Annotated in this window: 56 protein-coding genes and 1 tRNA gene (1 of these 57 only partly in view); 39 read left to right on the forward strand and 18 right to left on the reverse strand. The window is 56.1% G+C overall.

The genetic code is table 11. From position 1 onward, the window contains the following. Positions 1-13 precede the first annotated feature (13 nt). The 4 genes from ACFQDM_RS10720 to ACFQDM_RS10735 form a co-directional block, all read right to left on the reverse strand. Positions 14-1,279 carry a glutathione S-transferase family protein gene (locus tag ACFQDM_RS10720; protein ID WP_377378873.1) on the reverse strand — a complete coding sequence of 422 codons (1,266 nt, stop codon included), beginning with the start codon at positions 1,277-1,279 and terminating at the stop codon, positions 14-16. 114 nt (positions 1,280-1,393) lie between these two features. Further along, positions 1,394-1,843, reverse strand: coding sequence for a bifunctional diaminohydroxyphosphoribosylaminopyrimidine deaminase/5-amino-6-(5-phosphoribosylamino)uracil reductase RibD (locus ACFQDM_RS10725; RefSeq protein WP_377378875.1), 450 nt, complete (start codon positions 1,841-1,843; stop codon positions 1,394-1,396). Next, positions 1,840-2,553: a 2,3-diphosphoglycerate-dependent phosphoglycerate mutase gene (gene gpmA / locus ACFQDM_RS10730; protein ID WP_377378876.1), complete on the reverse strand. Its 714-nt coding sequence runs from the start codon at positions 2,551-2,553 to the stop codon at positions 1,840-1,842. The genes ACFQDM_RS10725 and gpmA overlap by 4 nt, the downstream gene beginning before the upstream one ends. 86 nt (positions 2,554-2,639) lie before the next feature. Further along, the gene (locus tag ACFQDM_RS10735) at positions 2,640-3,134 is read right to left on the reverse strand and encodes a hypothetical protein (RefSeq protein ID WP_377378878.1); all 495 of its coding nucleotides are present in this window, start codon (positions 3,132-3,134) and stop codon (positions 2,640-2,642) included. Positions 3,135-3,255: 121 nt separating this feature from the next. On the opposite strand from ACFQDM_RS10735, the gene ACFQDM_RS10740 reads away from it, so the two are divergent. The 6 genes from ACFQDM_RS10740 (at position 3,256) to ACFQDM_RS10765 (ending at position 9,776) form a co-directional block, all read left to right on the forward strand. Next, positions 3,256-3,849 carry a hypothetical protein gene (locus tag ACFQDM_RS10740; RefSeq protein ID WP_377378879.1) on the forward strand — a complete coding sequence of 198 codons (594 nt, stop codon included), beginning with the start codon at positions 3,256-3,258 and terminating at the stop codon, positions 3,847-3,849. 48 nt (positions 3,850-3,897) lie between these two features. After that, positions 3,898-5,415 (forward strand): phosphomannomutase/phosphoglucomutase, encoded by a 1,518-nt coding sequence (locus ACFQDM_RS10745; RefSeq protein WP_377378881.1) that lies wholly within the window; start codon positions 3,898-3,900, stop codon positions 5,413-5,415. Positions 5,416-5,560: 145 nt separating this feature from the next. Then, the gene (locus ACFQDM_RS10750; RefSeq protein WP_377378883.1) at positions 5,561-6,142 is read left to right on the forward strand and encodes an acyloxyacyl hydrolase; all 582 of its coding nucleotides are present in this window, start codon (positions 5,561-5,563) and stop codon (positions 6,140-6,142) included. A gap of 212 nt (positions 6,143-6,354) precedes the next feature. Then, positions 6,355-7,653: an adenylosuccinate synthase gene (locus tag ACFQDM_RS10755; RefSeq protein ID WP_377378885.1), complete on the forward strand. Its 1,299-nt coding sequence runs from the start codon at positions 6,355-6,357 to the stop codon at positions 7,651-7,653. Positions 7,654-7,680: 27 nt separating this feature from the next. Then, positions 7,681-8,196 (forward strand): hypothetical protein, encoded by a 516-nt coding sequence (locus ACFQDM_RS10760; protein ID WP_377378887.1) that lies wholly within the window; start codon positions 7,681-7,683, stop codon positions 8,194-8,196. A gap of 113 nt (positions 8,197-8,309) precedes the next feature. After that, a complete protein-coding gene (locus ACFQDM_RS10765; protein ID WP_377378889.1) occupies positions 8,310-9,776 on the forward strand; it encodes a mechanosensitive ion channel family protein in 1,467 nt (488 codons plus the stop codon). Here ACFQDM_RS10765 and ACFQDM_RS10770 read toward each other — a convergent pair. The 4 genes from ACFQDM_RS10770 to ACFQDM_RS10785 all read right to left on the reverse strand — a co-directional run bounded on the left by ACFQDM_RS10770 (position 9,773) and on the right by ACFQDM_RS10785 (position 15,254). Then, on the reverse strand, positions 9,773-10,879 hold the full coding sequence (locus ACFQDM_RS10770; protein WP_377378891.1) for a DUF2332 domain-containing protein: 1,107 nt from the start codon (positions 10,877-10,879) through the stop codon (positions 9,773-9,775). The genes ACFQDM_RS10765 and ACFQDM_RS10770 overlap by 4 nt on opposite strands. 87 nt (positions 10,880-10,966) lie before the next feature. Next, positions 10,967-12,658 (reverse strand): methyl-accepting chemotaxis protein, encoded by a 1,692-nt coding sequence (locus tag ACFQDM_RS10775; protein WP_377378893.1) that lies wholly within the window; start codon positions 12,656-12,658, stop codon positions 10,967-10,969. 271 nt (positions 12,659-12,929) lie between these two features. Next, positions 12,930-14,114 carry a thiolase family protein gene (locus ACFQDM_RS10780; protein WP_377378895.1) on the reverse strand — a complete coding sequence of 395 codons (1,185 nt, stop codon included), beginning with the start codon at positions 14,112-14,114 and terminating at the stop codon, positions 12,930-12,932. A 102-nt stretch (positions 14,115-14,216) separates the two neighbouring features. Next, positions 14,217-15,254 carry a glycoside hydrolase family 5 protein gene (locus ACFQDM_RS10785; protein ID WP_377378897.1) on the reverse strand — a complete coding sequence of 346 codons (1,038 nt, stop codon included), beginning with the start codon at positions 15,252-15,254 and terminating at the stop codon, positions 14,217-14,219. Positions 15,255-15,391: 137 nt separating this feature from the next. Here ACFQDM_RS10785 and ACFQDM_RS10790 point away from each other — a divergent pair, with 137 nt between their 5' ends. After that, positions 15,392-15,802, forward strand: a complete 411-nt coding sequence (locus tag ACFQDM_RS10790; RefSeq protein ID WP_377378899.1) for a DUF1801 domain-containing protein — start codon at positions 15,392-15,394, stop codon at positions 15,800-15,802. Positions 15,803-15,842: 40 nt separating this feature from the next. Then, complete coding sequence (locus tag ACFQDM_RS10795; RefSeq protein WP_377378900.1) at positions 15,843-16,265, forward strand: VOC family protein; 423 nt, start codon at positions 15,843-15,845, stop codon at positions 16,263-16,265. A gap of 63 nt (positions 16,266-16,328) precedes the next feature. Here ACFQDM_RS10795 and ACFQDM_RS10800 read toward each other — a convergent pair whose 3' ends face one another. Continuing rightward, a complete protein-coding gene (locus ACFQDM_RS10800; RefSeq protein ID WP_377378902.1) occupies positions 16,329-16,628 on the reverse strand; it encodes a CC_3452 family protein in 300 nt (99 codons plus the stop codon). Positions 16,629-16,870: 242 nt separating this feature from the next. Here ACFQDM_RS10800 and ACFQDM_RS10805 point away from each other — a divergent pair, with 242 nt between their 5' ends. The 10 genes from ACFQDM_RS10805 (at position 16,871) to ACFQDM_RS10850 (ending at position 24,472) form a co-directional block, all read left to right on the forward strand. Next, complete coding sequence (locus ACFQDM_RS10805; protein WP_377378904.1) at positions 16,871-18,142, forward strand: acyl-CoA dehydrogenase family protein; 1,272 nt, start codon at positions 16,871-16,873, stop codon at positions 18,140-18,142. Positions 18,143-18,709: 567 nt separating this feature from the next. Then, complete coding sequence (locus ACFQDM_RS10810) at positions 18,710-18,898, forward strand: hypothetical protein (protein WP_377378906.1); 189 nt, start codon at positions 18,710-18,712, stop codon at positions 18,896-18,898. A gap of 71 nt (positions 18,899-18,969) precedes the next feature. Further along, the gene (locus ACFQDM_RS10815; protein ID WP_377378907.1) at positions 18,970-19,428 is read left to right on the forward strand and encodes a hypothetical protein; all 459 of its coding nucleotides are present in this window, start codon (positions 18,970-18,972) and stop codon (positions 19,426-19,428) included. 69 nt (positions 19,429-19,497) lie between these two features. After that, entirely contained in the window at positions 19,498-19,932 is a 435-nt protein-coding gene (locus ACFQDM_RS10820) for a DUF4112 domain-containing protein (protein ID WP_377378909.1), read from the forward strand. Next, positions 19,883-20,743, forward strand: coding sequence for a VOC family protein (locus ACFQDM_RS10825; protein WP_377378911.1), 861 nt, complete (start codon positions 19,883-19,885; stop codon positions 20,741-20,743). Before ACFQDM_RS10820 ends, ACFQDM_RS10825 begins: the two co-directional genes overlap by 50 nt. Positions 20,744-20,775: 32 nt before the next feature. Continuing rightward, positions 20,776-21,387 (forward strand): 3-isopropylmalate dehydratase small subunit, encoded by a 612-nt coding sequence (gene leuD / locus ACFQDM_RS10830; protein WP_377378913.1) that lies wholly within the window; start codon positions 20,776-20,778, stop codon positions 21,385-21,387. Between the two features lie 3 nt (positions 21,388-21,390). Then, on the forward strand, positions 21,391-21,879 hold the full coding sequence (locus ACFQDM_RS10835; RefSeq protein ID WP_377378915.1) for a protease inhibitor I42 family protein: 489 nt from the start codon (positions 21,391-21,393) through the stop codon (positions 21,877-21,879). A 10-nt stretch (positions 21,880-21,889) separates the two neighbouring features. Beyond that, a complete protein-coding gene (locus ACFQDM_RS10840) occupies positions 21,890-22,324 on the forward strand; it encodes a protease inhibitor I42 family protein (protein ID WP_377378917.1) in 435 nt (144 codons plus the stop codon). Between the two features lie 115 nt (positions 22,325-22,439). After that, positions 22,440-23,519 (forward strand): 3-isopropylmalate dehydrogenase, encoded by a 1,080-nt coding sequence (gene leuB, locus ACFQDM_RS10845; protein ID WP_377378919.1) that lies wholly within the window; start codon positions 22,440-22,442, stop codon positions 23,517-23,519. 95 nt (positions 23,520-23,614) lie between these two features. Then, positions 23,615-24,472: a DUF817 domain-containing protein gene (locus tag ACFQDM_RS10850; RefSeq protein ID WP_377378921.1), complete on the forward strand. Its 858-nt coding sequence runs from the start codon at positions 23,615-23,617 to the stop codon at positions 24,470-24,472. A gap of 67 nt (positions 24,473-24,539) precedes the next feature. Here ACFQDM_RS10850 and ACFQDM_RS10855 read toward each other — a convergent pair whose 3' ends face one another. Together ACFQDM_RS10855 and ACFQDM_RS10860 are read right to left on the reverse strand one after the other, a co-directional pair. Further along, positions 24,540-24,812, reverse strand: coding sequence for a hypothetical protein (locus tag ACFQDM_RS10855; RefSeq protein ID WP_377378923.1), 273 nt, complete (start codon positions 24,810-24,812; stop codon positions 24,540-24,542). A 114-nt stretch (positions 24,813-24,926) separates the two neighbouring features. Further along, a complete protein-coding gene (locus ACFQDM_RS10860; RefSeq protein ID WP_377378925.1) occupies positions 24,927-25,307 on the reverse strand; it encodes a nuclear transport factor 2 family protein in 381 nt (126 codons plus the stop codon). Between the two features lie 124 nt (positions 25,308-25,431). On the opposite strand from ACFQDM_RS10860, the gene ACFQDM_RS10865 reads away from it, so the two are divergent. The 3 genes from ACFQDM_RS10865 (at position 25,432) to rarD (ending at position 28,569) form a co-directional block, all read left to right on the forward strand. After that, on the forward strand, positions 25,432-26,481 hold the full coding sequence (locus ACFQDM_RS10865; RefSeq protein WP_377378927.1) for an aspartate-semialdehyde dehydrogenase: 1,050 nt from the start codon (positions 25,432-25,434) through the stop codon (positions 26,479-26,481). Between the two features lie 174 nt (positions 26,482-26,655). Then, positions 26,656-27,516, forward strand: a complete 861-nt coding sequence (gene yghU / locus ACFQDM_RS10870) for a glutathione-dependent disulfide-bond oxidoreductase (RefSeq protein ID WP_377378929.1) — start codon at positions 26,656-26,658, stop codon at positions 27,514-27,516. A 159-nt stretch (positions 27,517-27,675) separates the two neighbouring features. Beyond that, positions 27,676-28,569: an EamA family transporter RarD gene (gene rarD, locus ACFQDM_RS10875; RefSeq protein WP_377378931.1), complete on the forward strand. Its 894-nt coding sequence runs from the start codon at positions 27,676-27,678 to the stop codon at positions 28,567-28,569. 15 nt (positions 28,570-28,584) lie between these two features. On the opposite strand, the gene ACFQDM_RS10880 is transcribed toward rarD, so the two are convergent. From ACFQDM_RS10880 to tsaD, 3 genes are all read right to left on the reverse strand, one after another. After that, a complete protein-coding gene (locus tag ACFQDM_RS10880) occupies positions 28,585-29,109 on the reverse strand; it encodes a response regulator (protein ID WP_377378932.1) in 525 nt (174 codons plus the stop codon). Positions 29,110-29,257: 148 nt separating this feature from the next. Beyond that, entirely contained in the window at positions 29,258-29,755 is a 498-nt protein-coding gene (locus ACFQDM_RS10885; RefSeq protein WP_377378934.1) for a response regulator, read from the reverse strand. Positions 29,756-29,962: 207 nt separating this feature from the next. Then, complete coding sequence (tsaD, locus tag ACFQDM_RS10890; protein ID WP_377378936.1) at positions 29,963-31,069, reverse strand: tRNA (adenosine(37)-N6)-threonylcarbamoyltransferase complex transferase subunit TsaD; 1,107 nt, start codon at positions 31,067-31,069, stop codon at positions 29,963-29,965. Positions 31,070-31,137: 68 nt separating this feature from the next. On the opposite strand from tsaD, the gene hemC reads away from it, so the two are divergent. Genes hemC through ACFQDM_RS10910 form a run of 4 tightly spaced genes read left to right on the forward strand, consistent with a single transcriptional unit; the run spans position 31,138 to position 35,763 of the window. Further along, complete coding sequence (gene hemC, locus ACFQDM_RS10895; protein ID WP_377378938.1) at positions 31,138-32,082, forward strand: hydroxymethylbilane synthase; 945 nt, start codon at positions 31,138-31,140, stop codon at positions 32,080-32,082. Positions 32,083-32,087: 5 nt separating this feature from the next. Beyond that, the gene (locus tag ACFQDM_RS10900) at positions 32,088-32,816 is read left to right on the forward strand and encodes a uroporphyrinogen-III synthase (protein ID WP_377378940.1); all 729 of its coding nucleotides are present in this window, start codon (positions 32,088-32,090) and stop codon (positions 32,814-32,816) included. Positions 32,817-32,848: 32 nt separating this feature from the next. Next, positions 32,849-34,306 (forward strand): hypothetical protein, encoded by a 1,458-nt coding sequence (locus tag ACFQDM_RS10905; protein ID WP_377378942.1) that lies wholly within the window; start codon positions 32,849-32,851, stop codon positions 34,304-34,306. Then, entirely contained in the window at positions 34,303-35,763 is a 1,461-nt protein-coding gene (locus ACFQDM_RS10910) for a heme biosynthesis protein HemY (RefSeq protein WP_377378944.1), read from the forward strand. Before ACFQDM_RS10905 ends, ACFQDM_RS10910 begins: the two co-directional genes overlap by 4 nt. Here the strand turns inward: ACFQDM_RS10910 and ACFQDM_RS10915 are convergent. Then, the gene (locus ACFQDM_RS10915) at positions 35,760-36,200 is read right to left on the reverse strand and encodes an acyl-CoA thioesterase (RefSeq protein WP_377378946.1); all 441 of its coding nucleotides are present in this window, start codon (positions 36,198-36,200) and stop codon (positions 35,760-35,762) included. The genes ACFQDM_RS10910 and ACFQDM_RS10915 overlap by 4 nt on opposite strands. 70 nt (positions 36,201-36,270) lie before the next feature. Next, complete coding sequence (locus tag ACFQDM_RS10920; protein ID WP_377378948.1) at positions 36,271-36,753, reverse strand: group III truncated hemoglobin; 483 nt, start codon at positions 36,751-36,753, stop codon at positions 36,271-36,273. Positions 36,754-36,890: 137 nt separating this feature from the next. Between ACFQDM_RS10920 and ACFQDM_RS10925 the strand changes: the two genes are divergently transcribed. Beyond that, a complete protein-coding gene (locus ACFQDM_RS10925) occupies positions 36,891-38,552 on the forward strand; it encodes a U32 family peptidase (RefSeq protein ID WP_377378950.1) in 1,662 nt (553 codons plus the stop codon). On the opposite strand, the gene ACFQDM_RS10930 is transcribed toward ACFQDM_RS10925, so the two are convergent. Continuing rightward, positions 38,553-39,122, reverse strand: a complete 570-nt coding sequence (locus tag ACFQDM_RS10930) for an ECF-type sigma factor (RefSeq protein ID WP_377378952.1) — start codon at positions 39,120-39,122, stop codon at positions 38,553-38,555. A 215-nt stretch (positions 39,123-39,337) separates the two neighbouring features. On the opposite strand from ACFQDM_RS10930, the gene ACFQDM_RS10935 reads away from it, so the two are divergent. Further along, positions 39,338-41,701 carry a protein kinase domain-containing protein gene (locus ACFQDM_RS10935; RefSeq protein WP_377378954.1) on the forward strand — a complete coding sequence of 788 codons (2,364 nt, stop codon included), beginning with the start codon at positions 39,338-39,340 and terminating at the stop codon, positions 41,699-41,701. Between the two features lie 43 nt (positions 41,702-41,744). Here ACFQDM_RS10935 and ACFQDM_RS10940 read toward each other — a convergent pair. Next, a tRNA-Thr gene (locus tag ACFQDM_RS10940) sits at positions 41,745-41,820 on the reverse strand. A 245-nt stretch (positions 41,821-42,065) separates the two neighbouring features. On the opposite strand from ACFQDM_RS10940, the gene ACFQDM_RS10945 reads away from it, so the two are divergent. The 12 genes from ACFQDM_RS10945 to ACFQDM_RS11000 all read left to right on the forward strand — a co-directional run. Next, entirely contained in the window at positions 42,066-43,145 is a 1,080-nt protein-coding gene (locus tag ACFQDM_RS10945; protein ID WP_377378956.1) for a hypothetical protein, read from the forward strand. Further along, positions 43,142-44,560: an MBOAT family O-acyltransferase gene (locus ACFQDM_RS10950; protein WP_377378958.1), complete on the forward strand. Its 1,419-nt coding sequence runs from the start codon at positions 43,142-43,144 to the stop codon at positions 44,558-44,560. The genes ACFQDM_RS10945 and ACFQDM_RS10950 overlap by 4 nt, the downstream gene beginning before the upstream one ends. Before the next feature lie 29 nt (positions 44,561-44,589). Continuing rightward, a complete protein-coding gene (mutM, locus tag ACFQDM_RS10955) occupies positions 44,590-45,438 on the forward strand; it encodes a bifunctional DNA-formamidopyrimidine glycosylase/DNA-(apurinic or apyrimidinic site) lyase (protein WP_377378960.1) in 849 nt (282 codons plus the stop codon). Between the two features lie 286 nt (positions 45,439-45,724). Continuing rightward, positions 45,725-46,501 (forward strand): enoyl-CoA hydratase, encoded by a 777-nt coding sequence (locus tag ACFQDM_RS10960; protein ID WP_377378962.1) that lies wholly within the window; start codon positions 45,725-45,727, stop codon positions 46,499-46,501. A 108-nt stretch (positions 46,502-46,609) separates the two neighbouring features. Further along, positions 46,610-46,873 carry a 30S ribosomal protein S20 gene (gene rpsT / locus ACFQDM_RS10965; RefSeq protein WP_377378964.1) on the forward strand — a complete coding sequence of 88 codons (264 nt, stop codon included), beginning with the start codon at positions 46,610-46,612 and terminating at the stop codon, positions 46,871-46,873. Positions 46,874-47,481: 608 nt separating this feature from the next. Continuing rightward, a complete protein-coding gene (dnaA, locus tag ACFQDM_RS10970; RefSeq protein ID WP_377378966.1) occupies positions 47,482-48,945 on the forward strand; it encodes a chromosomal replication initiator protein DnaA in 1,464 nt (487 codons plus the stop codon). 203 nt (positions 48,946-49,148) lie between these two features. After that, positions 49,149-50,267 (forward strand): DNA polymerase III subunit beta, encoded by a 1,119-nt coding sequence (gene dnaN / locus ACFQDM_RS10975; RefSeq protein ID WP_377378968.1) that lies wholly within the window; start codon positions 49,149-49,151, stop codon positions 50,265-50,267. 8 nt (positions 50,268-50,275) lie between these two features. Continuing rightward, on the forward strand, positions 50,276-51,424 hold the full coding sequence (gene recF / locus ACFQDM_RS10980; protein ID WP_377379132.1) for a DNA replication/repair protein RecF: 1,149 nt from the start codon (positions 50,276-50,278) through the stop codon (positions 51,422-51,424). A gap of 220 nt (positions 51,425-51,644) precedes the next feature. Beyond that, entirely contained in the window at positions 51,645-54,089 is a 2,445-nt protein-coding gene (gyrB, locus tag ACFQDM_RS10985; RefSeq protein ID WP_377378970.1) for a DNA topoisomerase (ATP-hydrolyzing) subunit B, read from the forward strand. 144 nt (positions 54,090-54,233) lie between these two features. After that, positions 54,234-54,611, forward strand: a complete 378-nt coding sequence (locus tag ACFQDM_RS10990) for a hypothetical protein (protein ID WP_377378972.1) — start codon at positions 54,234-54,236, stop codon at positions 54,609-54,611. Between the two features lie 174 nt (positions 54,612-54,785). Beyond that, positions 54,786-55,310, forward strand: coding sequence for a hypothetical protein (locus tag ACFQDM_RS10995; protein ID WP_377378974.1), 525 nt, complete (start codon positions 54,786-54,788; stop codon positions 55,308-55,310). Between the two features lie 57 nt (positions 55,311-55,367). Beyond that, a protein-coding gene (locus ACFQDM_RS11000; protein WP_377378976.1) for a cation:proton antiporter crosses the window boundary here: on the forward strand, positions 55,368-55,829 show its beginning. It continues 1,452 nt past the right edge of the window; 462 of the gene's 1,914 nt are visible here — the first part of the coding sequence; its start codon is at positions 55,368-55,370; its stop codon lies beyond the right edge, outside the window.

A 55,829-nucleotide genomic window follows, 5' to 3' on the forward strand; every position in this document is an offset into this window, starting at 1 on the left:
TGTCAGGAAGGCGCTAGTCGGCTTTCTTGTCCTCGTCCGTTTCGTCCGAGGTTTCCGCTTCCGGTGCAGCTGCTTCAGCCTCAGTCGATGTCTCTTCTACGACTGGTTCTTTAGCCGCTTCGGCGGTTGGCGTTGCCTCATTGTCCGTTTCATCCGGCACAACAGCTGTGACCACATCCTCAGAAGCGGTTTCAGCATTATCCTCAGAGGTTTCTTCCGAGGTGTCGTCCGTTTTGTCGTTCTTCTTCTCGCCCTTTTTCGGCTTTTCCGGTTTCGGAGGTGCCAGCGTGAAGGTCTCGGCAAGCCCCGCTTCTTTCATGAAAGCAGCGAATGCGTCGGTTTCAGCGACTTTGCTGAAAGCGGCCGTGACATATTCGAAAGAGCGGGCTGTGTGATGCTGGACGCTTTGTTTGAATTCACCGTCCGGCAGCGCGACTGTGACTGTCTTGCGCTTTTTGCCAATGGATTCATTGTTGGCATTGATCCAGGTCAGATAGGTCGGCACCACTTCATCACGGATCAGCGGCAGCAGGGTGTCCTGGACCGTATTAAGGCTTTCAAATGCCGCGCCCGGGCGCGGGTCTTCCATGAACTCACACCATGCTGTGACGAAAGGAGCTTTCTCCTTCATCATAGCAGCAGGTTTTTCGTCCATGCTCATCTGGATGAGCTGACCAGCTAGCGCAAAATCGGCAATGCTCGGATGACCACCGAACAGGAAGAGGTGGTGTTCGAGGTGAGCGTTCAGCAGGGTGATAAAGCGTTCAAAGGACGCTTCGAGCACAGGCACGGTTTTCTTTGTAATGCCGATGACCTTCAGGCGGCTCGTCATGCTCTTGGCAATCGACTTTTCGATGTCCTTGAGATTTTCGACTTCATAGCCCGCAAAGAACTCTTCTGCCTGACGTGCTGCAGAGGCTTTTGCGGCCTTTGCGCTGCCCCAGCGGAAGTGGAACATCACCTTGCTGAGCCATTCATCCGCATAGTCTTCAAGCAGTGAGACGAGTGCACGACATGCCGGGTCCTGCGGTGTTGCAGTCGGCGGTTTGCGTGTCGCTTCCAGTCGGAACAGGATCAGGCTGGAATCGTGGGCGACCCCGCCTTTCGGAGACACGAGCATGGGCAGCGCATCGCTTGTCGAAAGCGCGCGAAATTCCTCATCCGTACCGAATGTTTTGGCTGTCCAGTCGAATGGCAGCTTCTTGTAACGCAGATAGCTGCGCACTTTGGTGGTATATGGTGAGGTCTCGACCCCGAAGAGGCGATAAGATGCGCCCATAGTTTTTGGCTCCGTTTGCGGATGGCTTACGCGTGCTTCTCGCTGGGTTCAAGCCAGAATTCCACGGGATTTCGGTCTTGTTGTAGAAACGCCACAAGCGTCGTTGTGTTTCCGTCACTCACTGTGAGTTGCGAAAAAGTCTTCATAGAGCGGCAGGGCGTCGTCTTGTTTCAGCCCGGTCAGCACATCAACGCCTGCGTTTCGGAGCACATGAAAGCCACCTGCGCCTTTCGGGTGTTTGTCTTCGATGGCGCAAACGACGCGTGAAATCTGAGCTGCAATCAGCCGGGTTGAACAGGCATCTTCGCCGGTTGAACGCTCGCGGCACGGTTCCAGGGTGACATAGGCTGTGCCGCCTTTTGCGCGCTCGCCAGCCATGTCGAGTGCAATCTGTTCGGCGTGCGGGCGCCCGCCAACGTGTGTCATGCCTTCGCCGACAATATGACCGTGCGCGTCGACAATGATGCATCCGACGGACGGATTTTCGCCTGTCAGGCCAAAATTCAGCCGGGCGAGTTCAAGCGCCCGGCCCATAAAACGGCGATCGCGTCGTTTTCCGATCATTTGATCGCAGGAAGTGTCTTGGCGCGATCGGCATCGAGATAGCGCGCAGAAACAGGTTTCAGGGCATCATCAAGTTCGATGAGCAGTGGGTTGCCCGTTGGGATTTCGACACCGACAATGTCGTCTTCGCTGACATCAAACAGGTGTTTGACGATAGCGCGGAGCGAGTTGCCATGCGCTGAAATAATGGTGTTTGTGCCGCCGGTGAGCACAGGCGCAATCGTGCCATTCCAGTAAGGCAGAACGCGCTCGAGCGTCAGCTTCAGGCTTTCTGTTGCTGGCACGTCAATGCCGTCATAACGTGGATCTTTGGAGAGATCGAACTCAGAGCCCGCTTCCAGTTCCGGTGGTGGAATGTCGTAGGAGCGGCGCCAGATCTTGACCTGATCATCACCGTGCTTCGCAGCCGTTTCAGCTTTGTCGAGGCCTGTCAGACCGCCATAGTGACGCTCATTCAGGTGAAAATCCTTGGTGACCGGCAGCCAGCAACGATCCATGGAGTGCAGAGCCAGCCAGAGCGTGCGGATGGCGCGCGTCTGAACACTGGTGAAGCATTGACGAAAATCGACGCCAGCTTCGGACAGAAGCTCGCCGGCACGTGTCGCTTCGGCTTCCCCTTTTTCTGTCAGTTGGACGTCCCACCAGCCAGTGAAACGGTTCTGCAAATTCCACTCGCTTTGGCCGTGGCGCATCAAGGCAAGAACAGTCATCAACCCTCTCCAATCAAATTCAACGAAGAGCGATTAGCCCGTACGCAGCAAATCGTCGAGCCTTCAGCCTGTCTTTCTGCCAGTGATCAGGCGAAAAGATCGTCGATTTCCGATTGAGAGACGCCGGCGTCGTCCGGTGCGTTGTTCTCTGAAGGTGGAATGTCCGCCCCGCCAACGATCAGCGTGTTGATCTCGGCAATCCCGGCATAGAGCTCCTTGCTCTGGGATGCTGCTGTTTCCACGTCATCTGCCTTGAGCAGTTCCTGAATATGGATGATCTTGTCGTCCAGATCGCGGCAACTGGCCTCAAAGGCGCGGATGCGTTGCGGATCGGCCTGACGATACGCATGGATGGCGAGGTCACGGTCGCGAAAACCGGACTGTGAGAAGTGGTCGATATAGGTCATGGGAGACCATTCGAGCACATCCTCTGAAACTTCCGGATCCATGGCCAGAAGGTCGATCAGCATGGCGACTTCGTTGTAATGATTCAAAAAGTCCGTCGCCAGATAGGTGGCGGGACTGATGTTCGCCGCTCTGAGCTCTTCCGGCGACAACGAAATCTGATCTGGTGTCAACATGACGGCATTCAGCTCACAAATTCGTTCAAGTCCGCTTAACAAGATAAAAAGCACACAATCGCCTTGCATCTGCCTTGAAGGCGCGACACAAGTGCGAGGCAGATTGGGTGTATGGTACCAGATGAAAGATTATCTTTTCTTTCCACTCGCGCTTGTTTTGGCGCTCGCAATTGTAGCTGCTGCGGCGCTTCCCGGTCGGGATCGGTTAAGCTGTGGATCTGTCAGTGGAGCTGGCACCAATTATCAGACCGTGACCGTTTCGGGCGATGACCTGTGCCGCATGGAGGCCGCAGGTCAGGCAGATATCGATTTGCAACGCTCGAATGGTTCGATCCAGTCGACCATCATCACTGTGGGAGCCGGGCTGCTGGGGGATCGCCCGGAGCGCAATCCACACTTCCGCCTCGCTGCGGATCTCGAAAATGTTTACGCAGGCTCGCGCATTCGCGTGACCGTCGAAGCCCGTCCGGGCCCTGAGAGCGGCGCCACAGCGTTTGAGGTCAATTACAGCGCAGGTCAGGAAGGCAATTCCGGCTGGCGCGCCTTTGACCTGCAACCAGACTATCAGGCTTACAGTTTTACCTGGAATGTGCCGGAGCGACTGATCGCGGATCAGGCTGTGGACTATCTCGCAATCCGGCCAGTTGTGCCGGAGAAATCAAGAACGGTGGAAATCCGTTCGGTCAAATTTGATCGCCTGGGGGCGAGCCAATAGCAATCGGAAACTTCGGGTGGGTCCGAGGGTCAGAGGAGAAGAGACGAAATGCTTCCGACACCACGTAGTGATATCAAGCCCAATACTGCTGACTTTGAGGTTGTCCCTCTCGTCAAGCCGACCGGCTTTCGTGAATATGACGCGCGCTGGTGGTTTGGCGTGCCAGGCCATGAGAAAGACCCTGAGCTGAACCTGCTCGGCGTACAGGCGCTGGGCCAGGGCATGGGCACCGTTTTCCACGAGAAGTGGGTGGCACCGAAAGTCGTCGTGGGACACGATTTTCGTCACTACTCGCAATCGATCAAATACGCGCTGATGACAGGTCTGGCGCAGGCCGGATGTCAGGTTCTGGATATTGGGCTCGCCTTGTCGCCGATGACCTATTTTGCTCAGTTTGCGCTCGATGCGGCGTGCTGCGCGATGGTGACGGCCAGCCACAATGAGAATGGCTGGTGCGGCGTCAAAATGGGTTATGACAAGCCGCTGACCTTTGGACCGGATGAAATGGGGCGCCTGAAAGAGATCGTCCTCGGCAATACCCCGGTCATGCGCTCCGGCGGCACGATCAGCCGCGTCGACAATATGCGCGATGCGTATCTGAAATCCGTGACCAAGGGTGTTGAGATCAAGCGTCCGCTGAAAGTTGTCGCGGCTTGTGGCAACGGCACGGCCGGTGCATTTGCGCCTGATGCTCTGCGGGCCATGGGGGTTGAGGTGATCGAACTCGATTGCGATCTCGACTTCACCTTCCCGAAATACAATGCCAATCCGGAAGATGCGAAAATGCTGCACGCCATGGCCGATGCCGTGAAAGAGCATGGCGCAGACGTTGCGCTCGGCTTTGATGGCGATGGTGACCGTTGCGGCGTGGTCGACAATACCGGTGAAGAAATCTTCGCCGACAAGATTGGCCTGATGCTCGCACGCGACCTTTCCAAGGAATATCCGGGTGCAAAGTTCGTCGTCGATGTGAAGTCAACCGGACTCTACAAGACCGATCCTGTGCTGAAGGAAAACGGCTCAGAAGTCGATTACTTCAAGACCGGCCACTCTTATATCAAGCGCCGCACGACAGAGCTTGAAGCGCTGGCTGGCTTTGAAAAGTCTGGCCACTTCTTCTTCCGTCCGCCGATCGGGCTTGGTTACGATGATGGTCTGGTCGCAGCGGCTGCAGTGCTTCAGATGCTGGATCGCAATCCAGACAAGTCTCTCTCGGATCTGCATGCTGAACTGGGTACAGCCTTCACGTCCATGACGATGTCGCCGCATTGCGACGACGAACTCAAATATGATGTCGTTGAAAAGGCCGTGGCAGAATATGAGGGCCTGAAGGGCACGGAAATTCTGGGCCGCAAAGTCGTTGATGTGAACACCGTAAATGGTGCGCGTGTGACACTGGATGATGGTTCCTGGGTGCTCGTGCGGGCCTCATCTAACAAGCCGGAACTGGTTGTGGTGGTCGAGAGCATGCAGTCCAAGGACGACATGAAGGACCTCTTCCATAAGGAAGTGAAGCCGCGTCTCGCGAAGTTCGATGCGGTTGGCGATTACAATCAGGAAGTCTGATTTCTGAATTTTAAAACCTGAAAACAAAGGCGGTATGTCACAACATGCCGCCTTTTTTGTCATTTGCCTGCGCGCATTGGTTTTTTTATTCCATCCAAATGTGAATTAGACTACGACAAAGAAAAGCAAGAAGGCGGGGACCCTCATGACATTCAAAGCTCTTATCGCAGCAGCGACTCTGATTGCGGCTGGTACAGGCTCAGCGCAGGCTGGAATTGTCGACGAAGTTCGTGTTGGTGTGCTCCAGCACAATATTTGTCTGATCGATTGCGACAATGCGGATAAGGAAGATGGTCCGGACATCTCTGCAGAGGTCGTCTTTGCATCGCCTGATTTTCTGAGCTGGGCGCTCGAGCCACGCTTCTATCTTGGAACGACCTACAACACAGCCGGCGAAACCAGCTTCTATGGCGGCGGTGTTCAATGGTCGTTTGATATCACGGATCGCCTCTCTTTCGAGCCAGGCATCGGCTATGTCTTCCATGACGGGTATAACGAAAACCCGTACGTTCAGGGCACACCTGAGGCGACAGCTTTCGGCGAAGAGCATGTCCTGATGGGCTCAGATGACCTGTTCCGGACGTCATTTGCCCTGACGTGGGACTTCACGGACAAATGGGCTGGCCAGCTCCTGTACGAACACTTCTCGCATGGCCAAATCCTTGGTGATGGACGTAATCAGGGCATGGACAATTTCGGCCTGCGTATCGCCTACACGTTTGATTGATTTCATACCTCTCGATCCGTTTCGGATCGTGAATACCCGGCGGCTCTGCGTTTCTGCGCAGAGCCGTTTGGCATTCTGAGGGGCATTTGCCTTGTGGATCGATCTTCGTCAGGCGGGTTTCTCACGTTTCTTTTCCGCATCCGGCCTAATCGCCCCTTGCATTTCGCGCGCAAAAGCTGTCCTTTCCGGGCGGTTGCAGCGGAGATGAGCGAATGACCGGAGTGGTAGTCGTCGGCGCCCAATGGGGTGACGAAGGTAAAGGCAAGATTGTTGACTGGCTGAGCCATCGCGCAGACGTGATTGTGCGTTTCCAGGGTGGTCACAATGCGGGTCATACGCTCGTTATTGATGGCAAGGTCTTCAAGCTGAATCTGCTGCCGTCTGGCGTGGTGCGCGGTGGCAAGCTCTCCGTCATCGGCAATGGCGTCGTCGTTGACCCATGGCAGCTGATCAGCGAGATCTCCGCCATGCGGGAGCAGGGTGTCGAGCTTGAGCCCGATGATCTTCTGCTCGCTGATAATGCCTGCCTCATTCTGCCGTGGCACAAGGATATTGATGCGGCGCGCGAAGCTCAGCTTGGCGGTGCGCAAATCGGTACGACCAAGCGCGGTATCGGCCCTGCCTACGAGGATAAGGTTGGCCGCCGCGCGATTCGGGTTGCCGACCTTGCTGATGAAGCAGCGCTCGATATGAAGCTTGCGCGCATGATTGCGCACCATGAGCCGCTCCGCAAAGGGCTGGATTTGCCGCCGCCAGACGCCGGTGAACTCAAGGCGCAGCTGCGGGAAATCTCTGAAGAAGTTCTCAAATATGCTGGTCCGGCCTGGCAGCGCCTCGATGCGGCGCACAAGCTCGGACGTCGTATTCTGTTTGAAGGCGCGCAGGGCGTCATGCTGGATGTTGATCACGGCACTTATCCATTCGTCACTTCGTCGAATGTCGTCTCCGGACAGGCCGCTGCGGGATCTGGGCTTGGGCCGCGCTCGATCAACTATGTTCTGGGCCTTGCCAAAGCCTACACCACGCGTGTCGGCTCCGGCCCGTTTCCAACCGAGTTGACGGATGAGGTCGGTGAGACACTTGGCCGTGTGGGCCATGAGTTCGGTGTGAACACCGGACGCAAGCGCCGTTGTGGCTGGTTTGACTCCGTCATGGTGCGTCAGGCCTGCGCCGTATCAGGTGTTGATGGTCTCGCCATCACCAAGCTCGACGTGCTGGATGGATTCGAAGAGATCAAGATTTGCGTTGCCTACCGTCTTGGCGATCAGATTCTGGATCGTCTGCCTGCGACGGCCGCTGAGCAAGCCAATGTCGAGCCGATTTATGAGACCATGAAGGGCTGGTCAGGCAGCACGCAAGGCGCGCGCGACTGGGATCAGCTTCCTGGTGAAGCGGTGAAATACATACGCCGTCTCGAAGAGCTGGTCGGTTGTCCGGCTGCGATTGTGTCGACATCGCCGGAACGTGAAGACGTGATCCTGCGCCGCGACCCATTCGGACGTGTGATGTAATTCAGACCGTGATAAGGTAGCGCTCTGATGAGCCTGACATATCCCATTGCCGAAACTGCGACTGAAGCTCTGACGCAGCCCCAAGGGCATGCGCGGACAAAGGCTGCGGCTCAGGACCTTGCAGGTCAGCCGGTGGTGTTTCACACCGAATGGCTGCGCCCCGGACCTGAGCGCGCAGAAGAATGGCAAGCATCGGTCCAGGCGGCGATGAATACGGGGTCGGTTCAGATTTATGAATCTGAAAAGGGCCGACCTGTGATCGCCATCAGTTTCTGGCGGATGGTGGATGAAAGCGAGATTGCACCGCCGCCGCCCAAGCCGAAACCGCAGGAAGATCACGCAGACGATCTCTATTTTCGCTCGGGCCGGACACGCAAGAAAAAGCCAAAGCCGATTGATCCGAACCAGCTTGATCTTTTTCGCGGGGATGGACCGGATCAGAGCGGCTATGAACGGCAGGATCCGGACAATCCGGACATCGTGCTCACCGAGGAAGGGGATGGCACCCGTTTCGGCAGCGGTGCGGAAAAGGAAGCGGAATAAGCATCAGTTTCTCCGTTCTGTGCGTTCTATCCATCACGAGACATGACAGCGCGCTGATTTCGCTCTAATTCTCTGGGTCACTCCATCGTTTCAGTTTTGATGTTCGTGCGTAGATGACCGGCTTTACATTTCTGTCCTTCCTGAATGGTCTGTTTGGACGCCTCCCGTTCGGCGTGCAGGATAATGCGCCTGCCGAGGCGGAAGACCCGACAATTGCGGAACTGCGTGAAAATCTTCAGAATTTGCTGGAGCGCGGCGAAGTCTGGGTCCGCAATAATCTGCTGACGCAGGAAAACCTGATCGCCATTGGCACGCAGATATCGGTTGTCGTTGCCGCGATCCTTGTCGGCTGGTTTCTGGCGCCGCGCATTCGGCGCGTTCTTGATTTCGGTATTTCGAAACTTCCGGGAGACCTGGCAAACCGGGTTAATCAGATCACGCCGCTTATTCTGGACCATGGATTGCGTCCGGCGCTCTGGGTGGCCTTTCTCTGGATCGGTGAGGTCGTGCTCTCTGCCATGGGGCTTCCCCATGTCATGGTGCGCATCGCTGCCAGCCTCGCCACGGCCTGGCTGATCATCAAGCTGATCACGCAGTTCATGCCCGAAGATATGCGCAAGCCTGTTGCCTGGTTTGCGTGGAGCCTCGCCATTCTGAGCTCGATGGGTATTCTGGATGATGCCTGGCGGATGGTGAATTCGCAGGGGATTCCGTTCGGCGAAGGCATGATCAATGCCGAATTCGTCCTGCGGGCCATCATTATGGCTGCGGTCTTTATCTTTGCCGCGCAATGGCTGGCGTCCCGCTTGAAGTCACGTGTGGAAACGCTTCCAAAGGTCGAGCCATCGCTGCGCATTCTGATGGCGAATGCCATTCAGATCGGTCTGTTCATTGCGGCTGCGTTCCTGACCATGACCAGCCTTGGTATTCCGCTGAGCGGTCTCGCCGTCTTTGGTGGTGCCCTTGGTGTCGGCCTCGGCTTCGGCATGCAGCAGATCGTTGCGAACTTTATTTCCGGCGTCATCCTGCTGTCTGATCGCTCCATCAAGCCGCATGATGTGATCGAGGTCGACGAAACCTATGGTGAAGTGATGTCGCTCGGCCTTCGTTATGCCTCTGTCGTGACGCGTGACGGTAAGGAGCATCTGATCCCGAACGAGCAGCTGGTCACGAACAAGGTGGTCAATTGGAGCTATTCCAACAATCTCGTGCGGATCAAGCGACGCTTTCTCGTCGAGTATGAGAGTGATCTGCGACTTGCGGCACAGCTCTGTATCGATGCGGCGATGGATCAGCCACGCGTCCTGCACGACCCGGCACCGAAATGTCTGTTGATGGAGTTTGGGGAGAGTGCCGTCGAGATGGAGGCACGCTTCTGGATCACCGATCCGCAGAATGGCATCAATAATATTGGCTCTGAAGTCATGTTCGCCATGTGGGACAAATTCAAAGAGCATGGCATTGATCTGCCACTTGGTCAGGACGAAATCCGTATTCTGGGCGACAGCCAGCTGAATGTGAAACTTGTTCGGGACAAGAAGCCAAAGCCGGAAGCCAAGGCCGACAGCGAACAGGACTAGTCCATCAGGCTTTCGACGACCCGCACATGACCATCGGATCTGGCAAATCTGACATGTTGGTCGCCTGGCCATATGCGCGCGTCGCACACCATATTCAACGCAATCTTGGCATCGGCGGAGCGATCCCAGAGGACTTCTGGTTCGTATCGAAGCCAGATAACAGGCGCCGATTGCGTTGCACGCCCACCCGCGTCTTCGATCATATTTTTCAGCTGAGTGCGTGTTTCGTGCGGTGGATACTGAAAGAAGACCGAATGGAAAATCACCGTGGCGACACCCTCTCGCGGGTGTTCGAGCCGCGCTTTCAGCCAGTCAGCCGCGTCAGCTTTCTCGATCTGTGTTTGACGCTGCAGAGCCAGTTGGGTTGCGGCATCAAAGCGGGCGAGGCGTTCGGGCTGGTCCGCCCAGATATAGCTTTTCAGGCGTAGCCGGGTTTCTTCATCCGTCAGGTCGAGCGGGTGCTGGTCGCAGCCGCGTCGCTCTATGATGTTGAACTGTCGGGAAAGCTTCGGAGCAGGGCCTTTCCACTCGCTTTCTATCTGAACCGCAGCGTCTACATCGCCCCATTGCCAGCAACCTGCATCGACATGGAATGCATCGAAATTCTGGTTCAGCCCGGCACTCGCGCCAAGTTCGAGAAGCCGGATGGGCATGGAGAAGATTTGCTCAACATGACTGAGCCCGATCAGCATCATGATGGCGCGTCGGGTTTCATTCGTCTGAGGCGGATGCTGGAGAAAGGCCCGGACCCAGCTCTCTTCGCGTTCCAGAAAATCGCTGGCGACTGGCCAGAGTGTCTCGACGTTTGCGCTTCGGGTTTGAGACGGATAGAGCCTGGCCAGATCCTCGCTCCGGCCTGACAAGGCAGCATAGTGCAGAACGCCAGCCAGTCTGAGCGCGAGCGCATCGGCACGTGGGAACCCTGTTCGGTCTGCAACAAGCGAGCGGACGACGCCTCCGGCTTCGAAGTCGCGTCTGAACTGACGGATAAGCGATGCGGTGAAGGGGGAGCCGAGGCGCTCACACCAATCGGCCTGTTCAGAGAAATGGTTGCATATGGCTTCGGCCGTCGCAAAGCCTTGCTGATGATCGCGACCCGCCATGCCTGCTCTCCTGTTTGAGATCTGGCATATCAAAAAAAATCCCCGGCCAGAAGGTCGGGGATATCAAGAGTGCTTTGTTGTGCTGGGTCAGGCTGCCGCCATCTCCTGCAAATATGTGTCGATCGTGGTTTTGATCTGCTCGCTTTGCATGGCGAGTTCTTCGGCTGTGCTTGCAACCTGCGTTGAAGCAGATGCCGTTGTGCAGGACGCGGTTTCCAGCATGGTGATGGAGTCCACCACACGCTGGCTGCCGTCTGCAGCTTCATGCACATTGCGGGTGATTTCGTTGGTGGCAGAAACCTGCTGCTCAGAACTCGCTGCAACCGACGTCGTGACTTCGTTGACCTGTCCGACGACCGTCTGGATCTGAGAGACCGCATCAAAGACGGCTTTCGTGGCTTTCTGGATTTCGTGTACCTGGTCGGTCACGGTGACCGTCGCCTGCTGCGTCTGCTCAGCCAGGGCTTTGACTTCACTGGCGACCACGTGGAAGCCTTTGCCGGCCTCACCTGCACGCACAGCTTCGATGGTGGCGTTGAGCGCCAGAAGCTTGGTCTGGCCGGTGATGTTTGTGATCAGGCTCAGAATGTCATCGATCTCACCTGCCGCTGCCGAGAGCGTTTCGAGACGCGCAACGGCATCGAGTGTGCAGGCATTCGCATTGGCGGCGATCTTGGTGCTCTGCCCCATCTGGCTGGAGACTTCGGCGATGGTTGCGGAAAGTTCCTCGGCTGCGGCGGCAACGGTGCGAACGTTCGCAGAGGTCTGCACGGTGACGGCCGAAACGCTTTGCGTCTGCGCGCTGGTTTCTTCTGCGGTCGAGGACATGGAGACGGCTGTCGTCTGCATTTCGTGTGAAGCTGCGGCGAGGGCGGTGATGGCCTCAGCGATATTGTGTTCAAAACGATCGGTCAGCTGTTTGACGCGTTCCGCGCGAAGCATTTTCGCCTGCGCGTCCGCTTCCTGCTGCTTCATCATGGCAAGTCGTTCGCGTGAGCTTTCAATGAAGATCTGGAGCGCACGGTTGAGGTCACCAATTTCGTCACGTCGTTCCGACTTGTCGACGGCAACATCCAGATCACCGTCAGAGACGCGGCGCAGGCTTTCGACCACAGCCTTCAGCGGTATGCTGATATATTTCCGGCTCAGCCAGACGGCGAGCAGCATGCCGCCCACAATGCTTACAACGCCGAGGGTCATCATCAGGATTTCAGAAAAGAGCGAGACAGCGTGCGCCCGTTTGGTGACGGCGTGACTTTTCTCATTCGTCATTGCCACATACTCGCCCAGGATCGTGCGCAGGGCTTTGGCTTCTTCAGCGGAGTTCTCGACCGAGTTCAGCAAGAGTTGCTGATCAGCACTGAGCGTGAAGGCTGTTTGTTCCGCAAGCGCGAGCGTGTTGTTGAGGCGTTCTTCATAAGCCTTGTAATGGGCTTCGATTTCCTCGACGAGCTTCATCTGCTCGTCGTCTGAAATCGACTTGAGTTGTTCAAGATCCTTCAGGAATTTCTGCTTGTCCGCTTCAATCTCCGGAAGGGCCTCTTCGACGAAGCTTGGATCTGTCGATAGGTGGTATTCTATCCGGTTCAGCTCGACGACGAACTGGTTCATTTCGGCGCTGAGGCGGATCTCTTCAGCCGAGCGTTCAATGCTCGTAGCTGCGTCATCCATTCGCTTCAGGCTGACAAAACCGGCGATGGCCATGGTCAGGATGGCGGTACCAAGAAGCCCAAGCAAAAGCATCAGCTTGGTCGTGACCTTTAGGTTTGAGAAAGTCATGTCTAACCCGAAGTAGAAAAATACCCAGACTTCTCAGTTTGCATGAATGCGTTAAGTCAGGGTTATTTTTCAAGCTGCATTTGTTTACGAAATGCGCTTTCAGGTCGAAGTGATGCTTGAATTAACCAATACAGAGTGCGTGTTGCGGCCCTCATTTCATTGGTCGTTCTTTTTGCGTCGCTGATGTTTTTCGAGAGAAAAAACTGAACTTGATATAAAAAAAGCCTCTGACGCTGTCAGAGGCTTTTCGAAGTCAGGCTGTGTTTATCGCTTAAGCGCGTTCGAGGCACATCGCGATGCCTTCACCGCCGCCAATGCAGAGCGACGCAACGCCTTTTTTCTTGTCCTGCTGTTCCATTGCGGCGAGCAGGGTGACGATGACGCGGGCACCGGAGGCACCGATTGGGTGACCAAGTGCGCAGGCGCCGCCATTGACGTTCACGATATCATGGCTGATGCCGAGTTCTTTCATGGCGATCATCGGTACGACCGCGAAAGCTTCGTTGACTTCCCAGAGATCAACATCGTCTTTCGACCAGCCAGCGCGCTCGAGCGCTTTTTGCATGGCTGGGACCGGCGCGGTTGTGAAGTATTCCGGCTCGTGTGCGTGAGACGCAGACGATACGATCTTCGCAATCACTTTGAGGCCGCGCTTTTTAGCTTCTGACTGCTTCATGAGAACCAGTGCTGCAGCGCCGTCAGAGATCGCAGACGCGTTTGCTGCCGTGACGGTGCCGTCTTTGTTGAAGGCTGGACGCAGCGTTGGGATCTTGTCCGGACGAGCCGCTTTTGGCAGTTCGTCTGTATCGACCGTGACATCACCTTTGCGGCTGGAAACGGTGACAGGCGTGATCTCACGCTTGAAGCGACCATGTTCGGTTGCTTCCTGCGCGCGGCGCAGCGTTTCGAGCGCGTATTCGTCCTGTTGCTCACGGGTGAACTGATATTTTTCCGCGATCATGTCGGCGAACTTGCCCATTGGCTGGTGCGCATACGCATCTTCCAGGCCGTCCAGCGCCATGTGATCCTTCATGCCGGTGTGGCCATATTTGTGGCCCTTGCGCAGATCGACCAGGTGCGGTGCATTGGTCATGCTTTCCATGCCGCCAACAACGACAATGTCAGCCAGATTGGACAGGATGGAGGCCGAACCCATGACGGTGGCCTGCATGCCGGAGCCGCACATTTTGTTGATGGTGGTAGATTCGGCATGCGTGCCGAGATCTGCCTTGATCGCAGACTGGCGAGCAGGTGCCTGGCCCTGACCGGCTGGCAGGCAGTTGCCCATGATGACTTCATTGACGTCTTCGCCGGTAACACCAGCTTCTTCGAGCGCAGCCTTGATAGCCTGAGCGCCCAATTCGTTTGCAGAAAAGCTGGAGAGATCTCCAAGCAGGCCGCCCATTGGCGTGCGTGCCATTCCCACAATGACGACCGGATCTGTTTGTGAACTCATGGTCGTGTCCTCCTCGTTACGTATATCTCGCTAACTATGGTGCGTGTTTGTGGAGGGGAAACTGTCCTCGCGTCAAGGCGTTTTGGTGCACCTGCGAAAAGATCATTCTCCAAACAGGGCATTTTCCATGCCTGGCTTGAAATTTTCGGCCTCAAGATCGTAGATTCCGAGAGAAGTTGCCCAATCCCAATAACACCAGCCGAATTCAACTGTTTCGGCTGTCTTGCGGACATGACCAATCCAGCTTGCACGTTGAGTCTCGTCGACGTCCTTGTAGACGCCAAATTCCCCCAGCAGAAGCGGCATGCCGGCCTGGTCCCGCCAGCGCGCTGCGCGTGAGAAGTCCTTCGCCATCTTGCGCCGGTCCTCCAGGCTGCCCCAGGCCTGTCCTTTCGGGATCGGCTTGTGCGTCCAGGGGGCGCCCTGGTGGGTGAATTCAAAAGGCGAGTAATAGTGAAAGGTCACCATGGCGCGCGGATCATAAGGAGGGTGCGTCTCCAGAAGGCCATCGAGTGTGCCCCAGCGGCCGCCGCCAAGTATGACCCAGCGGTCCTGATCCATCTCGCGCAGGCGCGAAAGCAGATAGCGATTGGCCTCATCAACGCGCCGCGCCGTCATGTCTGAATGCGGTTCATTCAGAAACTCGAAGAACACTGTCTGCGGGTAGAACTGGTAGTGGGCGAACAATTGTTCCCAGATGCCGTAAAGACGGGGCAGGTGCGTGCGGGCATCTTCGCTGATCTCGTCAAAGTGATGCACATTGATGATGACTTTCAGGCCTGACTGCAGGGCTTGCTGCACCACGTCATCCACGCGGGAAAGGAGCGCCGGGTCAATCTGATACGGCGGAAGATCGCTGGCATGTGCCGTCCACTTGATCGGGATGCGTACGGTATCGAAGCCAGCCTGGCGGATCATTTCGAAATCGCGCTGACGGATACGGTATCCCCAGTCGCCTTCATTCGGGGCTTCCAGAGCATTGCCCATATTCACGCACTTGCCGATTGGAGAAGGCTTGATATCGGCGATATTTTGCGCCTCAGCGGGCCAGTTTCCATTCCGGTCCATTGCCAGATAGAGCATGCCTCCGGCGAAAAGTGCGACGATCAGTAGAGAGAAGCTGAGTATGGCGCGCGTCATGAGACTTGTCCTGAATTGCTCGTATCTGGGCGGATATCGCCAATCGCATCAAGAATTGTACCAACAATGCTTGTCTTGCCGGTTAACACAGGCAAAGCTTGGCTGCGCAACGATGGTGAGATGGAGCGTTGAAGGATATGACGGAGCAACCGAAGCTTCTGTCGGGCGACAATCCACAAATTCCCAAGGGGGAGGGGCAGGCTCCGGTGACGGCCTATCTGAACGCTGTTCCGGGCTGGAAGCAGTCCGTTTGCCGGAAGCTGGATGAATTGATTGTGGCTGAAGTGCCCGAGGTCCGCAAAGCTGTAAAGTGGAATACACCGTTATACGGAATGGACGGGACAACGTGGTTTACGGCGTTTCGCTGCACGACGAATTACGTGAAAATTACATTCTTTCAGGGATCTGACATCGATCCTGTGCCGCCGGAGACGTCTACTCAACCAAATGTCAGATATGCTCATATTCGTGAGCAGGATGCGATTGACGAAGGTTTGCTTCGATCATGGTTCAGTCAGGCAAGCGCACTTCCGGGCGAAAAAATGTGATCGGCTTTCATAAAGAAATGCTAGCGAGGGGAGTGATTCAATGACTCAAGTTCTGGGTGTTGGGGGCGTTTTTCTGAAATGCAAAGATGTTGAGGCGACCAAGCATTGGTATCAGAATGTGCTGGGCATGAGCCTCAATGATTTCGGCGGGTTCGATTTCGCGCAGGATGAGGCGGTTGAGAGCTTTGGGAATGCGGCGCGCACCATCTTTGCGCCGTTTGGACCGGAAGCGGACTATTTCGCGCCTTCTGAGCTCCCCTTCATGCTGAACCTGATGGTCGATGACCTGGATGGCATGCTTGAGCGGGTCAGGGCCGCTGATGTCGCCCTGCTGCAACCACCTGAAGCCTATTCATACGGTAAATTCGCATGGATCATGGACCCGGATGGTCGCAAGCTCGAACTGTGGCAGCCCTTCCGTGAAGAAACGGTCCCGACAGACGGTTTGAATGACGGCGGCTGAAGGACAGACAAAAAAAGACCGCCATAACGGCGGTCGAGGGGAGTGAGCTGTGTGTCGAGCGGCCTATTTGGCCGCTTCGTTGCAGCTCGCGATATCGTCCTCGGACAAGGTATCCTCAGCGGTGCCGAAGCTGCTGACGGCGCCGATTTCTTTCACGACTTTTTTGCAGACGCGAACCGTTGCGGTTTTGCGATCCAGATACGCTTCGCAAGTGTCATTCTCGCAGACCCAGACCACTTTATAAGCGGTCGTGCGCTCTTTTCCTTCGACAGGCGTCTTCAGTTTGGCAACAAATTGTGTTGAAGCGATCGCAGGCATTGCGACAAGTGAAGATGCAATGGCAATTGAAACAAATCGAAACATGATTTGGGTCTCCCTAAGACAAGCATAAATAAAGCTGTTTCCAGTCCTTATAAGTCGGCTGAATGATTTGTCCATCATTTAGTGAACGCTGTTCTGTTTTTTTGTGCGAATGCGAGCGGGTAGGAGAGAGTCTGACCCGATTTGTCAGGAACTACCCTGAAAACAGCCGCTTAAAATGGCGCTAGCCTGACCTCGCGTCACCGTGCCTATAGTTCTTTCACTGGCATTCCAGGGAGGAAAAAATGGACTTTAATATCCCGTCCGAGATCGAAGATTACCTGCACGAGCTTGATCAGTTTATCGACAAAGAGATCAAGCCGCTGGAACAGCAGGACGACAATATCCGCTTCTTTGATCATCGCAGGGAATGGGCGCGTACCGATTTCGAGAATGAAGGTCTTCCGCGCGAAGAATGGGAAGATCTGCTGCGTGAGGCCAAGCGCCGCGCGGATGAGGCAGGTCACTTGCGCTATGCGCTTCCGTCAGAGTTTGGCGGCAAGGATGGCACCAATCTCGGCATGGCTATTATTCGCGAGCATTTCGCCAAGAAGGGGCTGGGGCTGCACAATGATTTGCAAAATGAGCACTCGATTGTCGGAAACTTCCCTCAGATTCTGATGCTGCGCGACTTCGCGCGTCCGGACCAGAAGCACCTGATTCAGGATGCTCTGGATGGCAAATACATCGCTTGCTTTGGTCTCACCGAGCCGGATCACGGCTCTGATGCGACGCATATGGAAACCCGCGCCGTCAAGGAAACGCGCGACGGCAAGCCGGGCTGGCTGATCAATGGCGAGAAAATGTGGACAACTGGCACGCACGTTGCCTCGCACATCATGACATTCTGCCGAACCAGCGGCGATGACGGAGCGGCCAAAGGCATTTCCTGCCTCATCGTTCCGATTGATGCGGAAGGTGTGAAGATTGAAGAGTATCTCTGGACCTTCAACATGCCGACCGACCACCCGCGTGTGTCTTTCACCAATGTCTGGGTACCGGAAGATGCGATCTTCGGTCCACCGGAAGGTGGCCTCGCACTGGCACAGCACTTTGTGCATGAGAACCGCATTCGTCAGGCAGCAAGCTCTGTTGGTGCCGCGATGTACTGTATCGAGGAAAGCGTGAAATACGCTCAGGAGCGCAAGCCGTTCGGCAAGCCTCTGGCTGTGAACCAGGCGATCCAGTTCCCGCTCGTTGAACTGGCCACAGAAGCCGAAATGCTGCGCTTGCTGATCTTCAAGACGGCATGGGAAATGGATCAGATGTCCAAGCCGGATGTCGCGATCTATCTGTCGGACAAGGTTTCCATGTGTAACTACCGGGCGAACCGTCTGTGCTGCAACGCGGCTGACCGCGCCATGCAGGTTCATGGCGGCATTGGCTATTCACGCCACAAACCGTTCGAGCACATTTATCGCCACCACCGTCGCTATCGCATCACGGAAGGATCCGAAGAGATTCAGATGCGCAAGGTCGGCGGTCACCTGTTTGGCTTTATGAGCAAAAGCAAATAGAGCCAGATAAGCAAACATTACGAAACCGTATGTAATTTTGCATAGAACACGGTGCTGGGCGCGGAATATGGTATATCATTTCGCGCCCTTCCATTTTTAGCGGAGAAATCTCGCGCCATCGCGATATCCCCGGCGAACACGTAGAAAAATATTGCGCTCCTGATCAAATTGTGCCGAAATAAAGGTCAAGCGTAGGTGCTGGTTTTCGTCACGCTGTTGCGTGACTTCTCCATTTTTGCATGGCTGTGCTTCAGTTTTTCACTGCAGTTTCCCGTAAACGCGTGACATACACTATGGTTAAAGTGTGATTTTTCCCGCCTTCGACTTTCGGAGGCCGGATTGGCAAGCGCAGCTTATAATAACAAAAATACAGATGACCGTTTTCCTTTCGGTGACTCAGATAAAAAACGATCACCGTCCTTTGAGTACAGGCCGCTGATCGGTTTCCTCAGTGAAACAATCGACGACTGTTTGTCTCGTGAAGCGAAGATTCGCACGAGTTCCGGGATCGACAGCGAAATTGCGTCTGAACGCTTGCGCGAAAATCGCGAAAAGATGTTTCGGGCCATGCGTACACTGGAAAATACCGTTCAACTGGTCGTTTCTGAAATGGAAGCGCGTTCGCAGGATGAGTTCGACAAAGTTTCCGAACATTCGCGTGAGGAAGAATTGTTCTGGCTCCAGCGCGTTTTCCCGGAAGATCAGGCCGGGCAGAAATTGCTGCGCAATTATCGCGAGCTACGCCTGCGCCGCTGATCGGCGGAAACAAAACCCTGTTTCATTCGTTTCCACCCTCATGAGCTCTTTCCAGAGACGGGATGCAGAGGATGGCTTACAGGAAACCTGACACTCAATTTCATCAATTCACACCCGATGATGGGCGGTTTGAAACCGCCTCGAGAACTGGCACGGATGTTGTCGTCTCCTCAGCGGACTCGATATCGCGGCTTCCCTATTTCGAATACCGCCCTCTGATCGGCTATCTGAATGAGGTGATCGACAACGGTCTCACAAAAGAGTCCAGCATCCGCACCAGCGTTGATGCGGACGCCACCGAGCAGATCACTGACATTCGCCAGACCGTAGACGTGGCGATGCATGCGCTTCAGGCGACCATTCGTCTGGTACAGTCGGAAATGGACCAACGTCATCCTGACGACTTCGTCGAACGGAATGATGAAGCGGCGCTGGAAGAAGTCTTCTGGCTCAAACAGATTTTTCCGGAATCTGAGCTTGGCGAAACCCTGATGCAGAATTACCGGAAACTTCGGTTGCGACGTTCATAGCTTGCAACCGAATGGCGTCAGCCCGGTTTCCTATCCTGGAACCTGTTTCCGGGATTGGGGAGTATTTGAATGGAAACCACACTCACAGATGCGCAATTGCGCCAGCTCTCAGAGGATGAGCGGCGACATTTCGAACGCGCTCGCTCTGTATCGTCCTGGATGGACGATAAATTCAAGATTTTTGGCTTTGGCGTCGGTCTGGATGGACTGATCGGTCTCGTCCCCGTGGTGGGCGATACGGTCAGTGCCGGGTTTGGTCTCTATCATCTGTCGCTGGCAAAGAAGCTTGGCCTTGGCACAGGCACGCAAGCGCGGATCGTCTGGAATCTGATTATCGACTATCTCGTGGGGCTCGTGCCTCTGGTTGGTGATTTTCTCGACTTCGGCTATCGCAGTCACCGCAAGAATATGCGGCTGATCGAAAAGCAGCTGGCGAAGCGACTGGAGGGACGCGATGGACATTCAACGACTGGATCACATGGTGATCCTTTGCCCGAACATTGATGAGGCGATCGCGCATTACCAGACATTGTTGGGGCGTGCCTGTAGCTGGCAGCATAGCAATGAAGCCGACGGTACGACATCTGCGCTCTTTGTTCTGGAAAACACATCCATAGAGCTCATTGCACCGAATGGTGAGGGGCCTGTCGGTGAGCGCGTGAAGGAACTCCTGGATGGGAAGCCCGGCCTGCTCTCCAGTCTCGCCTTCGGTGTGTCTGATATCCATGATGCGCACTATGTGGCACGCCGGCGTGGATTGCGCCCGGGTGATATCGAGGTGCTCTCTGCCAGCCATAAAGAGCGTGAACGGCAGTGGGCACGGTTTCGGTGCGATGACCGGGCGCTTGGCGGCCTCAAGGTCTTCATGTTTCAGGAACGTACTGCACCTTTAGAGGTCGCCGAGGCGGGGCCGGGCCACGCCTTCCGTCTGGACCATCTGGTCGTGAACACCGGTAACACCGAGCGTGCGCTTGCCAATTATGGTGCGCGCCTGGGCTTGCGTCTGGCGCTTGAGCGGATCGCAGAGAAATGGGGTATCCACTATCTCTTCTTCCGACTTTCAAACCTGACATTCGAGGTCATCAAACGACTGGAAAATCCCGCGCCGGAATCTGCGCCGGATTCACTGTGGGGGCTCACCTGGGAAGTGGACGATCTTGATGAGGCTCATGCGCGCCTCAGCGCCGCGGGCGTGACCGTTTCTGATGTGCGTGTCGGGCGCAAGCCGGGGACTCGGGTCATGAGTATCAAAAGCCATGACCTCGGCATTCCAACGCTGTTGCTGGATAACAAAGCACAGCCGGATGTTGATTGATCTTCCTATGCCACTGGTTCTATAGACACATCATGGACGCTTTTAAGACACTCACTGGGCGCGCAGCGCCAATGCCGATGGCCAATGTCGACACCGACATGATCATCCCGAAGCAATTTCTGAAGACGACAGAACGTACGGGTCTTTCAAAGGGCCTGTTCTTCGAGTTGAAGACCAATTCCGATGGATCACCGAAGCCGGATTTCGTGCTGAACCGTCCGGAATATGAGAATGCAAACATTCTTATTGCGGGGCCGAACTTTGGCTGTGGATCTTCGCGTGAGCACGCGCCATGGGCGCTGCTGGATCAGGGCATCAAATGCGTGATCTCATCCAGCTTTGCAGATATCTTCTACAATAACTGCTTCAAGAATGGCGTTCTGCCGATCGTGTTGCCGAAGGATATTGTCGAGCGGCTGATGGATGAAGCGCGCGGCGGCAATCACATCTTCACGGTCGATCTGGAACAGAAAACCATCACGCTGCCGGATGGCGATGTGATTTCCTTCGACGTGGATGCATCGCGCCGCCACAATCTGCTGGAAGGTCTCGACGAGATCGGGCTGACCCTGCAGGCTGAAGACCGCATCAGTGAATATGAGACCAAGCGTCGGCTTTCGACGCCATGGCTGGAGGCATCTTAGGGTTTGTTACGGTTTACGGGTCTTTGTCTGGCAATGGTGTGCAGTCTTGCAGCCTGCGCACCTGCGGCGATCAATCGGCCGCCTATCGTCCGCTATCCGACGACAACACCGCCAGATCAGCGCCCGCCCGTTCAGACGCCTTCCACCCGTCCTAAGCCTGTCCCGCGTGAGCCGGTTTACCTGAACAATCCGCGTAATGGCGCAAGCGTTCGTGTAGCGGTTGGTGAGACGCTCAACATCAAGCTCGATTCACCGTCTGATGCGATTTATCGCTGGCTTGTCGAGCAGGACTGGGAAAAGCGCATTCTGGTGCTCCATCGCGATGAATACGCATATGACCGTCGCAAGGGCGCCGCGCCGAATGCCGGGGCGCAACTCTTCCAGTTTGCTGTGAAAGAACCTGGCCGTTCGGAGATTCATTTCTACTATGCCAGTGATCGCCACAGCAAGAAGGTGCGCACAGTGACGCTCTATGTTGAGGCGGTGCAGTAAAGGGAATGCGATGCTTCGAACGTCCTTGCTTTTGTCCGGCTTTGCGCTGGCGCTGAGTGCCTGCATTCCTGACAAACTCAACACGGAACCGGAAGTCCGGGGTGTCTCCCTGCGCGGTAGCATGATGGAGGTCCACCAGCCTCAGGATGGTGATCGTCTTTCTGTTACCTCCGGCCGGGATGTGCGGATATTTCTGCAGTCGAATGCCACAACCGGTTATCTCTGGTACTTCACTCAGGACATTGACGGCGGGGTCTTTGAGTTCCGGGGCGGTGATTATATCTCCGATCCGAATCCGCGTGGCATTGTGGGCGTTGGAGGCATGCAGACTTTCGATTTTTCCGCGATAAGTCCCGGCAAGGTCGTGCTTGCCTTTCGGCTTAGCCGCGGAATGGACGGGCCGCCTGCCGAAACGCGCCGTATCACAGTGCTAGTCACGCCATAGAGGCGTCTGCCGGGTTTTGCCATTTGGCGAATATTCCGCGCCTTGAGGCTTTCTGATCGCCGGACAATGTGCCATTCCAGCGCGAACAGATGACTTTCAAGAGCGAGTTCGAGGCATGACGCAGACCCTTCTTCTTCTTCCTGGTGATGGCATTGGCCCTGAAGTGATTGAGCAGGCCGTTCGCGTGGCCGAGAAGGTTGCGCCGGATCTCGCGCTGGAAGAGGGCCTGATTGGTGGCATCAGTTATGATCAGCTTGGAACGCCCCTGTCGGACGAAACACTTGAAAAGGCGAAAGCATCCAGTGCGGTCCTGCTTGGCGCGGTCGGCGGTCCGAAATGGTCAGATGTCGCCCGTGACAAGCGGCCCGAAGCGGGTCTTCTGAATATCCGCAAAGGGCTCGACACCTATGCGAACCTGCGTCCGGCGCTTTGCTTTTCGGCACTCGCAGATGCCTCTGCACTGAAGCGGGAGCTTGTTGAGGGGCTCGACATCATGATTGTCCGCGAGCTGGTTGGCGGTGTCTATTTTGGTCAGCCAAAAGGTATTGAAACTCTGCCGGACGGCACGCGCCGTGGCTTTGACAATGCGGAATACACCACGCCGGAAATTCACCGTATCACGCGCGTTGCGTTCGACATCGCAAAAGGGCGCGGGAATTATGATCGCAAATGGGGTGGCGTCTGCTCGGTCGAAAAATCGAACGTCATGGATTCGGGCCTTCTCTGGAAAGAAGAAGTTCAGGCCATTTATGACGCGGAACTGAAAGACATGGGCGTGCCACTGCATCATATGCTGGCCGATGCCTGTGCCATGCAGCTTGTCCGTGAGCCAAAAGGTTTTGACGTGATCCTTGCTGACAACCTCTTTGGCGACATTCTCTCCGATGAGGCGAGTATGCTGACCGGTTCGATCGGCATGTTGCCGTCTGCATCTCTGTCAGACGCAGGTAAGCCGGGTCTGTATGAGCCAGTGCACGGGTCTGCCCCGGATATTGCCGGGCAGGGCAAGGCCAACCCGTTTGCGGCTATCCTGTCGCTGGAAATGGCGCTGCGCTGGAGCCTTGGACGCATCGAAGCCGCTGACGAAGTGACACGCGCTGTCTCGACAGCGCTTGAGAAAGGTGCGCGCACAGGTGACCTGGGTGGTGACTTTACCACCGCACAAATGGGCGACGCGGTTCTGGCGGAGCTCTAAGGCCAGTTGTCATAAAGTATCAAGAGGCGGCCAGATGGCCGCCTTTTTTGTATCTGCCTGTTGAGAACAGGAGCAATCTTGTTTGTGGGGGATAAATGCAAGCGACGAAATCGGTTCGACAAAGACTGCATGATCAGCATGTTGCGCTTCGGGCGCGCTGGGTGAGGGGTGTCTGGTCTCTTGCCGCTTATGAATTTCTGTCTTTTGGTATCAAGCAGGCTTGGGCCTGTCTTTTTGGCGGTGCGATGGTGTTTCTGCTTCTCGCAACTTATCTTTTTTACCCGGCCGAGGCCGCGCTCACCCGTTATGATTTCATCTTTCTCTGCGCCCTTGCCATTCAGCTGGGGTTTCTCCTGACGGGTCTCGAGAGTTGGGAGGAGGCCCGCGTCATCTTCGTCTTCCACATGGTCGGGACGGTGATGGAGGTTTTCAAAACGGCGCATGGCTCGTGGATCTATCCGGAAGAAAGCCTGTTCCGGATTGGAGGTGTGCCACTGTTCACAGGCTTCATGTATGCCTGCGTCGGCTCATATATTGCTCGGTGCTGGCGGATATTCGACTTCCAGTTCGATCGTTTTCCGCCGCTCTGGGCGCAAGGGCTGCTGGCCGCGGCGATCTACATCAATTTCTTCACCCATCACTACACGATGGACATTCGGCTCGGCCTGTTTGCGGCGAGTGTGCTGCTTTACGGGCCGTGCATGATACGCTTTCGACCGGATCTGAAGCATCGCTTCATGCCTTTATTGCTGGGGCTGGTTCTGGTCGCGCTGTTCATCTGGTTTGCGGAGAATGCAGGGACATTCGCGAGAGCCTGGACCTATCCGGGTCAGGAACATGTCTGGCAGCCCGTTTCCATACACAAGCTCGGAGCCTGGTATCTACTGATGATTATCAGCTTCGTGCTGGTGGCAGCGATTCATGCGCCGCGGGACCGGAAAGAAATTGAATAACTCGCCGCTCGCAATGAGCACCTGTCAGGATTACGGGCAAGCGTTCCGGTCTGCGGGCGCAATGCGGTCAGTTGACTTTCAGAACCTCATCGACGGACCGCCAGCCGGAGGGGCCGATATAGTCAGCATGGGCGATGCGTATAGAGTGTATGACGGCTTCTATTTCCCGGCGCCAATGGTCGAGAAACCGGGCCAGACGGGCAAACTCCGGGGCTTTGTCCATCGTCTGCCAGGTAAAGCTCTGCAGGAGCTTCGGGTGATCGGGCATATAGTAGAGGATCTCAGTGGTGAGCAGCCCGCTGCCCATCAGTCTTGCTTCGAAGTCAGCTGAATGAGTCATGAAACTTACCTCCTTGGTTAGATAAGTTTGCGAATTCATTCCTAAACTGAAAATGAATTTTTACATAGAATACAGAACATTAGCAGCATGCATCGAGTGCTGCTATCATCCGTATCAGGAATAATCGGCGATCCGCGTCAACAGATTGTCTTCCGCCTCAAAGATGGAAACACCACGAATGTCGATGGATTGGCCTTCTTTGGTGCCGTTTGGCAAATTCAGGGCAGCAATTCCCTGGAAATGGATCTCGGCGGCGGCCTGACCTTCCGGGCTGCAGATCAGATTGATGATGCTCTGACGGCGGTATTTGAAGGCGTTCGCGCTCGCTTCTGCGACCTGACGCAGGGCATCCTTGCCATTCATCTGCATGGACTGGCCTGCATTCGAGAAGTTTTCGAAGGTCACTGAGTCGCTGACGCACTCCATCATGTCGTCGATTTCCATGCGATTATAGCAATCGACATAGCGTTGAATGAGTGCTTCCAGATCGGACATTCGGCGATACCTCTCGTGCGCTCGCTTAAAACGTTTTGACCAGATTTATGCAAGAGTGTTTTGCACTGGCCGGATTTTGCTGTAAGCCACGCCCTTCGTGGTACACAAGAAGGAATTAAAAGACATGGCACTTCGCGTCGCAGTCGTTGGAGCAACCGGCAATGTAGGCCAGGAAATGCTCAACATTCTCCAAGAACGCCTCTTTCCGGCGGACGAGGTGATTGCGATCGCGTCTCGACGTTCGATTGGCCGTACCGTCTCCTATGGAGACAAGGAACTCAAGTGCCATGACATTGAAAACTTCGATTTTTCAACGGTCGACCTGTGTCTGATGTCCGCCGGTGGCAGCGTTGCCAAGGAATGGGCGCCGAAAATCGCGCTGCAGGACTGTATCGTGATCGACAACTCATCAGCGTTCCGCATGGACCCGGCTGTTCCGCTGGTCGTTCCGGAAGTGAACGCGGATGCGGTCATGGGCTATGAAGAGAAATACATCATCGCCAACCCGAACTGCTCGACGGCTCAGCTCGTCGTTGCGCTGAAACCGATCCACGACAAAGTTGGTATTGAGCGCGTGGTCGTCTCGACGTACCAGTCTGTGTCCGGCGCTGGTAAATCAGCGATGGATGAGCTCTGGAACCAGACGAAAGGCATTTTTGTCAATCAGGAAGCCGAGCCTCGCGAATTCACCAAGCAGATCGCTTTCAACGTGATCCCGCACATTGATGTGTTCACGGATGACGGCTTCACCAAGGAAGAGTGGAAGATGGCGGTCGAGACGAAGAAAATTCTCGATCCGGATATCCAGCTGGTCGCGACATGTGCGCGCGTTCCAACTTTCGTTGGTCACGCTGAAGCGGTTCACCTCGAGCTGGCTGGCCCGCTTAGCGCCGCTGATGCAACCGAACTCCTGCGCGAAAGCCCAGGCATTATGGTCGTCGATAAGCGCGAAGATCAGGGCTATATCACGCCGGTTGAGTGCGTAGGTGAATGGGCAACCTTCATTTCCCGTATCCGTGAAGACAAAACCGTCGAGAATGGCCTGGCGTTCTGGTGTGTGTCCGACAATCTGCGCAAGGGCGCGGCCCTCAACGCTGTTCAGATCGCAGAAGAACTGCTCAATCGCGGCGTTCTGAAGCCGGAGAAATCTCCTGCGGCGGTTGCTGACGAATAAGGTCCGCAGCATTCATTTTCGAATTTGAAGAGCAGCGCTGGGTGACTGGCGCTGCTTTTTTCGTTCTGCGATCACGCGCTCTTGAAGACCTGCTGACTTGATGGTCGCAATGTAGCAACCAGATGCTAGTCTGCTCGCAAACATTACGAAGGCAGTTGATAGGGAGCTCTGCACATGTCGCAACAAGACGAATACACACCGCCAAAGGTCTGGACTTGGGATAGTGAAAGCGGTGGGCAGTTCGCCAATATCAATCGCCCGATTGCAGGACCGACGCATGATAAGGAATTGCCAGTCGGCAAGCATCCGCTCCAACTCTATTCACTCGGCACGCCAAACGGCATCAAAGTCACGGTTATGCTCGAGGAACTGCTCGAGAAGGGCTTTGACGGTGCCGAGTATGACGCCTGGCTGATCAATATCGGCAAAGGTGACCAGTTCAGCTCCGGCTATGTCGAGATCAATCCGAATTCCAAAATTCCGGTGATGTTCGATACGACGAACCAGCGACGTATCTTCGAATCCGCTTCTATCCTGTTCTATCTCGCTGAGAAATTCGACAGCGCATTCCTGCCGACAGACGGCAAGGCGCGCACCGAGACAATGAACTGGCTGTTCTGGCAAATGGGATCGGCGCCATATCTTGGCGGTGGCTTTGGGCATTTCTATGCCTACGCCCCCTACAAAATGGAGTATCCGATCAACCGTTTTGCCATGGAGACAAAGCGCCAGTGTGATGTGCTGAACCGTCACCTTGCTGAAAACGAGTATTTCGCAGGCGACGAGTACACGATTGCCGATATGGCGATCTGGCCATGGTATGGCGCGCTCGTGAAGGGCCAGGCCTACAGTGCCGGCGAGTTTCTCTCTGTTCACGAATACGAACATGTCATTCGCTGGGCGGATCAGATCGCGAAGCGTCCAGCCGTTCAGCGCGGACGTATTGTGAACCGGACCTTTGGTGAAAAGCAGCTTGCTGAGCGCCATGACGCCAGCGATTTCGAAACCAAGGTCGTCATCAACAAAGACGGCTAATGCCTCGGCAGCCCCGGCTTATCAGCCTGCCTCATGCGGCTGGGCAAGCCGGGTTTGTCTGCCTGTCTGGCGAACAGTTTCAATCTGAAAGCAGCCTCCGCAAGATTCGGGCTGGTAACTCTTTACCCGTCTGCTAAGGCCGATCCGGGAGGCTTCTTCATGTCATCAGAATCGCGCCTTGGCGTATTTACCGGTTTGGGTGCCTACGTCATGTGGGGCTTTTTGCCGATTTACTTCAAGCTTGTTGGCCATGTGGCGGCAACCGATATTCTGGCGCACCGGATTGCCTGGTCCTTGCCGACAGGCCTCTTGCTGATCGTTATTGCCAATCGCTGGAGCGAGCTGTTTGCACTCCTGAAATCCCGCAAGGCGCTCTGGCTTTTGCTGTCATCGGTCCTGATTGCCGGCAATTGGCTTCTTTATATCTGGGCCGTTGGCGCCGAGCGCGTGATGGAAGCCAGCCTTGGCTATTTCATCAATCCACTCGTCAATGTCGCAATCGGCGCGATCTTCCTGTCAGAAAGACTGCGTCGCCTGCAATGGGTCGCCGTCGCCTTTGCGTGTGCGGGCGTTGCGGTTGAAACTTACGAGCTTGGTCGCCTGCCATGGGTCGCGCTGATCCTGTGCGCCACCTTTGCGAGCTATGCGGTTATCCGTAAACAGGTCCCGATTGACAGCCGTGTCGGCTTCACGATGGAAGTTCTGCTGCTCTTCCCGATTGCCGTGATCTGGCTCTTTGTGGGTGTGCAGCAGGGGCGTGCCGTCTTCGGCGATGGACCTGGAGACTTCGGGCTTCTGATGCTGGCCGGACCTTTGACGGCCTTTCCATTGATCCTCTTCGCCCTGTCTGCGCGACGTCTCAGGTTTTCGACGATCGGGATCATGCAGTATGTGGGGCCAAGCCTGCAATTTGGTGTCGCGCTTGCCTATGGAGAAGCGCTCACGCCAGTGCGGCTTGCAACATTCGCGCTGATCTGGATCGGCGTAATTCTGTTTTCGATTGACGCCTATACCCATGATCAGAAGATGCGCAGGCCCGTCAGGCAGGCCTGATCTTCGAACGCGTTTCTAGAAGTTTGCGTCAGCGCCAAAGGCAGGTTGGGTTGGCTCCGGCTCAGTCTGGCGCCGTTCCGGTCCCTTATAGTTCGGATCCTGACGACGGCGTCGGTCCGGGCCGAAATAGGTCGAGGACCTGATGAAAGGCCGGTTATAGTTCACAACCGATACGATGCGCTGATACAGCGTGTTTGCGTTGATCGGTTTGCAGCAGAATTCAGTGACCCCGATATCCCGCGCCTTTTGCACCATGACCCGTTCCGAGTGCGCGGTAATCATGATGATCGGGACGTAAGGGTCCGGAGAGTCCGGTGAATTCCGGATCATATCGGTAAATTCAATGCCATCGAGAACGGGCATGCGCAGGTCGAGAAAGATCAGATCAATGGCGTTCGATTTGATGATCTCGAATGCGTCAGCAGGGTCCTGAGCGGTCAGAACCTTGTCGAAACCGAAGCCACGAACCATAGTCGCAATAATTCTGAGCATGTGGATGTTGTCATCCACGACAAGAACTGTGAGCTGTCTCGTCTTCATGGATCGAAGTCCCGGCTTGGTAGAGTCCGTCCCGTTTTAGGTCGGGAAAGTTAACAGAAGACGAGGAAGGTTATACCTTTCTCTGTTTAACCTGGCTTTTATGGGTGATTTTCGGCGCTTCTGTTCGTGGGGCAGAAACGCAGAGGTCTTATTCGAGTGAAAACTCATCTGCAGGTTTTCGTCTTTCCGGTCCCTTATAATTCGGGTCATTCCGGCGTCGCCGGTCCGGGCCAAAATACGTCGCGGTTCGGATGAAGGGGCGATTGTGCTCCACCACCGCTGAAATCCGTTGAAACAGTGTATTGGCCGTCAACGGCTTACAACAGAACTCCGTGACGCCGGCATCCCGTGCTGCCTGAACCTTTGATCGTTCCGAATGTGCTGTGACCATGATGATCGGTACAAACGGGTTGGGTGAGTCCTTTGAGTTTCTGACCAGACTTGTAAATTCGATACCGTCCAGAACCGGCAATCTCAGATCCACCACGATCATATCAATCGGTGTGTTCTTCAGCGTTTCCAAAGCGCTCGCAGGATCCTGCACGGTGTGAACCTTGCGAATGCCAAACCCTCGCAGCATCGCTGTCAGAATGCGCACCATGTGCACATTGTCATCGATAACGAGTACGGAAATGTCCGACATCATGGTCTGAGGGCCTGTTTTTTCGGGTGAACATGTTTGGCGCGCCGTAAAAGTTTTATGAAGACGCTCACATGTTGGCTTTTGGTCTCAAAAAAAATCGGCTTCAAGCGCTGTGCGGTTGAAGCCGGTCAGGAAAGCCAAATGTGCGAGAATGAAACGTGACAACATTCTCGATGTTCGTTGTGCGAGTTTCGTGCCAACCGCAGGTGCTCAGGCCTTCGCGCCCTTCTTGCCACTTCCGAAGACGGGCGCAGATGCGGCAGATGCTTCATCAAGCGGCCAGCGAGGACGGGCGGCCAGATCCATTCCCGATTGTTCGCCCAGCGCGAGCCGCATGGCACCTGCATAAGCGATCATGGCGCCGTTATCGGTGCACCATTTGAGCGGCGGCGCGGCAAATGCAAAACCCTCTTCCTCGCACAGGCCCTGAAGCGCGCTGCGCAGGGTTTTGTTTGCACCAACTCCGCCTGCGATGACGAAAGCAGGCTGCGCATCGGATGGAAGATCGCGGCGAACCATCTGCATGGCCGTTCGGGTCTTGTGGACCAGCACATCCCGAATGGCGGCCTGAAAGCTTGCGGAAATGTCGCAGACGCGTTCGCGTGTGAGCGGTTCGGCTTCTGAAGCGCGCAAAACGGCTGTCTTGAGGCCTGCGAACGACATGTCGAGCCCCGGACGATCAAGTAACGGGCGTGGCAGCTTCACAGCTGTTTCATCGCCCTCTGCGGCGGCGCGCTCCAGCGCGGGGCCGCCGGGGAAACCCAGTCCGAGAACCTTGGCGGACTTGTCGAAGGCTTCTCCGACCGCATCATCAATGGTTGAGCCCAGACGCTGGTAGTCATTCAGCCCGTTGACGCGCAAGAACTGACAATGCCCGCCGGAAACCAGCAATAGGAGATAGGGAAAGTCGACCGTCTCGGACAGGCGAGGCGAAAGGGCATGCCCTTCCAGATGGTTCACACCAATAAAGGGCTTTCCGGTCGCAATTGAGAGCGCCTTGGCTGTCATCATGCCGACCATCACGCCACCGACCAGGCCGGGGCCTGTCGTTGCAGCAAAACCGTCGACATCTGAAAGGCTTACACCGGACGCTTTCAGCGTTTCGCGCACCACATCATCGCATTTTTCAGCATGTGCGCGGGCTGCGATTTCGGGCACCACGCCGCCATAGTCGCGATGTTCATCGAATTGACTGGCGACCACTTCTCCGAGCACAGTCGGTCCGTTGGCATCCAGGCGCAGAACAGCCGCAGCTGTTTCGTCGCAGCTGGTTTCGATGCCAAGTACGGTAAGGGGTGGTGTCTGGGCTTGCTCCATGGTGGGCGCGGTTGTAGCCCTTCTGTCCTCGAACGCAAATCCCGTAATGATGGAATGACTGGGAAAAGATGAAAACGCTCCGGATCGGAACCAGACAATCGCCGCTCGCATTGGCGCAGAGCAATTGGGTCGCACAGCAGCTGAACACGCTTTTGGCGGGCAGCTATATCTGCGAGCTGGTTGGTATGACGACGAGCGGAGACCAGCTTCAGGATCGCAGCCTGTTGGAAGCCGGTGGCAAGGGGCTCTTCACCAAAGAGCTCGATATTGCTCTGGAAAGTGATGATGTGGACCTGCTTGTCCATTCCCTGAAAGACGTGCCGGTCATGCTCCCGCCGGGACAACGCATTCTGGCTTATCCAAAACGCGAAGACCCGCGCGATGCATTTGTGTCTCTGAAATATAAAAGTCTCGATGAGCTTCCGGAAGGTGCCACGCTTGGCACCTCAAGCCTCAGACGCCGCGCACAGGCGCTGGCATTGCGCCCCGATCTGAAAGTCGTCGAATTTCGCGGCAATGTGCAAACCCGACTTTCCAAACTGCAGGCGGGTGTCGCAGATGCCACGTTCCTGGCCTCTGCCGGGTTGAACCGCCTCAATGTACCGGAACACGCTTGCGAGCTTCTCAATCCGACTGACTTCCTGCCGGCCGTCGGTCAGGGCATTCTGGCGATTGCGGGCATGCCGGACAGGCTGGAAGAAAAAGTGTTGCAGGCGCTCGTCGAATTGAGCGATCTGGAAACAGAGCGCGCAGCGACCGCCGAACGCGCAGCGCTCGCTGCACTGGACGGTTCGTGCCGAACCCCCATTGCGGCGCATCTTTTCCACGAGGGCGCAGGGATTTACCGTCTGAAAGCCAGTGTCACACATCCGGATGGCGCGCCGAGCTATGAAGCAGAACGCACGCTTCATGGCAGCGAGCTCTTCCTCGCCGATTTCATGCAGCTCGGGCAGGATGTTGGACAGGCGATCCGGGATGACGCCGGAGATAAATTACCGCATCTGGATAGCTGAGTGCCATGACCCAGCAGGTGATCATCACGCGGGCAGAGCCGGGTGCGACCGAAACGGCGGCGCGTCTGGCAGCGCTCGGGTATGAAGCGCTGAAAATGCCTGCTCTGGAGATCCGCGAACAGAAAACGGACCAGCAGCCACCTGCGCACGAGATCGCTTACATCTTTACAAGCGCGAATGGCGTTCGTGCGGTTCAGTCTGCGAACTGGCCGCTTGATAAGCAGGCCATTTGTGTCGGACCGGCAACCCTGCAAGCGGCGGAAGGCGCGGGATTTCCGCAGTGCTGGAACGCCGATGGCAATGCAGATGACGTGTTCGATTTGATCGCGACCGTGTTTGAGCCTGCGACGGCGCCCGAGTTCTGGCATGTCGCAAACGAAGCGGCGGCGGGCGACCTGGCGAGGCGCCTGAAAGACATCGGCTTTCGTGTCGCATTTCTACCGCTCTATCGGACGGAACCTGTGCTCTGGTCGCAAGTTAAACTGGTCTGGGATCAGATCGTCAGTCCTGAGGCTACGCTCCTGATCCATTCTGCAAAAGGCGCAGCAAGTGCTGCGGCCTGGCTCGAGAACTGGGGGGGCACCACTGACAAGATGAAGCTGGTTGGCGTTTCAGAGCGCGCCATTGCGCCGCTTCAATCTTTCTCGTTTCAAAAAACATCATATGCAGCGCGGCCAAATGAGGCTGAACTGATCGAGACCCTTCAAACAACACTCAATAAGAGTGTATCATAGAATCAAAACGCTTTTCGGGAGAACACATTCAAATGGCTGAGCCAGACAACGCCTCTCAGGATGAACCGATCGATGTCGAGTTCACATCTGCAGACACAGCAGAGACGGAGGTGCAGTCAAAGCAGAGCTCAGGGCCGGGATGGGTTGGCCTGATCGTGGTTGGTGTCTTCGCTGCACTTGCGGGCGGCGCCATCGGCGTCGTCGCTGGTGGAACGGGCGGGCGCTATGCGCAGGCAAGCGAAGTCGCACTCGATATCTCACAGCTTCAGGACACAGATCGTAGTCTGCAGGAACAGGTGACGCGCCTGAATGATGATGTGCGCTCTGTGCAGACGCTCGCTGAGGCCGCGAATGATACGCTTGAGACGCGAGAGATCGAAACCGAAGAGAGCTTTGAGGCGATCTCGACGGAACTCGCGCAAATTCGTCAGTCCTATCTGGCCCTGCTGGGAGATGCAGTGGCTCAGGAAGCCCCGGCGGAAGAAGGCGACGCTGAAAACGCGCCGCAACCGGATGCCACTGATGATGCGGGTGAGACGCCGGAGCCAGCACCAGACGCGACACCGTCTGTGCCAATGCCGGGCATCACCCTCGCACAGGTGATAGAACGTCTCGAAAGCGGAACGGGCGGCAATGGTGGTGCTCAGGCTGCGTCTCCAGAGCTCGTCCGCAATGTTGCGGCTCTGCAAACGCGCGCCGATCAGCTCGAACAGGCAGACGCAAAGCTTCAGTCTGCTGTGCAGGCGCGTCAGGCTGCGATCAATGCCCTGGAAAAAGATGTCAAAGCGCTGGAGACTGCACTCAATCAGACCAGACAGTCACAGAACCAGCTTCAGCAAGCTGCACAAAAAGACCGTCAGGCGTCCAATGAGAAAAACGAACAACTCACCGGCGACCTGAATGCGCTGCGCAAGATCGTCAATCAGCGGCTTTCCAATCTTGATGAAGCCAAGCTGAGCGCCAATGAGGAAGCGATGATCAAGCGCGCCGACCGGGTGCTGGCGCTGGCAGCTCTCGAAACCGCAGTGCGGGCAGGTGAGCCTTATGAAAAACAGCTGGAAGAACTGGCCCTGAAACTGCCTGCCAACTCGCGGGTCGCAGGTCTTCGCCGCCTTGAGGGCGAAGAAATCCCAACCACGATTGAGCTGAAAAATTCCCTGCAGACCCTGAAAGAAGATGTTCGCACGGCAGGCATGCCGGATGCGCCTTCCGGTCAGTGGGCATGGCTTGGAGATCTCCTGTCCAGCGTGGTGACCGTACGCGAAGAGGGCACGGCTCAGGGCGCAACGGCGTCCCAGCGTGTCGATACCGCGCTCACATTGCTGGAGGCAGGCGACCTGCCGGGGGCGCTCAACGAAGTGAAACCAATTGATGGTCCGCAGGGTGAGGTGCTCGCCGACTGGATCGCTGCTGCCGAGCGCCGCGTTCAGGCCGATAGTCTGGTCGAGCGTCTGCGAACGGATGTGATGGACCTGGAGACCGCGCAATGATCCGTCTTGTCATTATTGGCCTTGTCCTCGTCGCGATCGTTCTGGGCGCGCTTTGGCTGAATGATGTGCCATGGCGCGTGGTTCTGGAACGCGAGAACCAGCCTGATTATGCGTTCAGCATGACGGGCGCTGCAGCTATCATGGCGCTTCTGGGCGCGGTGATTGCACTCCTGTGGAGCCTGTTCATCGGCGCTCTGCGTCTTCCGGGGCGTTTTTCACGCATGCGCAAGCGGTCACGCACCCGCAAGGGAAATGACGCGCTGGCGTCAGGCTTGCTCGCGGTTGAAGGTGGCAATCTGAAAGACGCGAAAAAGCTGTCTCAGAAAGCACTCTCAGACGCCGAAGATGAACGCCTCGCTTTGCTGCTTGATGCCCGGACGGCTGAACAGGAAGCGGACTGGACGAGAGCAGAACGCGCTTATGCCGAACTTGCCCGCAAACCGGGCGCGCATCTGGCTGGCCTGAAAGGTCTGACCGGCGCTGCTGTGAAGCGCGGTGATTATTCCATGGCGATCGAACGGGCCAAGGAAGCGCTGACCATGAAGGGGGAAACCGGTGACTGGCCCTTCAAGTCATTGTTTGAAATCTATGTCGCGCGCTTTGAATGGGCCGATGCCCGCAAAGTGCTCAACACCGGCGAATCCAAAGGCCATATAGATGCGGCAGCGGCGCGCCGCCGTCGCGGTGTGCTGCTTGTGGCGGAAGCACATGACATCATGTCAGCCGACCCGGAAGGTGCTGAACGACTGCTGGGCGATGCGCTGCGTCTGACGCCGGGGCTGCCGGCAGCGGCTTTCCATCTGGCGCGGCTTCAGCTGGCGCGTGACGAAACCAAAGCTGCCAGCTCGACGCTCGAGACCGCATGGCGCGCGAGACCGCATCCGGCCATTGCCATCATCGCAGAGCGTGTGGATGAGGCCTCCGGTAAGCCCGCAGCGCGCAAAACCATGCATCTTCTGGCCAATGCGAACAAAACGCATCGTGAGACAGCCCTTCTGAAGGCCGATCTTGCCATTACAGACGGTGACTGGGACGGCGCAGAAAAGGCGCTTGCGCCACTGCTTCAGGGCACGCAGCCAACTTCTCGCGTCTGCCGCCTGATGGAGATGATCCATCGTGCACGCGACGAAGACAAAGCGGCGCGTGACTGGGGACAGAAAGCTGCGAACGCACCGCGCGAACCGGAATGGAGCGATATCGAAACCGATGGCTCGGCCTTTGACTACGCCAAAGAAGACTGGGCGCGGCTCGTTTATGTCTATGGTGATGGAGCGCAGCTCATTCACCCGCGCCACGAAACCTATCGCGCAGAGCTGGATGTCGTGCGAAACCGAGCCCTGGCCGCGCCAACCGCGCAGGATCTGGAGCCGAAGAAGCCGCAGATCGCATCAAAGAAAACAGCAGTCGATGAGCCGACGGCAACGCCGCCACCCGTCGACTATGTGAAGGATCGCTAGGCTGTCTCGGTGGTTTTGATGCTTTGCCGTGCCAGCATGCTGCGCATCTCGTCCGGGATTGGGCAGGCTTTGCCATCCCGCGTGCAGACGAGAACGGTTTTGCACATGCCGAGGAGTTCGCCATTCTGGAAAAGTCCCTGACCCATCAGAAAGGATGAGGAATTGATCTGCGCAATGCCGGTGCCCATCTCGATCGCGCCGGGCCAGAAGCCTTCACCCAGATACTGAAAGGTCAGTTCGGCCACCAGAATGCGCGTGTCTCTCTGCTGCTTGTCAAAGGCCTGCATATAGAAATTGGCGCGCGCCTCTTCATAGAACTGGCCGAGCCGGATGGCGTTCAGATGCCCATATCCGTCCATATCGCTAACGCGCGTCGTGATGGTGGTATGGATGGGATAGGCAGAGAGGTGTGTTCCGGGAGAAGCAGGAATACGCATGAATCAAGGCCCCTGAAAATAAGATCAGCTTCCTTGAACCCGGCTTGACGCTAGGGCTGTCAAATTCTGGCTAGGTGCGTTTTTCCGGATCGAAGGCATCTGGGCGGTAGGTGAAGATATTCAGCTGGAAACCGCGGGCAATCCGGGCGGCACGCTCAATGAAGTAGTCTTCGGCCGCTTTGCTGGGCGCGGTGTCCTGAAGCGTCTTGTAGAATAGCTCAAGCCAGGTGGCGAAATGCTCTGGCGTCAGGCCTTTCAGGGCCATGTGCTTTGGCATGGGCCGGCCTTCATACGTGTTGAGGCCCAGCGCCATCGATCCCCAGAAGCTTTTCATTGTGGCAAGGTGTTGGTCCCAATGGCCATCCACGACCTCGTCGAATATCGGGCCGAGCAGCTCATTTTGCTGCACCCGTTCGTAGAACGTGTCCACAAGCGTGGAGATATAGGCCTCATCCACGCCCATCGCGTCGGCCTGAGCGCGAATATCGGCTTGTTTCTGTTCGGCGCTCCGCAGGCGTTTTTCCGGGGCAGGTGCGCTTTGGTCATGTGGCATGGCAGATATCATCCTTCCCTTGCCAGATAGGGCAGAGCTCGACCGATTGCAAAGCGCGCTTTGCCACACGGGCGGAAAGCAGGCTGCGCCAAATTGGTCGCATTGCTTTTCTGATTGAAAGCCGGAAAAAGCCCGCCATGAAACGTTCAGAACTCCTCATGCCAGCAGGCAATCTCGAAAAGCTGAAAGTCGCCGTCCTTTATGGAGCGGATGCGATCTATATGGGCACGCCGGATATGTCCCTGCGGACCAAGGCGGAATTCACGCTGGAACAGGTTGTGGAAGGCATTGCCTTTGCCCATGCCCATGGCAAGCGGGTGTATCTGACGCTGAACCTTTTCTCGCATAACAAGGATGTGCCCAAGCTCGCAGAATATGCGGAAACCATCCGGGAAATTTCGCCCGATGGTCTGATCATTGCCGATCCGGGGGTGTTTCAGTTCATGAAAGAGGCTGTGCCGCACATTCCGCTGCATATCTCAACACAATCCAATGTGTGTTCCTGGCTGACAGTGAAATTCTGGGAGCAACAGGGCGCCGAGCTGTGCGTTCTGGCGCGTGAAGTCTCTTTCAATGAGCTGGTCGAGATCCGCGAAAAATGCCCGGATATCAAGCTTGAAGCCTTTATTCATGGCGCGATGTGCATGACGTATTCGGGGCGGTGCCTCCTGTCGAACTTCATGTCGGAGCGCGGCGCCAACCAGGGCAATTGCGCCAATTCCTGCCGCTGGCACTATAAGGTGCATGTCCGCCTGAAGGACGGCAAAGTGCATGAGCTGCCGATAACGGATGAGAACAAGGAATTGTTCGAGTTTCTGCTCGAGGAGGATTGCCGTCCGGGTGAGCTGATGCCGATCGAGGAAGATGACCGCGGGTCCTATATTCTGAACTCCAAGGATATGTGCATGATGCCGGTGCTGGACGACTATCTGCGTCTTGGCGTGGACAGTCTGAAGGTAGAAGGGCGCAATAAGAGCCTTTATTACGTGGCGCTTGTTGCGCGGACTTATCGTGCGGCGATTGATGCCTGGTATGCGGACCCGGAAAGCTGGAACCCGAAACCCTATCTGGATGAACTGCGAAACGTGTCCAATCGCGGGTTCACGATGGCCTTTCATCATGGTCGCCTCACCAATTATGCCCACAATTACGAAGACACCCAGTCGATTGGTGAGTGGGAGTTTGCGGGCATGATTACCGAGGTGTGTGATGATGCATTTGTCATGCAGGTGAAGAACCGCATTCTGGCAGGCGATGTTCTGGAATTTCTGCCGCCGGATGCAGGCGCAGAAACCAGCCTGCTGCGGATCTATGAGTTTGAGGATGCGGCCACGGGTGCCATCACGGAGAAGGTTTCGGGCGGCCCGCAGACGCAAATCCGTATCCCCTTCAGCCTGTTCGATCAGGAAGATATCGTCTCTCTGAAAGCGCGCATTCCGGTTCATACCATCGTGCGCAAGGAAACCCCGCTCACGCAGAAGCAATGGGATCGCATCCGTCTCGACAAGACCGGCATGAAGATCGAAATGGAAGGCCGGGTTGATGCAGACGCCGTGGACCGGCTTTACGCACGCCAACGCGGCGCGCTAATCGAATCGCGCGCCGCAGATACCAAGGAGACGCGATTCAAAACGGCCCGGCTTGGCATTGAAGGCTGCTGTGGTCGGGGCTGCAATGGATGCATGATCTTCTGGAATGACCCGGAATTTGAAAAAGCCCGGACACTGCTCGCGCGGAAAAAACAGGGTGAGATGTTCGAACGCGACGCCCGGAAGATGGCGCTGGAAGACGAGTCGTAATCAGGAATCCTGAATGTATCGCACACCCATACGTGGAGCGAGCCAGCCTTTCAGGCCCTGCCAATCGCGGCGGATCGTTCGCACATGAACATTCAGCATTTGCGCTGTTTCATCTTCTGTCATGCCAGCAAAGAACCGGGCATCCAACACGCGTAACCAGCGTGGATGCGTGTCGTGAAGCTCGCGGATGAGCTGAGCGATCTGCAGGATTTCTTCAGGGGTTTCCGAAAACTCTGGGAGCACTGTTTCGATATCGTCCAGATTTTCGACCGGCTCACCACCTCCGCGTTTCTGAGCGTACTTCCTTCGTGCATAATCGATGATGACCTGCCGGATTGCCAGTGCGGCCACACTCATGAAATGCGCTTCTGATAGTTTGTCCTGACTGGCTGAGACTTTCAGAAAGGCATTGTGAAGAATCTCGACCGTTTCGAACGTGTCAGCCACCCCTCGTTTGCGCCGATTGGCGCAGGCAATGGCCTTCAGATCCTCGTAGAATTTTTCGAAGAGTTCGGAGGCAAGCGCCAGATCCTCGGCTTCGAAAGGGGTGTTTGGCGGATCAGTCTGCATGCGAAGGCTCGGCGGATAGTGGCGTATCGGAATACTGAGTCTGCACAATGGATAGCACAAGCCGGCGCTCATGGCGTAGGCACTCACGCAGCAAATTCTGTTTGAATTCACCCTGATGGGTGAGCTCGCTTGGGTATATCCTCATAAGCCGGTTGAAACCAATTGGTATTCTCTGCTTCACTCGGCGGGGTTGTAAAGCGTGGGGCGGGATCAGAATGACAGGCAAGATAGATTGGGCGCGGGTCGACAGCGAACTGACCCATATGCACACGCTGGATGCCGATGAGGCCCGTCAGCGACTGGACACACTCCGTCAGACCGATCCGGACATGACAGAGGTCATCCAGCATTTTGCCGGGCGTGATCGTCATATGGCATCTTTCCTGCGAACGTCTGCACCGGATGGGCCGCTGGTGGAGAACACACTCCCGGCAGGAACAAGATGTGGCGTCTGGGAACTTGAGCACGTGCTGGGTCATGGCGGCATGGGAGCTGTCTACAAGGCAAAACGCGCCGATGGGCTTTATGATCAGTCAGCTGCGGTCAAGGTTGTCCGGATAGCCTCTCCCAATCAGCGAGACCGTTTTGATCTGGAGCGTCAGCGCCTTGCCAGGCTGGAGCATCCGGGGATTGCGCGCATCATTGATGGCGGCGTTGAGGGCGAGGATCTGGCCTATCTCGCCATGGAATACATTGATGGAGCGCCAATTGACCACTGGCTACGCGACGAAAGAGCCGATCAGAAGCAGGTGGTGGCGCTATTTCTGCGCGTGGCGGAGGTGGTCTCCTATGTGCATGCGCGCCTTGTTCTGCACCGTGACCTGAAACCTGCCAATATTCTCGTTTCTCGTGAGGGTGAGGTGAAGCTGATTGACTTCGGCATTGGCAGCGAGCTGAGCGAAGCGGGGGCCTCGACTGTGCCGACGGCGGTGACCCTTGCCTTTGCCGCGCCTGAGCAGCTGAATGAACGCCTGAACAGCGTTGCCTCAGATATTTTCGCGCTTGGTGTGACGCTGTACACATTGCTGAGCGGTGCGCTTCCCGCGCGCCAGACAAGCGGTGCCATTCAGATTGATCACACGTCTGTGGGCAGTGCAGAGCTTGCTGCCATCATCGAAAAGGCAACCCGGGCAGATCCTGAGGCGCGCTATCAGGCCGTCGAAGGCTTGGTTGACGATCTGAAACATTATCTGAGCGGATATCCGGTTCAGACCTATTCCAATGCGCCAGCCTATCGGACCGGCAAATTCATTTCGCGCTATCCGATTTCAACAGCGCTCGCTGCAGGGCTCATCATCGCGCTCATCGGGGGGCTCGGCTTTAGTCTGTATTCGGCTGATCAGACCCAAAAAGCACTCGTCCAGGCGGAAAATGCGCTCGAGCGTGAGCGCATGGCAACCATGTCGGAAGCAGCATTTTCAGAGACTCTGCAGGGCTTGTTCGAAAGCGGACTGGCGACGGACGAGCTGACCGAGGTGATGCTTGCACGCGCCGAAGAGGCGCATCAGCTGAGTGAGGCGTCGGCTGACAATGCCGCTCAGATCGTCTTTGCGATCGGGCGCAGCTTTGTGTTTCGGGGCGACTATGCGGATGCGATCAAGGTGCTCGAGCCCTGGCTTGATGCCGGATATGGCCCTGAACATTTGAAATGGCAGGGGCGGGTCGACCTTGCTTTTGCCTATCAGCGCATGCTCGAATGGGACACGGCGCTCCCGATCTTTCGTGAGGCACGGGATTATTTCGCCAGCCTTTCCGACATTCCAACTTATGAAACGGTTCTGATTGCCAATCAGATTGCGGCGAATACGCTCGAAGACGAAGACAATCAGGAGGTCATTCGTCAGGCAGAACGCGCGCTGAAACTCGATCCGACCGACAATGAGCGTCTTTATTACTACTCGGCGCTGCTTTCGACCTTCCGTCGAATTGGCGACCATGACCGCGCTTACGAAATCGCTCTGGAAGCGCTCGAACTGCTTGAAAGCCGCCCATTGCTCGACCGGCACCGCGGCATGGATATTCGCTTTTTCGGTGCGGATCTCGCCGTCTATGTGATGGGTGATGCAGCGCGTGCGCGCGACATCATGGTGCCGATCATTGAAAGGCCAGATCTCGATGCGTTCCCGGCAGCGATAGCGCATAGCTTGCTTGGTACGGCGCTCGGCGAACTCGGCCAGTATGACGAGGCCATGGGGCATTACGCTCAGGCGCTCGACCATGCAGAAAAGGCTGCGGGGAAGGCGTCGGGGCTTTATTCAACGACAATTGCAGATCAGGTCGAACTGGAACTTCTGAACGGCGATATTGAAGCTGCCGGTCAGAGACTGGAAGCGTTCGAGGACGCTGAGATTGAGGGGGAGCGTCAATTGCCATGGCGCTACTGGCTGGCGAAGGCTCATCTTGTCTTTGCTTCGGGGGACCCTGAAGCTGCGCTGGATATGCTCGCCTCAAAAGGCATTACGCCGGAAACGGCCGTTCAGTCCTATCGGAAGTTTCGTGTGGACCGCCTGCGAGAGGAAGGCCTGAACGTCGATTCCCTTCCAGAGCGTGTCGCCGCATTGGAAAACAAGAGCGACTAATGGCTCGCGACAGTGGCTTTTGATGGCGCAGTTTGGTGAAAAATGGTGCCGCTTAGGTGACTTGAACACCTGACCCCCGCATTACGAATGCGATGCTCTACCAGCTGAGCTAAAGCGGCACACTGAGGCGCGGCATATACCGGACCTTGAGGCATTTTTAAAGCCCCTAATGACATTTCAAAGCCAAGAATTCGTAAAATTCGCTCAGGCGCGGGATGAGGCCGGGCCCGGCTGGACGGGCTTGCACAGCTCTTAACGCGGTCACGTCAATTTGTACGGCCATTCTCACCGGATTTCAGCTCTTTTGCGGCATTTTGCCCTCAGATCGCGATTTCGAGGGTTAAGAGGGGAGGGGCGAGACATCATGCATTGGTTAGCCTTACTGGCCGGGTGTCTTGCCCTGATACTGGCGCGCGTGTTGCGTGCGCCGTTGAAATCCTATCGCCTGACAGGCTTTGCCTGGTTCTTTGCTGCGCTCCTGATTACGGGGTTTGCCATTCGCATCGGCGCGGAGAGCCAGAAAATCACGCGCCCAACCGAATATGATTCCTTCGTTGTCCACGCCGCCGATCTGGTGCGGGAAGATCCGGATGCGCCTCTGGTTGTTTTCCTGGGAGCGAGCTTTACGCGCAACGCACTGGATGATGAGGAATTGACGCGCCGACTGCGCGCGAAAGGTTATCCGCACCGCGTCATCAACCTGTCTCTGCAAGGCGCATCCCTGCAGGAGCGTGATCAGTCGCTCTGGGATTTCATGCGGCTCACACAGCGCGCTCCCGATGTGGCCTTTCTGGAAGTTGCAGATGAGTTCGACCGTGATCCCGCCTACGTTTTCAATGTTGCCAAGTTTTCTGATCGCGCCATTAAACAGGTGACGCCGAATGCAGCCTATTGGTCGGTAAAAGGCCTGTCGCAAGGACAGTGCGATGGCATGGCGAGTTGCGTGAAAGCCTGGGCCTTTCTGGGCATTCATGCGGTGATGAACTGGTCGAATATCGGCCTGCTCGCAACAGGTGAGTCCATTCCGGATATTGAGGCCGTGCCAGCTTTTGACCCGCAGGACACGCCGCGGGATACTTTTACGCTCTCGGTGGATGAAATCCGCGCGGCTCTGGAAGTGCCCGCTGAAGTGACCCCTTCAAATGGACCAAGCTGGGCGCGGCTTTTCCGCATGGACCAACGTGATCGGTTGATGCAGGCCGGTGTGCGCCGCGTCGCTTATTACTATCCGCCGGTCATCTCTCCGGATGAGCGCGAATATGTTGCAGACCTCTGTGCCGGAGAACTCTCCGCGTTTCCATGCATTGCGCCGGTTGACCGGACCCTGCTCGCACAGCTCGAGCGCCCGGTCTGGTTTGATGACAAGCATTTGCTGCGTGATGGCGCAGATGTCTACACAGACTGGCTCGCTGGCCAGATTGATCAGTGGGGAGCTCTGAAATGATTTTCACCGAAGCGATTTTCCCGCTCTTCCTGGGCATTGTCCTCTTCGTTTATTGGGTGGTATTGCGCGGCGACTGGCGCAATCACTGGCTTCTTCTGGCGAGCGCTGTCTTCTATGGCTGGTGGGATGCCAAGCTTCTGTTGCTGATTGGTGCTGTCATTGGTGTCAGCTGGCTGGCTGCCCTGATGATCCGCAGGCGAGAGGGCGATCGGCGCGGCCAGTTGATTGCGCTCTGGCTGGCGATTGGTTTCCAGCTCTCCATGCTGGGCGTGTTCAAATACTTCAATTTCTTCAAGGCAAGCGCCGAAGACATGCTGACCATGGCCGGCTGGACGGTCAGTTGGCCGGTTCTGAACATTATTCTGCCGGTTGGGATCAGCTTTTATATTTTCCAGGCGATCTCTTATCTGGTCGATGTCTTCCGCAAGGATTTGCCGGCGCAAAGACGGCTGGACCGCGTTGCGCTCTATATCGCTTTCTTCCCGCAGCTGGTTGCCGGGCCGATTGTCCGTGCTGCGAGTTTCTTTCCGCAGATTGAGCGCCAGAAAAAGCTGACATCAGCGCTGATTGCGTCCGGGGCGAAGGCCTTTATCATCGGGTTCATCTATAAGGCGGCACTCGCAGACAATATCGCGCCGTTTGTGGATCCGGTGTTTGCAGAGATCGGCCTCTGGTCGAACAGCTCGCTGGTGGCTGCGACGCTAGCCTTTGGCACGCAGATCTATTTTGACTTTGCCGGATACTCCCTGATGGCGATCGGCGTCGCGCGCTGGTTTGGATTTTACATTCCGAAAAACTTTGACGATCCGTACTCCTCGCCATCCATGACGGTCTTCTGGCGCCGCTGGCATATGTCGCTTTCCTTCTGGCTGCGCGATTATCTCTATATTCCGTTGGGTGGGAATCGTCTCGGCGCACTCAAAACCTATCGCAATCTGATGATCACCATGGTGCTGGGTGGGCTGTGGCACGGTGCAGCCTGGAACTTCGTGATCTGGGGCGCGATACATGGCGCAGCGCTTTCGCTTCACCGCATCATCATGGGGCGGGCGCAAAACCGTCTGCTCGTGCCTGCTCTTGGCGGTGCCTTCGGGATCGTAATGACGCTGATTGTGGTGTTTGCGGCATGGGTTCCGTTCCGCGCGGAAAACCTCTCAGACACGGTGTCGGTCTGGGCGGCCAGCCTTGGGCTTCGCGAGGGCGGCATGCAGCAGATCTCAATTGTTGCCTTTTTCGTGCCAGGGCTTTTGCTGGTCGATAGTCTGATGAGCCAGGTTGATCGGCTGAAATCGCTTCCTAAGGCGCCAGCATTCCGCTCACCCTCGCTTTACTGGGCAGGTCTGGGGTGTCTGACGGCCATCGCGCTTGCGCTCTTCCCGCTGAAATCAGCGCCTTTCGTTTATTTCCAGTTTTGATCTGACGGCATTTGGGCTTATCTGCCGAAATGCCTGAATTACCTGAAGTCGAAACGGTAAGACGCGGTCTGCAGCCTCATCTGGAGGGCGTGCGTCTGACCCGCATTGCGCTCAATCGTGCCGATCTGCGCTTTCCCTTTCCGGACCGGATGATTGAGCGTCTTACGGGGCGCACCATTGTGTCGCTCACCCGGCGCGCCAAATTCCTCGTAGCGGAAACAGACACGGGCGAACGCCTTGTCATGCATCTGGGCATGTCCGGACGATTCTCGATCCATGAGGCCGCGTCAGATGCGAAAACACCCGGAGAGTTTGCGCATGCCCGGCTGACGGACCCCAGGCATGATCATGTCGAGTTCGAAACGGAGGCCGGAACACGAATCGTGTTCAATGATCCGCGCCGCTTCGGCTATATGCAGATGTTTGCGCCCGATGATGAGATGTTTCCGGGTCTGGGGCCGGAGCCGCTCTCGAACGCCTTTTCCGGAGCGGTGCTGCATGAGCGTCTTCAGGGACGCAAGTCACCCATCAAGACAGCCTTGCTTGATCAGTCTGTGGTGGCGGGGCTGGGCAATATCTATGTGTGTGAGGCACTCTTCGATTCGGGGATATCTCCGAAACGGCTGGCGGCGAATGTCGGGCGTGCGCGTGCGGATCGGCTGGTGGTGGCAATACGCGACGTGTTGGCGGCAGCCATAGCGGCGGGCGGCTCAACGCTGAAGGATTATGCCAATGCCGAGGGCGGTCTTGGCTATTTTCAGCACAGTTTTAAGGTTTACGGCCGGGAGGGCGCGCCCTGCGTTTCCTGCGGGAAACCCGTCGCAAGAATCGTACAGTCGGGACGCTCGACATTCCTGTGCTCATCCTGCCAGCGCTAGGCTGTTGGCGTGACGGGCACGGAGCGTTCATAAAAACGCCGCAAACCGCGCTTCTGCTGAAACCTTTCGCGGAATCCTTTGTTAAATGATCGAGTTTCGTTCGCCTGACGGAGTCAAGCTCGAAGTTTACGCAAACGGCCCGGATTAGCCGGGCTTCTTGTTGACCTTACCGTGTCTTCATGGTCTTTCCGCACCTTCAGCTTGGGCGGATCGGCCCTGTGCCTTTCGCATGTGATTTTGGCGTGTGCGCAGTGTTGGGAGCCGCAAGCGGTGAAAAGGACATATCATGGCCTATGAAACATTGCTGATTGATATCGAAGATCAGATCGGCACGATCACACTGAATCGCCCGGATGCACTCAACGCTTTCAACAATCAGCTCATGACCGAGCTGACACAGGCGCTCGATGCTTTCGAGGCGGACGATGATATTGGCTGTATTATCATTACGGGCTCTTCCAAGGCGTTTGCCGCAGGTGCAGACATCAAGGAAATGCAAGAGCTCGACTATATGTCGGCCTACCAGGACAATTTCATCACGCGCAACTGGGAGCGGGTCACCCGCTGCCGCAAGCCCGTGATTGCAGCCGTTGCCGGGTATGCGCTCGGTGGTGGATGTGAACTCGCCATGATGTGCGATTTCATCATCTGCGCCGAGAATGCCAAATTCGGCCAGCCGGAGATCAATCTCGGCGTCATGCCGGGTGCGGGCGGCACACAAAGGCTGACACGTTTCGTTGGCAAATCCAAAGCCATGGAAATGTGCCTGACCGGGCGCATGATGACAGCAGAGGAAGCAGAGCGTTCAGGATTGGTATCACGCGTGGTGCCGCTGGATACTCTGATGGACGAAGCCAAGAAGGCGGCACGTGCGATCACGCTGAAGTCCCGCCCGATTGTCATGCTGACCAAGGAAAGCGTGAATGCCGCTTATGAGACCATGCTCCTCCAGGGTGTGACCTTTGAGCGTCGTCTCTTCCATTCCATGTTTTCGACAGAAGACCAAAAAGAGGGTATGGAAGCCTTCATCGAGAAGAGAGATCCCCATTTCAAGAACCGCTGAGTCCACATTAGCGCGAATGAATCCGGGGTTTTCTGAGAAAACCAATTGACCTGAGGCGGATCTAAGCATAGAAGACCGCCTTTCCGAATATTTCACTGGAGAAGATGCATGGCCAATACTCGGTCAGCCAAAAAAATGGTTCGAAAAATCGCACGGCGTACCGAGGTCAACAAGGCGCGTCGTTCGCGTGTGCGTACGTATGTGCGTAAAGTTGAAGAAGCTATCGCGTCTGGCGACAAGTCTGCTGCGCAGGAAGCACTCAAGGCGGCTCAGCCTGAGCTGATGCGTGCGGCGGGCAAAGGTGTGATGCACAAGAACACCTCGTCACGTAAAGTGTCTCGTCTGTCCAAGCGCGTTGGCGCAATGGCATAACCTTTCGGCGCGCTCAGGCGAGCGCGTCCGTTAAAGGTTTGCTGCAGGCAATTCATACAGCTTGCTCGTTGAAGTGCGCAGTTCTTAGGCTGCGCATTTTTGCGCTCTGCGCACGAATCGCAGAAGTTGTAACGGGATTAAATTTTCCCATAAAATTTGGTTGACCTTTGTTCTGAATATTGGTCAGCTTTTCGGGCCGAATCTGCTCTGACCAAAGAGAAAGCAGGCCGGTTCCATTGATGTCACCCGTGTGACAGTTCTGTATATTTTTAGGTGTTTTCCACAGTCGGTTTGGTGGCTGGAATTGACCAAATTATTTCGGAACATATCATGAACATACAGCCTTAAAATTATTGCTAAATTTCTGTTAAAAAAAATGCACAGGAATTCAGCCTCTTACGCCGGGTCAAGTTTCATTTTTCGAATCGGTACCGAAACTAGCAACTAAGTTCAGTTGACGAAAAACGGCGGTTAATTATCCTGAGCCTATCACCGGTTCTGTCCGAATAAGGAGCTTTTTTCCAGCGACCCGTAAGGGGCGAACGAGGGACGTGTGTGCTGGTATCTAGAATTATAAACGAACTCAAATCAGGGGTGCATTCGGGGCTATGACAAAACATAACACGCCCGCTCAAACTAAGGCTGAAGCCGATGTTTCGTCCATGACGGCGATTGGTATTTGGCAATCCGTGCTCGACGAGCTTCGAGCCGAAATTTCCGCATCCGTATTCGGTAAATGGCTGGGCGAACTGGAGTTCGTCGCAGAGGTTGACGGCGTCATCCAGGTGGCCGCTGCCAACTCCCTTCAGCGCGATCGCGTGCGTCAGGATTACCTGCGTCGCATCAATGGTATCTGGTCTTCAATGGACACGCGTGGGCGACGCGTAGCGGTATCTTGCTGGGCGGATCTTCCGGAAGAGGTGCGTGAGCTGGCTGAGCTCAATAAGGCTGAGCAGGCAAACCATGTGGCCGAAGCTGTTTGCGAGGATGATGGTACTGAGGCGGAGCTGGAAACCAGCATTCGCTCTGCAGGTGGCGAGCATACATTCGACAGTCTGATTGTGTCGGATTCAAACCGCGTTGCGGTAACGGTTGGTCGCAAGATTGCCGAGTCCAATGCAGCGCCGGCTCAGACGGTTTATTTCTTTGGCCGTCACGGTGTCGGAAAGACGCACCTTTTGCATGCCATTCAGGCTGAGATGCAGGCCCGCGGCGACAAGCGCAGTGCGCTGTATATGAGCGCCGAGGAATTCATGGTCGCGTTTGTCGAAGGCGTGAAGCGCCGCGACACAAGTGATCTGAAAGCCCGTCTGCGGAGCGCGGATGTTCTGCTGATCGACGACCTTCAGGCGATTGCCGGCATGGGCGGCACGCAGAAGGAATTCTTCAGCAATATCCGTGCGGTGGCCGCACGTGGTGGTCAGGTTGTGATCACAGCCGATGAGAGCCCGTCTCAGCTCAGTTCTCTGAATGCGCGTGTGCGTGAAGAGCTGCAGGGCGGTGTGTCCATCGAAGTGGGTGAGCCAGACGAGGAAATGCGTCGACGCATCGTTCGCATCAAGGCGGAAGCGATCAGCGAAGAGCATCCTGAGTTCGTGCTCGACGATGCAGCCGTTGATCTGATCGTCTCTCGCGTTCGTGGCCCGGGCCGTCAGCTCTATGGTGCGGTTTGCAACGTCTTCACCGCGACAACCTTTGTCGGTCAGCCGGTGACGCTGGATGATGTCAGCGCAGCTGTGCGTCGTCAGTTGGGTGATCAGAAGCCGCCAACGATTGATCAGGTCAAGCGTGCGACCATGGCTGTGTTCGAAGTGACGAAGACGGATCTGGAATCTGCACGCCGCAGCCGTGCGATTGCGTATCCACGTCAGATCGCCATGTATCTGTGCCGCAAGCTGACCACGCGTTCGCTTCCACAGATTGGCCGCTTCTTTGGCAATCGCGATCACACAACGGTTCTGTATGCGGTGCGCAAGCTTGAAGACCTGCAATCTCAGGACCAGACCCTGCGTGACGATATTGAGCGTGTTGAGCGCGCAATTGAGGACATCCAGGCCGGCGGCGGGAACTGATTGACAGGGAAAGTTCGGATAAGCGGTCAGTTTTGTGCGTGTTTTGACCGCTTTTCACCAATTCTTGCCAGATACCCCCGTAAAGACGTGCCTTTTGGGTTTTCTGTTGTTCGGAAATATGGATAAGTTTCAGCCCGTTTCGAATCGAAGCGGGCTGAATTGATTCGTGAAACGACGGCGACCCTTTTCGCCGGGAGAGAGACATGAAACTGACGATTGATCGATCCGACCTGTTGGGCGCGCTCAGCCATGTGCAAAGCGTCGTAGAACGTCGTAACACGATCCCTATTCTGTCGAATGTGCTGCTCTCTGCCGGACCGGGCAGTCTGATGCTGACGGCAACCGACCTCGACATCGAGGCCGTTGATGCCGCTGACGCCAGCGTGGATCAGGAAGGCGCAGTCACCGCGCCCGCTCAGACGCTGTTTGACGTCATCCGCAAGTTGCCGGACACGGCAGAAGTCGAGCTGGAATTCAAACCTGAGAATCAACGTCTTTCCATTCAGGCGGGCCGCTCGCGGTTTGCGCTGCCAACGCTTCCGGCGTCTGACTTCCAGACCATGGTGCGCGATCAGGGGAGCGTGAATTTTGGCGTTGATGCGCTGGATCTGAAACGTCTGATCGACAAGACGCGTTTCGCCATTTCGACGGAAGAGACCCGCTATTACCTGAACGGTGTCTACCTCCATATTGCAGACAGTGATGACGGCAAGAAGCTGCGCGCCGTCGCAACCGATGGTCACCGTCTGGCGCTCTCCGAGATTGATGCGCCGGAAGGTTCTGAAGGTCTGACGGGCATCATCATTCCGCGCAAGGCTGTTGCTGAAATTCGCCGCCTGATTGACGGCTTCAACGGTGAAATCGGTGTCACGGCATCTGAGTCCAAGATCATGTTTACGGCGGGACGTGCGGTTCTGACGACGAAGCTGATCGACGGATCCTTCCCGGATTATATCCGTGTCATTCCAGTCGGAAACGACAAGTTCCTGAAGGTCAACAACTCGGCGCTCGAGAAAGCGGTCGACCGGGTTGCAACCGTCTCTGCCGAGCGGTCACGCTCTGTGAAGATGACGATTGATGACGACAAGCTGGTGCTGACCGTCAACCATGCAGAGACCGGTCATGGTCTTGAAGAGGTTGAAGGCCAGTATGATGCAGAGCCATTGGAAATCGGTTTCAACGCGCGTTATCTGCTCGATGTCTCTCAGCAGATTGATGGCGAGGAAGTGATCTTCGAATTCAATGACCCGGCATCGCCTGCATTGGTCAAAGATCCGGCTGATCCGGCATCCCGCTATGTTCTGATGCCGCTCCGCGTTTGATCGAAGACATGACCAGTCATGGTCGTATCTTTCTTCGACGCCTCGCGCTCAGTCAGTTTCGCAACTATCCGGAACTCGCTATGGACCTGGATGGGCGGCATGTCTGCCTGTTCGGTGCGAATGGGGCGGGCAAAACCAATCTCATAGAAGCTGTTTCGCAACTTTCCCCGGGGCGTGGTCTGCGCTCTGCCGGGCTTGGCGATATTGCCCGCAATCATCAGGGCAGTTCGGCGACGAGCTGGGGGCTTGGTGCGCGCCTGTTTGATGGTGATCTCGACCGGGCCATCCGTATCGATACCAGCCTGGAAAGCGGGGGCCGTGGAAAGCGCGTCATTCAGCTGGACGGCGAGCCGTCGACGGCTGGTGCGCTGAGCGATCTGGTGCGCATTATCTGGCTGACCCCTGCCATGGACCGTGTGTTTGCGGGCGGCGCGACGGAGAGGCGAAAATTTCTGGATCGTCAGACGCTGGCACACTTTCCCGAACATGCCCGGCACACAGCCGCTTATGAGCGCGCCATGCGCGAGCGCAATGCGCTGCTGGAGCAGGGGCGTATTGACCCGGTCTGGCTGGATGGACTGGAAGCACGTCTCGCAGAACATGGCGCAGCGATCGCGCGCCATCGCGCGGTCACCCTGGAGCGCCTGCAGCAAGCGGTTGATACCCGCCCGGATGGGGCGTTTCCGAAAGCGGATCTTTCGTTGAACGGGGCGGTCGAGGAAGCCTGGGCGCAAGGCCGGGAATACTCAGCCATTCTGGAGCTGATGACCCAGTCCTATCGGGATGGACGCCGACGCGATGCAGGTGCAGGGCGTACGCTTTTTGGCCCGCATAGAAGCGATCTGCTTGTCATCCACCGGCCAACCGGTGTGGAGGCGGGGCTCTGCTCAACCGGACAGCAAAAGGCGCTGCTGATTGGTCTGATCCTCTCAAATGCACGTGCCCTGGAAGCGGATGTCAATCTGCGCAATCCGCTCGTCCTGCTGGATGAAGCAGTTGCCCATCTCGATCCGGACCGGCGCGCGGCTCTGTTTGATGAATTGTCTGCCCTGAAGGGTCAGGCCTGGCTGACAGGAACCGAGCGCAGTCTGTTCGAGGATTTTGCAGATCGCGCGCAGTTTTTCGAAGTCGCAGAAGGCCAGGTTTCAGAGATCTGAGCAGGTCTGTTCACGCGGTAAAACAAACCTCCGAATGCACACAATCTGAGCACAAAAAGCGCGAGAAGTGCAGTCGCCCGAAACGCGAAGAAAAGTGCAGGAAAATCAGAGCGAAAAGAGCGGAATAACTGTCAAAAAACTCAGGCGGAAAATTTCCCTTTTTAACCGTTTGCCCTTATACTGAGCAAAGACTGATTCATAAGAAGAAATGATCGCAAGCATGGCTGACGACACGACACCAAATCCTGAATACGGCGCTGGCTCGATTAAGGTCCTCAAAGGCCTGGAAGCCGTGCGCAAACGGCCAGGCATGTATATTGGTGACACCGATGATGGGTCGGGTCTGCACCACATGATCTATGAGGTCGTGGATAATGCGATTGACGAGGCGCTTGGCGGCTATGCCGACCGTGTGACGGTCACGCTTTTCCCGGATGGCTCTGCCGAGATCACCGATAATGGTCGTGGTATTCCGGTCGGCCTGCACCCGACAGAGGGCGTGTCAGCCGCTGAAGTCATCATGACCCAGCTCCATGCAGGCGGTAAGTTCGATAGCAATTCCTACAAGGTTTCCGGTGGTCTGCACGGCGTGGGCGTTTCGGTTGTTAACGCGCTTTCCGACTGGCTGGAACTCACCATTCACCGCGAAGGCAATGAACACTGGGTGCGCTTCGTGGAAGGCGGGCGTGTTGAGGCACCGCTCGAAACACGTGGCCCGTCTCCGATGACGGAGGCTGGAAAGCCCTACACAGGCACGGCGGTTCGCTTCCTGGCATCGCCATCGACCTTCTCAATTGTCGACTATGACCGCAAGACGCTGGAACATCGTCTGCGTGAGCTTGCCTTCCTGAACTCCGGCGTGAAAATCATCTTCCGGGATGAGCGTGAGGCAGAGCCTTACGAGTCCACGCTGGAATATGAAGGCGGCGTTGAAGCTTTTGTCAGCCACCTCGACCGTCAGAAAAGCCCTTTGATCTCAGCACCGATCCGTGCACGTGCGGAAAAAGACGGCATCACGGTTGATGCCTCTCTGGAATGGAATGACAGCTATCACGAGAATGTTCTGTGCTTCACGAACAACATTCCACAGCGAGACGGCGGCACCCACCTGGCGGGTTTCCGAGCTGCTCTGACCCGCGTCATCAACAAATACGCGGATGAGACAGGTGTGGCGAAAAAGGAAAAAGTGAGCATTAGCGGGGATGACGCGCGCGAAGGTCTGACCTGCGTGCTCTCCGTTAAGGTACCTGACCCGAAATTTTCGTCTCAGACAAAAGACAAGCTCGTTTCCTCTGAGGTGCGCCCGGTTGTTGAAAGCCTGATGACCGAGCAATTGTCGCAATGGTTTGAGGAAAACCCTCAGCCTGCGAAAATCGTCATGCAGAAGATTGTCGAAGCTGCTGCTGCCCGAGAGGCGGCGCGCAAGGCACGCGAACTGACACGTCGCAAGACAGCGCTTGATATCACCTCTCTGCCTGGCAAGCTTGCAGACTGTCAGGAAAAAGATCCTGCAAAATCAGAGCTGTTCATCGTGGAGGGTGACTCTGCTGGTGGATCTGCAAAGCAGGGACGGAACCGTGAAAACCAGGCCATTCTGCCGCTGCGTGGTAAGATCCTGAACGTTGAACGTGCCCGTTTCGACAAGATGCTCTCATCCGATCAGGTCGGTACCCTGATCACGGCGCTCGGTGCCGGCATTGGCCGTCGCTCTGAAACCAATCCAAACGAAGGTTTCCAGATCGAGAAGCTGCGCTATCACAAGATCATCATCATGACCGACGCCGACGTCGATGGTGCGCACATCCGAACGCTTCTGCTGACCTTCTTCTACCGGCAAATGCCGGAACTGATCGAAAAAGGCTTTCTCTACATTGCTCAGCCGCCGCTCTACAAAGTGTCCCGCGGTCGTTCAGAGCGGTATCTGAAAGATGATGCCGAGCAGGAAGCCTATCTCATTGAAGAAGGCACCAGTGGCGAAACGCTGATCCTTCAGGATGGCGAGCAGATCGGTGGTAATGACCTTTATGACACCGTCATGCAGGCTGTTCAGTTTCGTAATACGGTACGTCGTATGGCGCTGAAAGCCCGCGGTGAACTCGTCGAGCAGGCAGCGCTTGCCGGTGCGCTGGATGACGGCGCCAGTGATGATGCGGCGCAGCTGACAGCGGTTCGTCTGAACCGTATGGCAGAAGAGGGCGAGGATACCTGGGAAGGCAAATTCGAGAACGGCGATCTCGTCATGCGCCGAATTGTGCGCGACGTTGAAGACGTGATGGCACTCGATACAACCATGCTGCGCTCTCCGGATGCACGTCGTCTTGCCGAACGCGCTGCAAGCGTGCGTGCGACCTATAAGGAACGCGCTGTGCTTCGTCAGGAAAAGGGCGGTGAAGTCGATGTGTTCGGCCCGGTCTCTCTGGTCGACGCTGTGCTTGAATCTGGCGGTAAAGGCCTGTCTATTCAACGCTATAAGGGTCTAGGCGAGATGAACCCGGATCAGCTCTGGGAAACCACGCTGGATGCCAATGCGCGCACCCTGCTGCGCGTGAAGGTCGAGCATGGTGACGAGGCAGATGACATGTTTGCCAAGCTGATGGGCGACGTCGTTGAGCCACGTCGTGAGTTCATTCAGGCGAACGCACTCGAAGCCGAAGTCGACGTATAACCTCTCTCATTGGATGAGTGTTTCTGACGGGTTTCTCCTCTATGGAGAAACCCATCTTGCTTTTGTGGGCGATTAACGAACTGGAAAGGCGGTTCAGGCTCAGTCAGTCTGACGTTGTTTAACGTTGAACTGAAGGAAGTGGTCATGGGCCAGACAATGCGACGCAATCTGTTCCTTTTGCCAGCCATTGGTCTGGCGGGGCTCATTCTCTGGGGCGCGCTCAATGCGGTGCCACCTATTCCGCGTGTCTTTGGTCACCAGGATAAAATTGAGCATTTTCTGGCATTTGCAGGCCTTGCGCTGTGGCTGACAGCAGGGCTCGGGCCGAAGCGTCTCTATTCTGCTCTGGCCCTTTCTGCCGGTTCCGCTGTTGGTCTGGAAGTCGCGCAACTTCTGCTCAGCCCAACACGCACGGCTTCTCTGCCGGATATTCTCGCCAGCCTTGCTGGCATACTGGCTGCAGCCGTCTTCATGCTCATCGCCCGCCAGATGATTTCATCGCGTCAGATTCGAGCCGCCTGATTTCCTGATCTCGCTTCGGCCGCCCGAAAGATCGCGGTTCCGGGCTTTGAAGGTCCGATTACGCCTTGAAATCACAGTTTTATAGATCAGATTTGTCTCAATAATCATATTGGGCTCGACGCAATCCTGTGAACCAGTCCACACTCGATCAGGACTGCATAAGGGAGCGCGAACATGTCTCGTTTCGACGAATTGGTAGAAACCGTTGATGCCTATCAGGCACGAGCCGCCGAAAACTATGATCGCATTCGCAAGCTGGCCGTTGATCTGAAAGAGGGCTTCTGTGCCTATCTCGGAACCAAGGACGGCGTGTGCGTGCACCTCGTCCCACCGGTCGGTCAGTTCAAGCCCATGACAGATCTTGAACGCGCCTTCTCAATACCTTCCAGAGGTTTTCGACCACTTGGCCCGGTCTTTTTCGGTCTTGCCGTTAGGGTAACTCACGGTACAGACTGGATTCGACTGACCATGCGGTGTCACAAACTGGGAGAGAAGTTCACGCTGCACATTGACGAGGGGCCAAGTTATACCTTTCAATTGCCACTTGCAGATCATGATCCGACAGAGTTCTACGAGTTGTTGTTTCATCACGTCCGCGCACAGTTCACAGAAGCGATAGATCACTATGATCGTGGAACAGATGCGCGTTCCATCGGTTTTGATTTCTCAGAGTCTGAAGAAAGTCAGGATCAAGCGTAAACGGGTTCATCCGTCTTTCAGTTCACTACATTTCGCGCCCAAACGGAGCCTGAATATATGTCCACTGCTGCAGAAACTGCTGCACTCCTGTCGCCTGTCGAAACGGTCGCTCTGATCGGGGTTCTCGGCATGGGAGCCCAATGGCTCGCCTGGCGTATGCAATTGCCGGCCATCGTGCTGATGAGTTTGGCGGGCCTCATGGTCGGCCCTGCTGCAACGGTTCTGCTGGGGCAGGCTGTTGTCGATCCGGAATCCAGTTTCGGAGACCTGACCCGCCCGATTGTCAGTCTGGCCGTTGCCATCATCCTGTTTGAAGGCGGTCTGGCGCTCAAGTTTTCCGATCTGCGTGATACCGGCTCGACGGTTCGCAGGCTCGTCTTCTTTGGCGGTCCGATTGCCTGGGTTCTGGGCAGTCTGGCCGGTTATTACATTGCCGGCCTTGGTGCAGGCACGGCAATCCTTCTGGCGGGCGTGCTCGTCGTGACCGGCCCAACCGTCATCATGCCGCTTCTTCGCCAG

The organism is Ponticaulis profundi (assembly GCF_042659465.1).
Classification (GTDB): domain Bacteria; phylum Pseudomonadota; class Alphaproteobacteria; order Caulobacterales; family Hyphomonadaceae; genus Ponticaulis; species Ponticaulis profundi.

Bases quoted from the DNA above. Each gene is read 5' to 3' on its own strand.
- ACFQDM_RS10760 (WP_377378887.1), top strand. From the start codon at position 7,681: ATGAGCCTGACATATCCCATTGCCGAAACTGCGACTGAAGCTCTGACG.
- leuD (WP_377378913.1), top strand. From the start codon at position 20,776: ATGGACGCTTTTAAGACACTCACTGGGCGCGCAGCGCCAATGCCGATG.
- ACFQDM_RS10850 (WP_377378921.1), top strand. From the start codon at position 23,615: ATGCAAGCGACGAAATCGGTTCGACAAAGACTGCATGATCAGCATGTT.
- ACFQDM_RS10925 (WP_377378950.1), top strand. From the start codon at position 36,891: ATGAAACGTTCAGAACTCCTCATGCCAGCAGGCAATCTCGAAAAGCTG.
- ACFQDM_RS10820 (WP_377378909.1), top strand. From the start codon at position 19,498: ATGGAAACCACACTCACAGATGCGCAATTGCGCCAGCTCTCAGAGGAT.
- ACFQDM_RS10880 (WP_377378932.1), bottom strand. From the start codon at position 29,109: ATGAAGACGAGACAGCTCACAGTTCTTGTCGTGGATGACAACATCCAC.
- rarD (WP_377378931.1), top strand. From the start codon at position 27,676: ATGTCATCAGAATCGCGCCTTGGCGTATTTACCGGTTTGGGTGCCTAC.
- ACFQDM_RS10840 (WP_377378917.1), top strand. From the start codon at position 21,890: ATGCTTCGAACGTCCTTGCTTTTGTCCGGCTTTGCGCTGGCGCTGAGT.
- mutM (WP_377378960.1), top strand. From the start codon at position 44,590: ATGCCTGAATTACCTGAAGTCGAAACGGTAAGACGCGGTCTGCAGCCT.
- ACFQDM_RS10930 (WP_377378952.1), bottom strand. From the start codon at position 39,122: ATGCAGACTGATCCGCCAAACACCCCTTTCGAAGCCGAGGATCTGGCG.
- ACFQDM_RS10855 (WP_377378923.1), bottom strand. From the start codon at position 24,812: ATGACTCATTCAGCTGACTTCGAAGCAAGACTGATGGGCAGCGGGCTG.
- ACFQDM_RS10805 (WP_377378904.1), top strand. From the start codon at position 16,871: ATGGACTTTAATATCCCGTCCGAGATCGAAGATTACCTGCACGAGCTT.
- ACFQDM_RS10785 (WP_377378897.1), bottom strand. From the start codon at position 15,254: ATGACGCGCGCCATACTCAGCTTCTCTCTACTGATCGTCGCACTTTTC.
- ACFQDM_RS10740 (WP_377378879.1), top strand. From the start codon at position 3,256: ATGAAAGATTATCTTTTCTTTCCACTCGCGCTTGTTTTGGCGCTCGCA.
- gpmA (WP_377378876.1), bottom strand. From the start codon at position 2,553: ATGACTGTTCTTGCCTTGATGCGCCACGGCCAAAGCGAGTGGAATTTG.
- ACFQDM_RS10800 (WP_377378902.1), bottom strand. From the start codon at position 16,628: ATGTTTCGATTTGTTTCAATTGCCATTGCATCTTCACTTGTCGCAATG.
- hemC (WP_377378938.1), top strand. From the start codon at position 31,138: ATGAAAACGCTCCGGATCGGAACCAGACAATCGCCGCTCGCATTGGCG.
- ACFQDM_RS10735 (WP_377378878.1), bottom strand. From the start codon at position 3,134: ATGTTGACACCAGATCAGATTTCGTTGTCGCCGGAAGAGCTCAGAGCG.
- dnaN (WP_377378968.1), top strand. From the start codon at position 49,149: ATGAAACTGACGATTGATCGATCCGACCTGTTGGGCGCGCTCAGCCAT.
- ACFQDM_RS10825 (WP_377378911.1), top strand. From the start codon at position 19,883: ATGGACATTCAACGACTGGATCACATGGTGATCCTTTGCCCGAACATT.
- ACFQDM_RS10920 (WP_377378948.1), bottom strand. From the start codon at position 36,753: ATGCCACATGACCAAAGCGCACCTGCCCCGGAAAAACGCCTGCGGAGC.
- ACFQDM_RS10990 (WP_377378972.1), top strand. From the start codon at position 54,234: ATGGGCCAGACAATGCGACGCAATCTGTTCCTTTTGCCAGCCATTGGT.
- ACFQDM_RS10780 (WP_377378895.1), bottom strand. From the start codon at position 14,114: ATGAGTTCACAAACAGATCCGGTCGTCATTGTGGGAATGGCACGCACG.
- ACFQDM_RS10905 (WP_377378942.1), top strand. From the start codon at position 32,849: ATGGCTGAGCCAGACAACGCCTCTCAGGATGAACCGATCGATGTCGAG.
- ACFQDM_RS10995 (WP_377378974.1), top strand. From the start codon at position 54,786: ATGTCTCGTTTCGACGAATTGGTAGAAACCGTTGATGCCTATCAGGCA.
- ACFQDM_RS10765 (WP_377378889.1), top strand. From the start codon at position 8,310: ATGACCGGCTTTACATTTCTGTCCTTCCTGAATGGTCTGTTTGGACGC.
- ACFQDM_RS10960 (WP_377378962.1), top strand. From the start codon at position 45,725: ATGGCCTATGAAACATTGCTGATTGATATCGAAGATCAGATCGGCACG.
- yghU (WP_377378929.1), top strand. From the start codon at position 26,656: ATGTCGCAACAAGACGAATACACACCGCCAAAGGTCTGGACTTGGGAT.
- ACFQDM_RS10770 (WP_377378891.1), bottom strand. From the start codon at position 10,879: ATGGCGGGTCGCGATCATCAGCAAGGCTTTGCGACGGCCGAAGCCATA.
- ACFQDM_RS10775 (WP_377378893.1), bottom strand. From the start codon at position 12,658: ATGACTTTCTCAAACCTAAAGGTCACGACCAAGCTGATGCTTTTGCTT.
- ACFQDM_RS10865 (WP_377378927.1), top strand. From the start codon at position 25,432: ATGGCACTTCGCGTCGCAGTCGTTGGAGCAACCGGCAATGTAGGCCAG.
- ACFQDM_RS10910 (WP_377378944.1), top strand. From the start codon at position 34,303: ATGATCCGTCTTGTCATTATTGGCCTTGTCCTCGTCGCGATCGTTCTG.
- ACFQDM_RS10795 (WP_377378900.1), top strand. From the start codon at position 15,843: ATGACTCAAGTTCTGGGTGTTGGGGGCGTTTTTCTGAAATGCAAAGAT.
- ACFQDM_RS10755 (WP_377378885.1), top strand. From the start codon at position 6,355: ATGACCGGAGTGGTAGTCGTCGGCGCCCAATGGGGTGACGAAGGTAAA.
- ACFQDM_RS10945 (WP_377378956.1), top strand. From the start codon at position 42,066: ATGCATTGGTTAGCCTTACTGGCCGGGTGTCTTGCCCTGATACTGGCG.
- ACFQDM_RS10725 (WP_377378875.1), bottom strand. From the start codon at position 1,843: ATGATCGGAAAACGACGCGATCGCCGTTTTATGGGCCGGGCGCTTGAA.
- ACFQDM_RS10745 (WP_377378881.1), top strand. From the start codon at position 3,898: ATGCTTCCGACACCACGTAGTGATATCAAGCCCAATACTGCTGACTTT.
- ACFQDM_RS10935 (WP_377378954.1), top strand. From the start codon at position 39,338: ATGACAGGCAAGATAGATTGGGCGCGGGTCGACAGCGAACTGACCCAT.
- ACFQDM_RS10950 (WP_377378958.1), top strand. From the start codon at position 43,142: ATGATTTTCACCGAAGCGATTTTCCCGCTCTTCCTGGGCATTGTCCTC.
- ACFQDM_RS10810 (WP_377378906.1), top strand. From the start codon at position 18,710: ATGCGTACACTGGAAAATACCGTTCAACTGGTCGTTTCTGAAATGGAA.
- leuB (WP_377378919.1), top strand. From the start codon at position 22,440: ATGACGCAGACCCTTCTTCTTCTTCCTGGTGATGGCATTGGCCCTGAA.
- gyrB (WP_377378970.1), top strand. From the start codon at position 51,645: ATGGCTGACGACACGACACCAAATCCTGAATACGGCGCTGGCTCGATT.
- ACFQDM_RS10720 (WP_377378873.1), bottom strand. From the start codon at position 1,279: ATGGGCGCATCTTATCGCCTCTTCGGGGTCGAGACCTCACCATATACC.
- tsaD (WP_377378936.1), bottom strand. From the start codon at position 31,069: ATGGAGCAAGCCCAGACACCACCCCTTACCGTACTTGGCATCGAAACC.
- ACFQDM_RS10900 (WP_377378940.1), top strand. From the start codon at position 32,088: ATGACCCAGCAGGTGATCATCACGCGGGCAGAGCCGGGTGCGACCGAA.
- recF (WP_377379132.1), top strand. From the start codon at position 50,276: ATGACCAGTCATGGTCGTATCTTTCTTCGACGCCTCGCGCTCAGTCAG.
- ACFQDM_RS10860 (WP_377378925.1), bottom strand. From the start codon at position 25,307: ATGTCCGATCTGGAAGCACTCATTCAACGCTATGTCGATTGCTATAAT.
- ACFQDM_RS10815 (WP_377378907.1), top strand. From the start codon at position 18,970: ATGGCTTACAGGAAACCTGACACTCAATTTCATCAATTCACACCCGAT.
- ACFQDM_RS10915 (WP_377378946.1), bottom strand. From the start codon at position 36,200: ATGCGTATTCCTGCTTCTCCCGGAACACACCTCTCTGCCTATCCCATC.
- ACFQDM_RS10750 (WP_377378883.1), top strand. From the start codon at position 5,561: ATGACATTCAAAGCTCTTATCGCAGCAGCGACTCTGATTGCGGCTGGT.
- ACFQDM_RS10885 (WP_377378934.1), bottom strand. From the start codon at position 29,755: ATGATGTCGGACATTTCCGTACTCGTTATCGATGACAATGTGCACATG.
- ACFQDM_RS10790 (WP_377378899.1), top strand. From the start codon at position 15,392: ATGACGGAGCAACCGAAGCTTCTGTCGGGCGACAATCCACAAATTCCC.
- dnaA (WP_377378966.1), top strand. From the start codon at position 47,482: ATGACAAAACATAACACGCCCGCTCAAACTAAGGCTGAAGCCGATGTT.
- rpsT (WP_377378964.1), top strand. From the start codon at position 46,610: ATGGCCAATACTCGGTCAGCCAAAAAAATGGTTCGAAAAATCGCACGG.